62 protein-coding genes are annotated in these 57,671 nt (G+C 41.0%); 7 read left to right on the forward strand and 55 right to left on the reverse strand.

Features of this window, described 5'->3' with window-relative positions:
• Positions 1–467: hypothetical protein (locus PHN32_04820; protein MDD3776908.1), on the reverse strand; the 467-nt coding region annotated here is incomplete at its 3' end.
• Positions 468–1,534: 1,067 nt separating this feature from the next.
• Between PHN32_04820 and PHN32_04825 the strand changes: the two genes are divergently transcribed.
• From PHN32_04825 to xylB, 3 genes are read left to right on the forward strand one after another with little or no spacing between them, the layout of a single operon-like run.
• On the forward strand, positions 1,535–1,930 hold the full coding sequence (locus PHN32_04825; GenBank protein ID MDD3776909.1) for a cupin domain-containing protein: 396 nt from the start codon (positions 1,535–1,537) through the stop codon (positions 1,928–1,930).
• A gap of 34 nt (positions 1,931–1,964) precedes the next feature.
• Complete coding sequence (locus tag PHN32_04830; protein MDD3776910.1) at positions 1,965–3,407, forward strand: NAD-dependent succinate-semialdehyde dehydrogenase; 1,443 nt, start codon at positions 1,965–1,967, stop codon at positions 3,405–3,407.
• Between the two features lie 14 nt (positions 3,408–3,421).
• A complete protein-coding gene (gene xylB, locus PHN32_04835; GenBank protein MDD3776911.1) occupies positions 3,422–4,963 on the forward strand; it encodes a xylulokinase in 1,542 nt (513 codons plus the stop codon).
• A 40-nt stretch (positions 4,964–5,003) separates the two neighbouring features.
• Here the strand turns inward: xylB and PHN32_04840 are convergent, their stop codons facing one another.
• The 33 genes from PHN32_04840 to PHN32_05000 form a co-directional block, all read right to left on the reverse strand.
• Positions 5,004–5,525, reverse strand: coding sequence for a hypothetical protein (locus PHN32_04840; protein MDD3776912.1), 522 nt, complete (start codon positions 5,523–5,525; stop codon positions 5,004–5,006).
• A complete protein-coding gene (locus tag PHN32_04845; protein ID MDD3776913.1) occupies positions 5,522–6,766 on the reverse strand; it encodes an HD-GYP domain-containing protein in 1,245 nt (414 codons plus the stop codon). Before PHN32_04845 ends, PHN32_04840 begins: the two co-directional genes overlap by 4 nt.
• Positions 6,767–6,835: 69 nt before the next feature.
• Positions 6,836–7,060: a hypothetical protein gene (locus PHN32_04850; protein MDD3776914.1), complete on the reverse strand. Its 225-nt coding sequence runs from the start codon at positions 7,058–7,060 to the stop codon at positions 6,836–6,838.
• Positions 7,047–7,205, reverse strand: a complete 159-nt coding sequence (locus PHN32_04855) for a hypothetical protein (protein MDD3776915.1) — start codon at positions 7,203–7,205, stop codon at positions 7,047–7,049. Before PHN32_04855 ends, PHN32_04850 begins: the two co-directional genes overlap by 14 nt.
• A gap of 9 nt (positions 7,206–7,214) precedes the next feature.
• Positions 7,215–7,607, reverse strand: a complete 393-nt coding sequence (locus PHN32_04860; protein MDD3776916.1) for a helix-turn-helix domain-containing protein — start codon at positions 7,605–7,607, stop codon at positions 7,215–7,217.
• A gap of 1 nt (position 7,608) precedes the next feature.
• Positions 7,609–8,508 carry an AAA family ATPase gene (locus PHN32_04865; protein MDD3776917.1) on the reverse strand — a complete coding sequence of 300 codons (900 nt, stop codon included), beginning with the start codon at positions 8,506–8,508 and terminating at the stop codon, positions 7,609–7,611.
• Positions 8,509–9,128: 620 nt separating this feature from the next.
• The gene (locus PHN32_04870) at positions 9,129–9,905 is read right to left on the reverse strand and encodes a DivIVA domain-containing protein (protein ID MDD3776918.1); all 777 of its coding nucleotides are present in this window, start codon (positions 9,903–9,905) and stop codon (positions 9,129–9,131) included.
• 13 nt (positions 9,906–9,918) lie between these two features.
• Complete coding sequence (locus PHN32_04875) at positions 9,919–10,206, reverse strand: YggT family protein (protein MDD3776919.1); 288 nt, start codon at positions 10,204–10,206, stop codon at positions 9,919–9,921.
• 10 nt (positions 10,207–10,216) lie between these two features.
• Positions 10,217–11,017 (reverse strand): pyrroline-5-carboxylate reductase, encoded by an 801-nt coding sequence (gene proC / locus PHN32_04880; GenBank protein MDD3776920.1) that lies wholly within the window; start codon positions 11,015–11,017, stop codon positions 10,217–10,219.
• 26 nt (positions 11,018–11,043) lie between these two features.
• Positions 11,044–11,520 carry a cell division protein SepF gene (gene sepF / locus PHN32_04885; protein ID MDD3776921.1) on the reverse strand — a complete coding sequence of 159 codons (477 nt, stop codon included), beginning with the start codon at positions 11,518–11,520 and terminating at the stop codon, positions 11,044–11,046.
• Positions 11,521–11,545: 25 nt separating this feature from the next.
• Positions 11,546–12,220, reverse strand: a complete 675-nt coding sequence (locus tag PHN32_04890) for a YggS family pyridoxal phosphate-dependent enzyme (GenBank protein ID MDD3776922.1) — start codon at positions 12,218–12,220, stop codon at positions 11,546–11,548.
• 3 nt (positions 12,221–12,223) lie between these two features.
• Positions 12,224–13,015, reverse strand: a complete 792-nt coding sequence (pgeF, locus tag PHN32_04895; protein MDD3776923.1) for a peptidoglycan editing factor PgeF — start codon at positions 13,013–13,015, stop codon at positions 12,224–12,226.
• A 1-nt stretch (position 13,016) separates the two neighbouring features.
• Positions 13,017–14,162: a cell division protein FtsZ gene (gene ftsZ, locus PHN32_04900; protein MDD3776924.1), complete on the reverse strand. Its 1,146-nt coding sequence runs from the start codon at positions 14,160–14,162 to the stop codon at positions 13,017–13,019.
• Positions 14,163–14,179: 17 nt separating this feature from the next.
• Complete coding sequence (ftsA, locus tag PHN32_04905; protein ID MDD3776925.1) at positions 14,180–15,424, reverse strand: cell division protein FtsA; 1,245 nt, start codon at positions 15,422–15,424, stop codon at positions 14,180–14,182.
• 14 nt (positions 15,425–15,438) lie between these two features.
• Entirely contained in the window at positions 15,439–16,215 is a 777-nt protein-coding gene (locus PHN32_04910) for an FtsQ-type POTRA domain-containing protein (protein MDD3776926.1), read from the reverse strand.
• A complete protein-coding gene (locus PHN32_04915; GenBank protein MDD3776927.1) occupies positions 16,216–17,190 on the reverse strand; it encodes a D-alanine--D-alanine ligase in 975 nt (324 codons plus the stop codon).
• 1 nt (position 17,191) lies between these two features.
• Positions 17,192–18,073: a UDP-N-acetylmuramate dehydrogenase gene (murB, locus tag PHN32_04920; protein MDD3776928.1), complete on the reverse strand. Its 882-nt coding sequence runs from the start codon at positions 18,071–18,073 to the stop codon at positions 17,192–17,194.
• Complete coding sequence (murC, locus tag PHN32_04925) at positions 18,066–19,439, reverse strand: UDP-N-acetylmuramate--L-alanine ligase (protein MDD3776929.1); 1,374 nt, start codon at positions 19,437–19,439, stop codon at positions 18,066–18,068. The genes murB and murC overlap by 8 nt, the downstream gene beginning before the upstream one ends.
• 1 nt (position 19,440) lies before the next feature.
• Positions 19,441–20,580, reverse strand: a complete 1,140-nt coding sequence (gene murG, locus PHN32_04930) for an undecaprenyldiphospho-muramoylpentapeptide beta-N-acetylglucosaminyltransferase (GenBank protein ID MDD3776930.1) — start codon at positions 20,578–20,580, stop codon at positions 19,441–19,443.
• Complete coding sequence (ftsW, locus tag PHN32_04935; GenBank protein ID MDD3776931.1) at positions 20,558–21,712, reverse strand: putative lipid II flippase FtsW; 1,155 nt, start codon at positions 21,710–21,712, stop codon at positions 20,558–20,560. Before ftsW ends, murG begins: the two co-directional genes overlap by 23 nt.
• Positions 21,684–23,072 (reverse strand): UDP-N-acetylmuramoyl-L-alanine--D-glutamate ligase, encoded by a 1,389-nt coding sequence (gene murD, locus PHN32_04940; protein MDD3776932.1) that lies wholly within the window; start codon positions 23,070–23,072, stop codon positions 21,684–21,686. The genes ftsW and murD overlap by 29 nt, the downstream gene beginning before the upstream one ends.
• 8 nt (positions 23,073–23,080) lie before the next feature.
• On the reverse strand, positions 23,081–24,094 hold the full coding sequence (mraY, locus tag PHN32_04945) for a phospho-N-acetylmuramoyl-pentapeptide-transferase (protein ID MDD3776933.1): 1,014 nt from the start codon (positions 24,092–24,094) through the stop codon (positions 23,081–23,083).
• 11 nt (positions 24,095–24,105) lie between these two features.
• Positions 24,106–25,473, reverse strand: a complete 1,368-nt coding sequence (locus PHN32_04950; GenBank protein ID MDD3776934.1) for a UDP-N-acetylmuramoyl-tripeptide--D-alanyl-D-alanine ligase — start codon at positions 25,471–25,473, stop codon at positions 24,106–24,108.
• Position 25,474: 1 nt separating this feature from the next.
• Entirely contained in the window at positions 25,475–26,944 is a 1,470-nt protein-coding gene (locus PHN32_04955; GenBank protein MDD3776935.1) for a UDP-N-acetylmuramoyl-L-alanyl-D-glutamate--2,6-diaminopimelate ligase, read from the reverse strand.
• Positions 26,945–26,997: 53 nt separating this feature from the next.
• On the reverse strand, positions 26,998–28,704 hold the full coding sequence (locus PHN32_04960) for a penicillin-binding protein 2 (GenBank protein MDD3776936.1): 1,707 nt from the start codon (positions 28,702–28,704) through the stop codon (positions 26,998–27,000).
• A 23-nt stretch (positions 28,705–28,727) separates the two neighbouring features.
• A complete protein-coding gene (locus PHN32_04965) occupies positions 28,728–29,258 on the reverse strand; it encodes a hypothetical protein (protein ID MDD3776937.1) in 531 nt (176 codons plus the stop codon).
• A gap of 2 nt (positions 29,259–29,260) precedes the next feature.
• The gene (rsmH, locus tag PHN32_04970; GenBank protein ID MDD3776938.1) at positions 29,261–30,196 is read right to left on the reverse strand and encodes a 16S rRNA (cytosine(1402)-N(4))-methyltransferase RsmH; all 936 of its coding nucleotides are present in this window, start codon (positions 30,194–30,196) and stop codon (positions 29,261–29,263) included.
• A 9-nt stretch (positions 30,197–30,205) separates the two neighbouring features.
• A complete protein-coding gene (gene mraZ, locus PHN32_04975) occupies positions 30,206–30,640 on the reverse strand; it encodes a division/cell wall cluster transcriptional repressor MraZ (protein MDD3776939.1) in 435 nt (144 codons plus the stop codon).
• A gap of 181 nt (positions 30,641–30,821) precedes the next feature.
• The gene (gene xseB / locus PHN32_04980) at positions 30,822–31,061 is read right to left on the reverse strand and encodes an exodeoxyribonuclease VII small subunit (GenBank protein MDD3776940.1); all 240 of its coding nucleotides are present in this window, start codon (positions 31,059–31,061) and stop codon (positions 30,822–30,824) included.
• Complete coding sequence (xseA, locus tag PHN32_04985; protein MDD3776941.1) at positions 31,054–32,421, reverse strand: exodeoxyribonuclease VII large subunit; 1,368 nt, start codon at positions 32,419–32,421, stop codon at positions 31,054–31,056. The genes xseB and xseA overlap by 8 nt, the downstream gene beginning before the upstream one ends.
• Positions 32,422–32,427: 6 nt before the next feature.
• Positions 32,428–32,982, reverse strand: a complete 555-nt coding sequence (locus PHN32_04990) for a hypothetical protein (GenBank protein MDD3776942.1) — start codon at positions 32,980–32,982, stop codon at positions 32,428–32,430.
• Positions 32,983–32,985: 3 nt separating this feature from the next.
• The gene (locus PHN32_04995) at positions 32,986–33,453 is read right to left on the reverse strand and encodes a hypothetical protein (GenBank protein MDD3776943.1); all 468 of its coding nucleotides are present in this window, start codon (positions 33,451–33,453) and stop codon (positions 32,986–32,988) included.
• 43 nt (positions 33,454–33,496) lie between these two features.
• Entirely contained in the window at positions 33,497–33,793 is a 297-nt protein-coding gene (locus PHN32_05000) for a zinc ribbon domain-containing protein (protein MDD3776944.1), read from the reverse strand.
• 147 nt (positions 33,794–33,940) lie between these two features.
• Between PHN32_05000 and PHN32_05005 the strand changes: the two genes are divergently transcribed.
• On the forward strand, positions 33,941–34,357 hold the full coding sequence (locus tag PHN32_05005; GenBank protein ID MDD3776945.1) for a hypothetical protein: 417 nt from the start codon (positions 33,941–33,943) through the stop codon (positions 34,355–34,357).
• Positions 34,358–34,360: 3 nt separating this feature from the next.
• On the opposite strand, the gene PHN32_05010 is transcribed toward PHN32_05005, so the two are convergent.
• From PHN32_05010 to hisD, 8 genes are all read right to left on the reverse strand, one after another.
• Positions 34,361–35,293 (reverse strand): 2-phosphoglycerate kinase, encoded by a 933-nt coding sequence (locus tag PHN32_05010; GenBank protein MDD3776946.1) that lies wholly within the window; start codon positions 35,291–35,293, stop codon positions 34,361–34,363.
• Positions 35,294–36,652 carry a 2,3-diphosphoglycerate synthetase gene (locus PHN32_05015; GenBank protein MDD3776947.1) on the reverse strand — a complete coding sequence of 453 codons (1,359 nt, stop codon included), beginning with the start codon at positions 36,650–36,652 and terminating at the stop codon, positions 35,294–35,296.
• Positions 36,615–37,421, reverse strand: coding sequence for a metallophosphoesterase family protein (locus tag PHN32_05020; GenBank protein ID MDD3776948.1), 807 nt, complete (start codon positions 37,419–37,421; stop codon positions 36,615–36,617). The genes PHN32_05015 and PHN32_05020 overlap by 38 nt, the downstream gene beginning before the upstream one ends.
• Before the next feature lie 34 nt (positions 37,422–37,455).
• Positions 37,456–38,586: an NAD(P)/FAD-dependent oxidoreductase gene (locus PHN32_05025; GenBank protein MDD3776949.1), complete on the reverse strand. Its 1,131-nt coding sequence runs from the start codon at positions 38,584–38,586 to the stop codon at positions 37,456–37,458.
• A 79-nt stretch (positions 38,587–38,665) separates the two neighbouring features.
• Positions 38,666–39,763, reverse strand: a complete 1,098-nt coding sequence (gene ugpC, locus PHN32_05030) for a sn-glycerol-3-phosphate ABC transporter ATP-binding protein UgpC (protein ID MDD3776950.1) — start codon at positions 39,761–39,763, stop codon at positions 38,666–38,668.
• 56 nt (positions 39,764–39,819) lie between these two features.
• Positions 39,820–40,659 carry a dihydropteroate synthase gene (locus tag PHN32_05035; protein ID MDD3776951.1) on the reverse strand — a complete coding sequence of 280 codons (840 nt, stop codon included), beginning with the start codon at positions 40,657–40,659 and terminating at the stop codon, positions 39,820–39,822.
• Between the two features lie 16 nt (positions 40,660–40,675).
• Complete coding sequence (hisC, locus tag PHN32_05040; GenBank protein MDD3776952.1) at positions 40,676–41,785, reverse strand: histidinol-phosphate transaminase; 1,110 nt, start codon at positions 41,783–41,785, stop codon at positions 40,676–40,678.
• A complete protein-coding gene (gene hisD, locus PHN32_05045; GenBank protein ID MDD3776953.1) occupies positions 41,772–43,100 on the reverse strand; it encodes a histidinol dehydrogenase in 1,329 nt (442 codons plus the stop codon). Before hisD ends, hisC begins: the two co-directional genes overlap by 14 nt.
• A gap of 70 nt (positions 43,101–43,170) precedes the next feature.
• Here hisD and PHN32_05050 point away from each other — a divergent pair, with 70 nt between their 5' ends.
• Complete coding sequence (locus PHN32_05050; protein MDD3776954.1) at positions 43,171–43,710, forward strand: epoxyqueuosine reductase QueH; 540 nt, start codon at positions 43,171–43,173, stop codon at positions 43,708–43,710.
• 4 nt (positions 43,711–43,714) lie between these two features.
• Here the strand turns inward: PHN32_05050 and lgt are convergent, their stop codons facing one another.
• The 8 genes from lgt to PHN32_05090 form a co-directional block, all read right to left on the reverse strand.
• Positions 43,715–44,515 carry a prolipoprotein diacylglyceryl transferase gene (gene lgt / locus PHN32_05055; protein ID MDD3776955.1) on the reverse strand — a complete coding sequence of 267 codons (801 nt, stop codon included), beginning with the start codon at positions 44,513–44,515 and terminating at the stop codon, positions 43,715–43,717.
• 54 nt (positions 44,516–44,569) lie between these two features.
• Positions 44,570–45,304 (reverse strand): cytochrome c biogenesis protein CcdA, encoded by a 735-nt coding sequence (locus PHN32_05060; GenBank protein MDD3776956.1) that lies wholly within the window; start codon positions 45,302–45,304, stop codon positions 44,570–44,572.
• Positions 45,304–45,816, reverse strand: a complete 513-nt coding sequence (locus PHN32_05065; GenBank protein ID MDD3776957.1) for a TlpA disulfide reductase family protein — start codon at positions 45,814–45,816, stop codon at positions 45,304–45,306. Before PHN32_05065 ends, PHN32_05060 begins: the two co-directional genes overlap by 1 nt.
• Positions 45,817–45,820: 4 nt before the next feature.
• A complete protein-coding gene (locus PHN32_05070; protein ID MDD3776958.1) occupies positions 45,821–46,426 on the reverse strand; it encodes a flavodoxin family protein in 606 nt (201 codons plus the stop codon).
• Between the two features lie 7 nt (positions 46,427–46,433).
• The gene (locus tag PHN32_05075; protein ID MDD3776959.1) at positions 46,434–47,159 is read right to left on the reverse strand and encodes a DUF1638 domain-containing protein; all 726 of its coding nucleotides are present in this window, start codon (positions 47,157–47,159) and stop codon (positions 46,434–46,436) included.
• On the reverse strand, positions 47,125–48,786 hold the full coding sequence (locus PHN32_05080) for an FAD-dependent oxidoreductase (GenBank protein MDD3776960.1): 1,662 nt from the start codon (positions 48,784–48,786) through the stop codon (positions 47,125–47,127). The genes PHN32_05075 and PHN32_05080 overlap by 35 nt, the downstream gene beginning before the upstream one ends.
• A gap of 13 nt (positions 48,787–48,799) precedes the next feature.
• A complete protein-coding gene (locus PHN32_05085; GenBank protein ID MDD3776961.1) occupies positions 48,800–49,015 on the reverse strand; it encodes a heavy metal-associated domain-containing protein in 216 nt (71 codons plus the stop codon).
• 223 nt (positions 49,016–49,238) lie between these two features.
• Positions 49,239–49,556: a YtxH domain-containing protein gene (locus PHN32_05090; protein ID MDD3776962.1), complete on the reverse strand. Its 318-nt coding sequence runs from the start codon at positions 49,554–49,556 to the stop codon at positions 49,239–49,241.
• Between the two features lie 148 nt (positions 49,557–49,704).
• On the opposite strand from PHN32_05090, the gene PHN32_05095 reads away from it, so the two are divergent.
• Entirely contained in the window at positions 49,705–50,739 is a 1,035-nt protein-coding gene (locus PHN32_05095) for a hypothetical protein (protein ID MDD3776963.1), read from the forward strand.
• Between the two features lie 5 nt (positions 50,740–50,744).
• On the opposite strand, the gene PHN32_05100 is transcribed toward PHN32_05095, so the two are convergent.
• Together PHN32_05100 and PHN32_05105 are read right to left on the reverse strand one after the other, a co-directional pair.
• Complete coding sequence (locus tag PHN32_05100) at positions 50,745–51,938, reverse strand: DUF362 domain-containing protein (GenBank protein MDD3776964.1); 1,194 nt, start codon at positions 51,936–51,938, stop codon at positions 50,745–50,747.
• 71 nt (positions 51,939–52,009) lie between these two features.
• Complete coding sequence (locus PHN32_05105) at positions 52,010–52,783, reverse strand: DUF362 domain-containing protein (protein MDD3776965.1); 774 nt, start codon at positions 52,781–52,783, stop codon at positions 52,010–52,012.
• A gap of 178 nt (positions 52,784–52,961) precedes the next feature.
• Between PHN32_05105 and PHN32_05110 the strand changes: the two genes are divergently transcribed.
• Entirely contained in the window at positions 52,962–54,434 is a 1,473-nt protein-coding gene (locus tag PHN32_05110) for an asparagine synthase-related protein (GenBank protein ID MDD3776966.1), read from the forward strand.
• Here PHN32_05110 and PHN32_05115 read toward each other — a convergent pair.
• From PHN32_05115 to PHN32_05125, 3 genes are all read right to left on the reverse strand, one after another.
• Positions 54,427–55,434, reverse strand: coding sequence for an MtaA/CmuA family methyltransferase (locus PHN32_05115; protein MDD3776967.1), 1,008 nt, complete (start codon positions 55,432–55,434; stop codon positions 54,427–54,429). The two genes, PHN32_05110 and PHN32_05115, sit on opposite strands and share 8 nt — an antisense overlap.
• Before the next feature lie 93 nt (positions 55,435–55,527).
• On the reverse strand, positions 55,528–56,358 hold the full coding sequence (locus PHN32_05120) for a phosphoenolpyruvate hydrolase family protein (protein MDD3776968.1): 831 nt from the start codon (positions 56,356–56,358) through the stop codon (positions 55,528–55,530).
• Positions 56,359–56,388: 30 nt separating this feature from the next.
• Positions 56,389–57,612 carry a Tm-1-like ATP-binding domain-containing protein gene (locus PHN32_05125; protein ID MDD3776969.1) on the reverse strand — a complete coding sequence of 408 codons (1,224 nt, stop codon included), beginning with the start codon at positions 57,610–57,612 and terminating at the stop codon, positions 56,389–56,391.
• Between the last annotated feature and the right edge of the window lie 59 nt (positions 57,613–57,671).

Here is a 57,671-nt window from a genome sequence, read left to right on the forward strand (position 1 = left end):
ACCATATAAGGAGCCCACTCGTCAGTCCATGCAGTTTCTACATATACAACGTCATAAACACCGGTTCCTGCAACCAGCTCTACGTTCTCTTTAGAATATACTACAGGAGTAGCAATTCTCTCAATATTAACTGGTACACCTGTGGCCTCAGTAAATTTCTCGAAATAAGGAAGTGTCAGGTCAAAGGTAGAACCAGTTTCCAGAATAGTGTTCAAAGGAGTTTTGTTCTCTATCTCTGGAATATCTGCCAGAGAGAAAGCTTTACCCTCTACAACTTCTTCTGCTGGCTCTTCAGCAGCTGGCTCTTCAGCAGCGGGTTCTTCGGCAGCTGGCTCTTCAGCAGCTGGCTCTTCAGCAGCTGGTTCTTCAGCAGCTGGCTCTTCAGCAGCTGGCTGTTGTGCGCAACCAACGAATGAGAATGTAATTGCTAATGCAACTACAAGCAAGAGAATTAGAAATCTCTTCATAGCTCGTTACCTCTTTCTTACGTTTGCAATGTTAAAACCTTAACATCAGTTTTATTACAATCTAAATAAATAATCCTGTACTTAATATAGCTTATAATTTATCCCACCACCTCCTTCTATGAACAAGGTTGATATTCAGCCATTGTTTAAAAACTCACCTCCTAATAGCCTATAGTTATAATCAAAACTTAAAAAACCAAATTTTTCCTAGAATTTGGACCAGCTATTATAAAAGCTAATGTTTTACAGTAAGCAATTTAATCTTTTCAAAGAACTGCTGCCAAATAACTGGCAAAAATTTAATTGAACTTTTTATTTATATGAAACCTTGAATTATTAAATTAATTGTATCTAATTGAATTTGCGATTGATAATAATTATATTACTTTTATAGTTTAGTAATTTTAATCCCAATATGAGTTGTTTGTCAATTTATTCTTTTATCCCGGGTCTTATATGGTAATAGCAATCTTGGTACTTAAGAGGTTCCCCCGAGCTTTAATATTTAACCTCCCCGCAAATATAATGACTCATAACTTTTAACATATTTTCAATATATAGTCAAAAATAATTTCCTATTTTTATTCCAGTCTCCAGCAGCTTGACCCAAATCTCTAATAAATACTCTAGCGAATATTTTATGTTTAAAGCATACGGATATTATAAGCCTATTAAAGAAACTTTTAAAGAGAAAACCAGAATTTATTGCACTATTGCATATATTCTAAACATTTACATGATTGCAGTTCTGCATTTTTTAGGTTCAATTCTCTTTTACCCTTATATGGAAACCATTTAGTAAATATTTTTTAGCCAAAGTGGGAATATTTTGTAGATTTGAATATGAAACATATGCTGTTATAATATTGCCAATTTAAATGATTTATGGCCGTTAAATATGCCTTTATTTATAGTGAAGCTTTCGAGGGCAAAAATAAATCAATTGCTAACATTTTAAATTTGTGTAAAATCTATTCTGAACCAGGCAGTAAGTAACAACATTGTTCTTTTTTAAACCACTGCCCAAACATGTATTAATTATATTTTATATCAGGGAGGTAAACAGAATGAAATATGTAAAAAATATTCAGGATGCAGCCGCAGACCTTGATCCCCGGTCTCTAAGAGACAGGGTCAAGAATAGGGATAAGGCAGTACTCAGAGATACTTACTATCTGATAAATCCTGAAGACGAAGGCTGTGAATCCAGGAGATTGACTTTAGGACATACCACTATCTATCCTACTGGGACTACCACTGGTCATACCCATGATGATATGGAAGAAGTTTATTATGTAGCCATGGGAAAAGGGACCATGGTTGTAGGAGAAGACGAGTATGAAATTGAGCAGGGTGACGCCCTGTATGTTCCACCAGGTGTTTTTCACACCACCAAGCAATCCGGAAATCTTCCTTTAATCGTAGTTTGGGTAACCTGCAAAATAGACCCTGAAGAAAGATAGTTTCAATAATAAACAATTATAGGGAGCAAATATTATGATAAAAGGACAAATGCTTATTGGAGGTAAATGGATTAGCGCCGATAGCGGAGATAAAATTGATGTAGTGAATCCAGCTTTAGGAGAGGTCTTTGCGCAAGTTCCAAAAGCCCACAAAGAAGATATAGATAAAGCCATAGATGCTGCAAATTCTGCCTTTAAAGCCTGGGCATCATTATCTCCCTTTGCCAGGGGCAATTATTTAAGAAAAGCTAGCCGGCTGGTTGAAGAAAGAAAAGAAGAAATTGCCAAACTCATGACTCAGGAACAGGGCAAGCCTTTCCAGGAGGCCCTGGGTGAAGTGGAAAAAGGAGCAGATATCTTAACCTATTATGCAGAGGAGGGAGAGAGAATCTATGGCAGGATTGTTCCCAATGTAGAACAAGATATGGAGAGCAGGGTAATTTACCAGCCCATTGGAGTAGCAGCTGCCATATCCCCCTGGAACTACCCTATCGAGCTACTGGCCTGGAAAATAGGCGGCGCGCTGGCTTCAGGCTGCACCATGATTGCCAAACTTCCCTCCGAAACCCCGCTATCCCCTCTGGCTTTTGTAAAATGTGTACAGGATGCTGGTGTTCCCGCAGGAGTTATAAATGCAATTACCGGATCAGGTTCTGAAGTTGGACCAATCCTGTTTGACAGCAAGTTAGTAAAAAAGATAGCTTTCACCGGCTCTACAGATACCGGCAGGCAGGTACTCAGAGGTTGTGTGGATACTTTTAAAAAAGTGTCTTTGGAGCTGGGGGGAAGCCTTCCTACCATAGTTTGTAAAGACTGTAACCTGGACCAAGCCGTAAAGGGGGCAGTAAGGCGGTCTTTTAGGAACATGGGGCAAATTTGTATTGCCATTAACCGTATATATGTGGATGAAAATATATATGAGGAATTTATGGAAAAATTTGTGGAAGAAACCAAGAAGTTAACCATTGGCGATGGTTTAAAGGAAGAAGTTAATCTGGGGCCCATGTGTACTATGGGAGGAGTCAACACCGCTAAACAGCATATAGAAGATGCCCTGGCTAAAGGGGCTAAGCTGGCTTACGGAGGACACAAACCACAGGGTAAAAAATATGAAAAAGGCTTCTATTTTGAACCTACCATTTTAAGGGATGTAACTCATGATATGCTGGTTATGCAGGAAGAGACCTTTGGGCCGGTAGTAGGCGTTATGCCTTTCAGCAGCATTGAAGAAGCAGTTGAGCTGGCCAATGATTCTGTATACGGACTGGCAGCAATAGTATTTACCGAGAGCCTTAGTCTGGCTAATTATTTATCCAAAAATATAGAAGCTGGAAATGTAGCCATCAATAATGTAGATGCCGGAGTATTATATGCACCCTACGGAGGCTGGAAAGACAGTGGATTTGGACATGAACACGGCCCTGAAGGTTTATATGAATACCTCTTAATAAAACATATAAGAGTAAAATACCTTTAAACGAGGGGAGAAAAATGCAAGAACAATATATAATAGGTACCGACATCGGGACTTCGGGCTGTAAGTCAATAATAATAGACAGCAACGGAAAAGTAGTGGCCTCGGCCATGGAAGAGTACCCTTTGTATACACCCAAGCCGGGCTGGGCGGAACAAGACCCTAATGACTGGTGGGAAGCCACTGCCAAAACCATAAGGGCAATAATCAACAACAGCGGTATAGACCCTAAGAACATAAATGGCATCGGCCTTTCCGGCCAGATGCATGGACTGGTAGCTTTAAATAAAGACCATCAAGTAGTCAGGCCTGCTTATCTGTGGAATGATCAAAGATCCCACCAGCAATGCCAGGATATTTATGAAGCTGTAGGAGGCAGGGAAGAACTGCTGAAATATACCAATAACAGCATGCTGCCGGGGTATACTGGAGGAAAAATTTTGTGGCTCAAACAGGAAGAGCCGGAAAATTACCAGCAATCGGTAATATTTTTAAATCCTAAGGATTATATCAGGTTCAAGCTAACCGGTGAATTCGCTACCGAAGTATCAGATGCTTCAGGAACTGGTTTGTTTGATGTAAAGAATAGAAGGTGGAGCCATGAATTGCTGCAGATACTGGAGATACCTTTGGAACTATTACCAAAATGTTATGAATCACCAGAAATTAGCGGTTACTTGAGCCAGGAAGCAGCTGAAGCTACCGGGCTGTTAAAATCAACACCGGTGGCGGGAGGGGGCGGAGATGCGGTAATCCAAACCACCGGAACCGGACTGATAATCGAAGGTATATTGGGAATAACCCTGGGTACAGCCGGTGTAACTTCTATGGGCCTTAATAACTATACTTTCAACCATACCGGTAATTTCCAGGTATTCTGCAACAATGCTCCCAGTAAATGGAATATTATGGGAGTTACCCTGGCTGCCGGCGGATCATTTCAGTGGTTTAAGAATATGATGTGCAAATACGAAAACAAGGCAGCAGAAGAAACTGGCCAGGATGTTTATAAAATCATTGATGAAGCAGTGGAAAAAGAATCTGAACCTGGAAGCAAAGGCTTGGTCTTTCTTCCTTACCTCATAGGCGAAAGATGCCCTTACCCTGATCCTAATGCCAAAGGTTTGTTTATCGGGGTTACTTTAAGGCACAATCATGAAGACTTTGCCAGAAGCGTAATGGAAGGGGTTACTTTTAGCCAGAAACAGATCTATGAGCTTATGACAGAAATGGATAAGAACTTGGTGGCCAAAGAAATAAGGGTATCCGGAGGGGGTTCTTCCAGTAAATTATGGAGACAGATGCTGGCAGACATATTCCAGCTTCCGGTAAAGACAGTCAGTGGAAGCAAGGAAGGCGGGGCTTATGGCGCCGCCCTGGTAGCTGGGACCGGCTGCGGTATTTGGGATAGTGTAGAGCAGGCTACCGAAGTGATTAAAACCGAAACCGAGGTATTTCCTAACAGCGCTAACCAAAAGATATATGATGAGCTGTTTGAAATATATAAGAGTCTCTATCCTACTTTAAAGCCTACTTTCGACCGTATGTCAGAAATATAAGCCAATCTACAGGCCATCAGTAAAGCTGGTGGCCTGTTTTTTACCAATAATAAATAGAAACCATTTCCCAGACTACCCCAAGCAAAAACAAGCCCGCAGACAATGATATTATAGTAATAGACATCGTACGGGGCTTAAATTTATAAAAAGAAAAATATTCTCCATAGCTTAACATCATCAACCTGTAAGCAGTTTCTACTGACACCAAAAAAATAACATCGCCAGGTATGTTTTGGGCATGCCTAATAGTGCCGGTAAACAAAAAAATAATTATAAAAAACCCAGTTATAAAGCTCATGGGAAGCGTAGTCTTAAGATAACCCAGCCCAAAGTAACCAAGAGTGGAAAAGAGGTTACCGAAGAAGATTATAAGAAAAATATACAGTGGGGCCATCCCCTGGCTGTACTGGCGTATTCCAAAAAAATTCTGAAGAACCCTAAATTTATCAATTATGAATAAGGATGGGTTCTGCCAGAAGTAGAAAAACAGGTACCCTGCTAATGCCCCTGCTGAAGCCAGGATTATAGCCAACACCAGTATCCTGTTATATTTTTTTATCATACCTGCCTTCTGGCTAAAACTTTGATCATAGCCTCCGTAACTTCCTCATCAAATTGGGTTCCTGAATTCTTTTTTAGCTCCTCAATAGCTTCAGTTTTAGTAAGGGCCCTGGTATAAGGCCTGTCTGTAGTCATAGCATCATAAGAGTCAGCTACACATAAAATTTTAGCAAATAATGGTATTTGATTCCCTTTTAGTCCCCGGGGATAGCCGCTGCCATCAATCTTTTCATGATGATACAATATGGCAGAGGCAGCATCCTTTAAGAAAGTTATCTCCTTTACAATTTCGTACCCTACTTCTGGATGTTTTTTTACTTCCTGCCAATCTTCTTCACTCAAAACAGTAGGTTTATTTAAAATGGATAAATCAACCTGTATTTTCCCTATATCATGTAAATTTGCCAGATTCTTAATTATTTCAATATCATATTCATTAAGCTTCATTTCCCTGGCCACCGCCTCGCTGTAAGTAGCTACTCTTATGGAATGGCCTGCAGTATAGACATCCTTTGCCTCCATTATCTTTACAATCTGTAAAATACTGTTTAACAGAGCTTTCCTTTCCTTGATCCTTAGAAGATAAGTATACTGTGCAATTATTAGAGGCAGCGATGTAAACAACAGAGTAAAAGGCCCATATGCAGAGTACAAGAAAGATATGGCCAAGGCCATCAAAGTCAAGAATATATGGAAAGGTATGAGCCAGGCAAAGTTAAAAACCCATATATTTAAGAAATTTGCAGATTCGCTTATAGATATGGCCCCAGTAGTCAAAGCAGTGTTTAGTATGAAAAATATAAATGCTGATAAGAAAATAACCCCGATATTTTTTGGAGATAGGAAATTATTGCCGGACCGGTCAAACCAAAATTCAAATATTATGCTGGCCGCAGCAATGGATATAAGGTACTGGCCAGCGTTAAAAAAGTGCTTATAATAAGGAGTTTTCCTTACGAATTCCTTAATATTAAATACTGAAATAATGGTAACCAGGCAGGCAGTAGAAGGACCAAAAAGAATCAGGCTGGCCAAGGTAATACCAAAATTAACTGATACGCTGCCAGTCTTAGGGAGTGGAGACGAAAGGTTATCTGACACAAATACCAGAAAACCAAACAACCCCACTCCCAACCAGGAAACGCTACGATAGCTTATAATTACATAAACCAACAAGGCTATGCCAATTATAAACACAGCGTGAACATAGAGCTGTAGAATCAACTTATTAGTTTTGCTCACTAGTTTTGTTTACCTTTTAATTCAAATATAAAAAATTATACCAAAACAAGGCGATTTAATATAATCTTTCTACCATCTTACTGTAGAGCAAATACCAACCAATGATCCTAATACGATCAATACTCTCATTAACTTCTTCATTGTTTTCACCTCCCTTTCTTTTTTAAATATCTTTTCTACCATCTTACTGTAGAGCAAATACCAACCAATGATCCTAATACGATCAATACTCTCATTAACTTCTTCATTGTTTTCACCTCCTCCTTTAAACTTATCGCTGTTAACCACTTTCATACCAGGCTTTCAAAATATGTAGATATTCCACTATTTGGTCAAAAAAGATCAGAACCAGTATAGTTATTATTAGTATCAATATTATAAAAATAGATGCTTTTTCCCAAAAGGTAAGGCCTCTTTTTTCCTTATTATCCCCTTTCATATCACTCCCCTAAATGCTTTTCTGGGTCCTTCTTTCAATAAACTCTTCAATACTGCTCTGGGGAATTCTCCAGGAACTCCTCCCTTCTCTTATCTTGAACCCCTTAAGGTCTCCGGTTTTTAAAAGACTCCAAATATTATCCACGGAAAGTTTCAAAATTTTTGCTACCTGTTCTGCAGTATATAGGACAGGAGCTTCTTCTCCGGCTGGTGAGGCTAATTCCTCTTTTCCTATAAAGTTATTCAAGAATTCCTCTAAATCAGTTTCATTTATCCTTATGGCTTTACCCAGCCTTATAGCTGGTAATTTTTTCAACATGACCATTCTTATTATCTCTGATTCACTAATCCCCACTAGCTCCGATACTTCACTGATGGTATATAATTTTTTTTCCTGTTCCATTTTAAATAATCATTTCTTCCATAGAGTATAGTTGCTGCTGCATATCAGGGAATCCCTGAATGGTTTGATCCTGATTTATGATAGGAATCCATCCCCTCAAATCTATGTTTAGTTCCCTTTTTAAGTTTTTTTTCTGGCTTTCATCTGCAGGCGCCCTGTTTATAACAGCTTTCTGGTATTGCTGTTGAGGTAAATACTTCAATAGTTTGTTTGCCCTGCCAACCGCCCCCATATTTGGGGTTAGAACCAGTAGCAGCTTAGTGGAAATATTGATCATCTCCAGTACATTGTTTTGATAACTATAGGGAAGATCAACTACTATGTAATCATATTTTTTCCGGGCAGAGTAAACCATTTCATCTATCATATCTACGGTAATCTGGTCACTCTGTTCAAGAGTTAATGGTGGCTGTAATATATCTATATTTAATTCCTTTAGCTGATAAATAGATTCCCATAAGGATTGTGGACTTTTTTCAGTATTCTTAATAAATATCCCCATGTTTGGTATTTCCGGCAGGTTTAACCTAAATGCTAAATCAGTTTGTCCTTCCCCAAGGTTAAAATCAATTAGTAATACCTTAATTTTTCCCAGGTTGGCCATATAATAGGCAATGTTTAATGCTAAGCTGGTTTTACCAACTCCTCCCTGTACTGAAAATAAAGAAGTTACCTGCTGGTTAATAACCCGGTAGTTTTCCTTTTCACTTTCCAATCTTTTTATTATATCTAGAATATTGCTTAGATGTGCCCAGCTATTAAGCTCTTTTATATATATGTTTCCGTCTTTGGCTTTGCTTTTACCCGCAACGATCAATTCACACTGGGTATTTTCAGTAATATATTTCTTTATATTATATAACTGAGGTATATCTTGGGTAATTATTATATATTTTGGCATATATTCCTGTATTATGGATATTATATGGTTTAAATTTGTTTGTACCAGAATATTAAAATTTTTTATATCTATATTATGTATTCTACTAGCTAATTCCTGGTTTTTGGTTATTATTAAAATAAATTCCATGCTTTTTTTAAGTTATTATTAGCTTTTTTTGGGATTAAATTTTTTTATATACTTTATTATGGTAATTATAATATATTTTTAGTATTTTTTTGTCAATTTTGTATTTTATATTATATTATTAACTATTATTAGTTAATAATATATATTAGGTAATAGTTCTCTATATCATTAGGTATTTCAGGGTTATCAGTTATTTTTTTTACTTAATTAATGTATTGAGATAAATTATGGCTTATTTCTGTAGTAATTCTGATATAATGTCTTTTTGGAGGGGTTTTTTTATTGATACCTGCTTATAATTTGACCTATGTCCAGATAATATGGTTATGTTTTGGGGAGGCAAATTTAGTTTGGAGGCAATAAGTTTAATTAAAGCTTTGTTAGCCTTTCCCTTTTGAGGTGCTTTGGCAAGCCTTATTTTTATGTATTTTCCATGCCAGCCATCAATACTGTCTACTGAAGAACCTGGCCGCACATAAATATCCAGTATCTCATTTTTCATCAGTCTTGAAGAAATCATCAATGATATCAGGGTTAGCTATATCCAGGCTTTTACCCTTTTTACCAATATTGAAATCCTCTTCTTCCTCTTCTTCCTCTAACATGTTTTTCTCTTCTTCAATATCTTCTACCGGTTCAGCTGTTTGTTTTTCTAACTGCTCTTCTTCTACTGGAATAGGTGTTGACTGGTCTTCTGGAGCAGGCCCGCTATTTACCCTATCTGATCCTTGTTTGTCCTGCAGGTTATCTTCTTCTAACTGAGCCAATTCTTCCTGCTCCTGGAGCCGGTCCTGGCTTTCTGCATCCTGGCTGCTAAGCTCTCCAGTTTCACCTTTTTCAAAACCTTCTAGATTTTTAAGGGCATCCTGTAAATATTGTTTCAGGCTCAAGTATTTTTCCTTTACCTTAGCCATATCATGCTCAATACCCTCTTTTTTCAACTCCAGGTCCCTCAATTCGTTCTCTGCTTCTTCTTTGCGCTGATTATAAATATTATCTGCTTCCAATTTAGCTTTTTGCTTTATATCTTCCGCCACTTTATGGGCAGATATTAAGGCGTCCTGAAGAACCTGCTTCATTTCATCGGAGTCATTGGTTCTATCGTACTTCAATTTATCCACAGTTTCCTGCAATTCATTGGTTTTCTTAGCTAAACGGTCAAACTCTATGGAAATCATATCTAAAAATTTATCAACTTCTTCTGGTTTATAGCCCTTAAACGCAATATGAAATTCTTTCTTTTGAATATCTCCTGAACTTATTGGCATAGTACTCCTCCTGTCAAATTATTACCCTATACATAATTATCCTTAATAAAAATATTATAACCTGTATAGCCAAAACAGCCACTATAAAAGATAAATCCATGTATGCCCTGCCTACCCTTACCATAGGTATGATACGCCTGAATATCCTTAAAAAAGGATCAGTTATTTCCATAATAAACCGGTAAAAAGTTAACCATATTCCTCTAGGCCTAAAATTAAACCAGCTCAATACAGCTCTTAATATTATAACCCAAACATAAATCTGTAAAAAATAAATAACCAAGTCAAAGGCAATTTTCATGATGCCACTCCTAACTGTCCTGCAAACTTTCCAATTCAAATGCCCTTTTTACTGCGCTATCCAAAGCCTTGCCAACTATATCCGACATACCGCTGCTGCTAAACTGCTCCAGGGCCCTTTCTGTGGTGCCTCCAGGAGAGGTGACCATAGCAATCAGCTGCTCCAGGTCCTTGCTGCTTTCCTTTACAAGCAAAGCTGATCCTTCCATGGTAGATATAACCAGCTTTTTGGCAGTTTTCTTATCCATACCCCTCTCTGCAGCAGCATCTATTAAATATTTACAGAATTGGAAAAAATAGGCTGGCCCACTACCGCTTAAAGCGGTGGCCAAATTCTGGTATTTTTCATCTATTACCACCGTCTCTCCCAAACCAGCAGTTATCTGCCGGGCAAAGGCCAAATCATGGGGACCGGCATACCTGCCCCGGCTTACTATAAAAACACCCTTTTTAACCAATGCAGGAGTATTGGGCATAACCCTGATAACTGCTATTTCACCCAGCTTCTGTTCAAAATAGCGGGTAGATATACCGGCTAGGATACTTATTATGCTTTTGCCTTCAACACTGCATGATTTTATTTCTTCTACAAAATCCTGTAGGTTCTGGGGTTTAATAGCTAACAGAATATTCTTAGCCTCTGCTGCTTCTGCCAAACTGCCAGATATTTTAACAGAGTAAGTAGCTTGAATAAATTTTAGCCGGATTTTGTCCCGGTCGTAAATTACTATACTGCTGCGGTCCAAAACCTTTGAATCTATTATTCCCTTCAGCAGGGCTTCCCCCATATTGCCGCAACCTATTATAGCCAAACAATACTGCAATCTAAAACAACCTCCTAAAATTGGTTAAATAGCCCTTTTTCCTTTAATAATTCCTTGTCCTCTGAGTTAACCTCCACATTATAAGGGGTAATTAAATATACCCTATCGGCGACCTTTTGTATGCTGCCTTCAAGGGCAAAGGTCATCCCACTGCAGAAGTCGATGATTCTTTTAGACAAATCCATATTGGTATTTTGAAGATTGATTATCACTGGAATAGCTGATTTAAAATTCTGGCCAACAATCTGCATTTCTTCAAAATTATGAGGCTCTGCTATAAATACTTTTGATTTCGGTTCCGGCTTTACCGGATTTAGGAAAGACACTTTACGTTTGGACCGGCTAGAGCCTCCTGACCGGCCGCCACCATAATATTTCTCCCTTAAATCGTAATCTTCCTCATTGCTGTCTTCCTGGATGTTTTCCTGATCATATTCTTCCGGATCCGAAAAACCTAGAAAAGCTAGCGTTTTCCTGATTAATCCGCTCATTTCATCTCCTTTGCTACTTTTATTGCTACTTAAATAATACTGAGCCTACCCTTATCATAGTGGCTCCTTCTTCTATTGCTATAGTATAATCATTGCTCATACCCATAGACAGCTCAGTAAGAGCTAATTGACTAAATTTACGGCTGTAATTATCCCTTAGTACCCTGAGTTCTCTAAATATATCCCTGATATAGTCAATATCCCGGCTTAAGGGAGCCATGGCCATAAATCCCCTAACCTCAACATGGGAAAGCTTAATGGCTTCCCCAAACAGTTCTTCCAACTGTCCGGGCTCTGCCCCATATTTGGACTCTTCCCCAGAAACATTTACTTCTATCAGAACTTTTTGTACCTTGTTATTTTTGCCCGCCTCCAGGTTTACTTTCTCTAATGTACTTATTTTATCTATAGAATGTATATATTCAACCAAGGGCACCACTATTTTTGCCTTCCTGCTCTGTAAATGTCCGATAAAGTGCCAGACAGCATCTTTTTTTACCAGAGAGGCCTTTTCTACTAAATCCTGGGCCCTGTTTTCTCCCAGGTTAATAATTCCACAATCTATAATCTCCTGGATTGATTCCGCTTCTGCATATTTGGTAGCTGCTATAATTGTAACTTCTTGCGGCTCCCTGCCTGCTTTAAGGCAGGCCTGGGCTACCTTCTCCTTAAGCTCTTCAACCCTATGTCCGTAATCCAATTACTACCCCCTGATAATACCTATGGCTGCCTGTCTTCCGGTAACTTTTGCCCTGCGGTAAGAGAAAAATCTCTTATCACAGAAAGTACACAGCCCGGAGTCTACTATGTTTTCTAACGGAATCCCTGCCTGCAAAGCCTGGGTTTTATTTAAATCAGCCAAATCCATAAAAATTTGTCCGTGATCAAAATCATAATAACTGCCCTGGCCGTAAGCGCCGGTAAACTCCGCTAACCTATTTTTATCAACCCGGTAACAGCATCTCCTTATGCTGGGGCCTAGAAAAACCAGGCAATCCTCAGGCCTGCTGTTCCAATAATTAATTATAATCTGAATGGTTTTGCCTAAAATCTTAGCCAAAGTCCCTTTCCATCCGGCATGGACTGCAGCAATGACCTTTTTTATTTTATCTGCCAGTATTATCAGATTACAGTCCGCCCCCATAACCATCAGGGCACTATTTTCCACCTGAGTAATCAAGGCATCTGCCTCAGGAGCACTATTGTCCCAAAAGCTAAGGTTGCCCTCATTAAGACTGATTGCTTTATCTGAGTGAACCTGGCATAAATCATAAAGCCTATCCCCCAAATCCAACTTTTTTAGCACTTGTTTTCGGTTAGCGCTAACCCGGCTTAAATCATCACCCACGTGAAAGGCCAGGTTCAAGGAATCATAAGGACCGTTACTAACCCCTCCGTAACGGGTAGTAAAATAAATGCCTATCCCCTGTTCCCTTAATCCCTGGGGGCTAAATACGGGCATGCCCTCCAGGTTTATTTCCTTTAGGTCATACATCCTATTTATCTTTATCTTTTCTTAAAAACGTAGGTATGTCCAGATAGTCATCATCCATAGAACCAATTTCATCAGTTTGGGCTTCCTGCTTTGTTTCCTGCTCTTTTTTTTCTTCGGCAAAGAAGTCTTTTTCAAAAACCTTATCTATTTCTTTCTGTTCTTTTTCAGGCTCTTTTTTCTTCTCCTTACCCACAGTCTCAATTATTTTATCGCTAAAACCAGTAGCAATAATGGTTACCTTTATCTGCTCATTCATGTTTTCATCGATAACTGCTCCAAAAATTATATTAGCATCTGAGCTGGTTGCATTCCTTATAATTTCAGCAGCTTCATTAACTTCAAATAATTTAAGGTCGGGGCCTCCGGATATGTTTAGCAGAATGCCTTTGGCACCTTCAATAGAAGCTTCAATGAGGGGGCTGTTAATTGCTTTCTGGGCTGCCTTTATAGCCCTGTTTTCGCCAGATGCGACCCCATCACCCAACAAGGCATTACCCGCATCCTTTATCACTGCTTTCACATCAGCAAAATCCAGGTTGATAAGGCCGGGTAAAGTTATCAGGTCTGTAACTCCCCTGATGCCTGCCTTAAGTACATCATCTGCCAGTTTAAAAGCATTAAGCAGGGTGGTGTTCTCATCTGATATTTCCAATAATTTGTCATTGGGAATAATAATAAGGGTGTCTACTTTACCACTTAGCTCTTTTATGCCTTCCTCGGCAGTAATCATTCTCTTGGTTCCTTCAAAGGTAAATGGCTTGGTTACCACTGCTACGGTCAAACAGCCCATTTCCTTGGCTACTGAAGCAATAACCGGGGCTGCCCCTGTGCCTGTACCACCGCCCTCACCACAGGTTATAAATACCATGTCCGCATCTTTTACTGACTCTTTTATGGAATCAATAGACTTTTCTGCGGAAACCCTACCAATTTCAGGATTAGATCCCGCGCCCAGCCCGGAACCGCCAATCAGTATTTTTTTATCTGCATTAGACATCATCAATGCCTGGGCATCAGTATTTATTGCTATAAACTCACAACCATTTATATTATCTTCCATCATTCTATTAACAGCGTTGCTTCCGCCGCCGCCAATTCCAATAACCCTTATTACTGCATAATAATTTTTATCGAACTCAAGATTCACCTTTTTCCCTCCTAAAATCAGCTTTTTAATATCTTATTTATAAATTCCTTAAACCTGGACAGAAAACTGCCGTTTGATCTCCTATCATCATAAGGTTCTGCACTGGCAAAAGTCTTTAACTGAAATGCGTATTTAAGCAGTCCTACCCCAGTTGAATATATGGGATCATTTACTACCTCGGAAGGGCCTTCCACATCACATGAAACTCCTATTCTTACCGGTAGATTAAACTCTGAATGTGCTATATTGGCAATTCCTTTCATCTGGGAAACCCCTCCAGTAAGAATCACTCCGCAAGGCACTGAATACATAAACCCGTAACTTTCAATCTTCTCCTTAATAAGCCTCAGAAGCTCTTTTACCCTGGAATTTACAATAGTATACAGCCTTATATTAAGGGTAGCTTTATTGCGGTCAATTTTTATATCCCCCATATTAACCCGGTTAAGGGATTCATAAAAATTATAATCAACATTAGCGAACTTCCTTTTGATTTCTTCAGCTTTAGAAAAGGGAATATTGAGTCCAATAGATATATCATTAGTAATCAGGTCTCCCCCTACTGGAAGGCAATAGGTAAACACCATCTTATTATCCTTATACACCGCCACATCCGTGGTGCCTCCCCCAATATCTAGAAGAATTGCTCCACTCTCCTTTTCATCAGCAGTAAGAACCGCTTCACTGGAAGCTAAAGCCTCCAATATTATATCTTCCACTTCAATATTGGCAGCTTTAATGCTATTAACCGTATTCTTAATCAAAGTAGCGGAACCATATACTACCATTAACTCTACTGCCAGCTTTTCAGTAGCTAAACCTACCGGATCTATTATTCCTTTCTCATCATCGACTACAAACTGCCTTATAAGGGTATGGATGATTTCATTTTGTGCCGGAAGGCTAATCTTGTTAGCATGGCCCAGCAGCCTGTCTAAATCTGACTTTCTTACTATTTTATTTGGAGAATTTATATTTATTTCGCTCCAATTGTTCACTACGGAAATATGTTTCCCGGTAACTCCGATATAAGCGGCGTCTATGAATAACTTAGTGTTTTTCTCCGCTGCTTCAATTGAATTAAGAATGGATTTAGTAGCTTCATTTATATCAACCACAATACCTTTTTTAATACCCTTACAGGGCGATGTTCCAAAGCCTTTTATTTCTAATATGCTGTTCTTCCTTAACCTTCCAATCAAGGTAACCACTTTAGTAGTTCCTATATCAATAGCTGCAATATATTCATCCTTAGCAGGCAAATTCTACCTCCCCATCAGTTTATTACCGGATTCTCAAAATTTGTTAAATCTATTATATTATAATTTACATCATCTTTTAATAATTCTTTTAATATGCTCAATTTTTGCGGAATATGGTCACTACTGCCAAATACTACCCTGCCCCCCTGATTGGTTATAAAAATAATATCGCCCAGCCCGCTTTCTACCTGCGCATGTTTGAAAATTGTTCTGAGCTCATTATCCATACTGGAATAAACTTCTCCACAGCTAAGAACATTCTTCTTAGCCACTTTATCTCCTATTTCCGGCTTAAAATCAAGAGCATTTACTACCAGGACTATTTGATTGTATTGCTCCAGTTCCTGGGGGCTTATTGATTCTAAAACCACTCCTTGATTATCCAACAAAAAATAGCCACCCCGGTAATGAGCAATTAAGAAAGGTTTTCTTTCAATTACTGCTACCGACACCTTATCTGGAAATACTTTACTGAAATTTATTTCTTTTACCCAGCTGCAGTCCTTAAAAATAACTTCTTCTACCATTTTCTGGTCGACCTCAAAAAAGTTTTTACCCTTAAATGAGCCCAGGCAAGCACTCAATTCCTGCTGGCTGTAATGCTGGTAACCGCTTATTTCAATCTCCTTTATTTTAAAGTATTCACTATTATAAAAATAGTTTAATCCATATACTGCTGCTCCCAAAAACAGGAACATCAAAAAAAATTTAAAAAAATACCAGAACCTTCTTAAGGCTACTTTTCTTCTGCGGGCAGCTATTTTTTTGTTTTCAGCTTTTCTACCATTCATTTAAATTTTCAAATCAGCAAAATTTAAGATAATTTCTACCAGATACTCAAAACTTATCCCGGCAGCGGCTGCCGCTTTGGGCACCAGGCTGGTAGGAGTCATTCCCGGCATGGTATTTACTTCCAATAGATAGGGCACATTATGCTGGTCCAGGATAAAATCAACCCGGGACAAGCTGGAACAACTCAGCAGTTTATGGCTCTGAATAGCATACCTGCTTATACCCTCAGCCAAATCGTCATCCATTTGTGCCGGGACCAGGTATTCAGTCATGTTAACCGTATACTTGGACTGGTAGTCATAAAAACCGCTCTTCGGCCTTATTTCTATTATAGGCAAAGCTATGGCCTGTCTGCCCAGTATGCTGACCGTTAACTCCCTGCCGGTTATAAACTTTTCAATCAATATTACATTATCATGTTTTGCCGCCTCCGCTATACCTGCTTCTGTCCCTTTTTGGTTACGGGATATGGTGATACCGATGGTAGAACCTTCACGATTAGGTTTAATAACTACCGGATAACCCATAGTAGACTGGATCCTGTCCTCTATATCGGCCAGGGCACCATAGTCAGGCCCCTCCAAAGCAATGTATTCCGGAGTAGGTATACCTTCACATTGCAGCAACTTTTTGGTTAAAACCTTGTCAATAACCATTGCGCTGGATAACACCCCGGAACCGGTATATGGAATTTTGAGAAGCTCCAGTGCCCCCTGCACGGTACCATCTTCCCCATACCTGCCGTGTAAAGCCAGAAAGGCGATATCTATATCACTAAATTGAGATGTAAAATCATTTTTAAAATCAATAAATTTAACCTGGTACCCTAGATTCTGTAAAGCGTTAAATATCTGGGTTCCAGTTTTAAGGGATACTTCCCTTTCTGCAGACACTCCTCCTGCAATTACCCCGACCCTAATAGAATCTTTTTTTCCCCTGATAGATAAATTACTAAAATACTGCGCATAATCCATATTAAAATCCTACCAATCTTACTTCATGCTCCAGGTTTATATTATATTTTAGAAATATCAGCTCCTTAACAATTTGGGATAAAACAAAAATATCCTCTGCGCTGGCATGGCCGCAATTAATCAAAAAATTAGCATGCTGCCCGGAAACTGCAGCATCCCCATACCTAAAACCTTTAAGCCCTGCTTCCTGGATAAGCTGTCCCGCAGCATATCCCGGGGGGTTTTTAAAAAAACAACCCGCACTTCTGGCTCCTATAGGCTGGGCTAGTTTCTTCTTACGGATAGCTTCCCTTATATTTTTCATTATTTTATCCGGTTTTCCGCGGGATCCTGCCAATTCTGCTTCCAATATGATTTCTGCCTGGCCAGCCTTAAACTGGCGATAGCCATAATCGCTTTCTTTTAACTTATGGCATTTGACTTCCCCCTGCCCGGAAAAGTACCGTATACTATCTACATAGCTGCAAATATTACCGCTATTGCCCTTGATGGCTCCTCCTATCGTACCGGGAATGCCGGACAGTGGGGATAAATCATATCCGATCTTAGCACCCTCTACAATAACTTTACCCAGATTTGCTGCCGCCCCTGCCTTAATCAATCCTTTGGCATTTGAAATATGCTTAAAATCTCTTCCCAGCTGCAGCACCCCAATATTGGTAAAATCCTGATGGAATAAAATATTGGTACCGCTGCCCATCACCATAACCTCAAGTCCAATATTCCTTAAGAAATCATAAGCATGCTGAAGCTGCTCCAGATTATCTACAGCGGCAAAGGCAAAGACTCTGCCCCCCGCTTTAAGGGAGCATTTACCAGAAATGTCATAATTAAACACCATTCCCTGGATATCCGGCTGGCCTTTGATCTTCAAATTACCCATTAGCTGTACCTTTCAGTAAATCCTCGGTTACCCTGGTTATGTCTCCCGCTCCCATTAGCAGCACCATATCATCCTTGCAGATATGCTGTTCCAGGTAAATGCTTATCTGGTCCAGCTTGGGCAGATAAGCCAGCTTGTTTGGAAACCCTGCCTCAATGACAGCATCTATCAGTGTTTTTCCGTTAACCCCGGGTATGGGCTGCTCTCCTGCACTGTAAACATCAGTTATAATAAGGATATCAGTTAAGTCAAAGCAGGTTCCAAATTTTTTCAAAAGATGAGAAAGCCGACTGTAGCGATGAGGCTGGAACACTGTAATCAAGCGATTTTTTTTATCCTGGTAGGCAGCCTCCAGGGTAGCTTTAACCTCAGAAGGGTGGTGGGCATAGTCATCAAATATTAACGCCCCTCTTTTTTCACCTTTCTTTTCAAACCTTCTTTTAGTGCCGGTAAAATATTGAATAATCTCTACCGACTTATGCATATCCAGACCCAGGCAGCGGCATACCGATAGGGCAGCCAAGCTGTTCTTTACATTATGCATGCCGGGCACACTTAACTTTACTGGCAGTTTCCGGCAGCTTTGCCCCTCCCTTACCATTAAATCATAGCTGCTCTGTAGATTTTTATGTTTTATATTCTCAGCATACAAATCATTTTTTTCTGATAATCCGTATGATAATACTTTCCTGCCTATACTTTCACTGCTCACCTTCACCTGGTCCCCGTCTACAATCACAAAACCATCTTGGTGAGTATTCTGCATAAATTCATAGAAACTCTTTTTTAACGCATCATAATTTTTATAATGGTCGATATGGTCATCTTCAATATTGGTTACGATGGATATAAAAGGATTATATTTCAAAAAGGAACCATCACTTTCACAAGCCTCGGCCACTACATATTCGCCCTGGCCGTACCTGGCATTGGACCCCAGTTCATTTAGTTCTCCCCCTATAATAATGGTAGGATCAAGGTCTAAGCCCCTTAACAGTAAACCTACCATGGAAGTAGTAGTAGTTTTGCCATGGGTACCGCTTACCGCTATACCTTTCCTAATATTAAGTATCTGGGCCAGTGCATCCGAGCGCCCTATCAGGGTTAATCCAGCTTTCCTGGCTTCCACCATTTCCACATTTTCCTCAGGTATGGCCGCAGAATATATTACTATTTGGCTATCCTTTAAATTTTGGGCACGGTGACCAATTATTACCTCGATGCCCTCATTTTTCAACAAACTGGTGTATCTTGATTCTTTCATGTCAGAACCCTTTACCTGATGGCCCATACCTTTGAGCACCAGGGCAATGGCACTCATGCCTGCCCCGCCTATCCCGATTAAAAAATATTTATTTCCGGTCACTTTAGCTGTTCACCAAACTTTCTACTATTACTTTATGGCTATCCATTTTTTGTATCCTTGCCGGACGGGACACCCACTGTTTATAATGTTCTCTATTATGTTCAATTAAACCACGGATATTGTCAATCAATAAATCAGAACTTAGATCTTTTTCAGGTATTAATATGGCTTTTCCCCTATCAGCCAGAAACTGGGCATTAAAATATTGATGATTTTGTACCGCATAGGGGTAGGGGATCAAAATTGCCGGTATGCCTGTAATCAGCAACTCAGCAATAGTGTTGGCTCCCGCCCTGGATATAATCAGGTCAGAAATCCTGTAGACCTGATCCATTTCTTCTACATAAGGCAATATATTTAATATCATCTTGCTCTGGCTATCCAAGATTTCATCCTTCTTTTGCTTAAAATATTCATAAAAACGGTTACCGGTAATCAATACCAATTGCAGATCCTGGCTCTGTTTAAAGTAGCGGTAAATATCAATCATGATATGATTTAATTTATCTGCCCCCAGGCTGCCTCCAAAAGCTACTATGGTAAACCTTCCCTTTTCCAGGTTCCATTTTTGATAATCCTGCTTGCCATTATTATACTCCCTAATTATTTTTCTTACCGGATTGCCGCTGTACACCGTAGAAGCAGAGGGGAAATAATTTTTAGTCTCTTCAAAACTTATAAATACCTGTTGGGCATATTTGGAAAAAAACCGGTTAAGCCTCCCCGGAATATAGTTCTGCTCATGCAGCATAAACCGCTTTCTGAGAATCATGGCTGCCAGCAGCACCGGGGTGCAAACATAGCCTCCCATACCCAGGATGATATTGGGTTTAAAATCCAACAATACTTTAAGTCCTGACCAGAAGCCCAAAAAATTGGTAAAAATAAACCTGGCAGTACCGGCCAGCTTTTTTAATTTTCCCTTGGCTGCAGTCAGTCCTTTAGCTTTTATGGTGCGGAAGTTTATCCCCAGGGGAGGTATAAATTTGCTCTCCATGCCTTTGGCAGTCCCCACATACAGCAGTTCCACATCAGGATAGCTGGCCCTTATTTCTTCTATTATGGCTATGGCCGGATATACATGCCCGGCTGTACCCCCGCCGCAGATTAAAATCCTTTTATTGGTCTTCCTGGTCCTCATCCGATACCTCTCCTACAATCATATTTTGCCTGGATATATTAAGCAGTACCCCTACGCTTACCATGGATATAAGCAGTGAGGATCCTCCTGAACTTATAAAAGGCAGGGTTAGCCCGGTAACCGGCAGCAGTCCTACTACCACCCCCATATTGATTAGGGCCGGGATAGAAATCATGGCAGTAAGCCCGGCAGCTAAGGTACGGCCAAAGGGTTCCCTGGTCCTAAGGCAAACCCTTATGCCAAAAAAAGTGAATAAAATAAACATCAGGATAACGGTTAATGTGCCTATCAAGCCCAGCTCTTCCCCAATAATGGCAAAGATAAAATCGGTATGTGCTTCTGGAAGATAAGAATATTTTTGCACACTGTTGCCCAGCCCCAACCCTACAATATTTCCTGAACCCAGGGCTATAAGCGACTGGTTTACTTGAAAATTAGCAGCATCCAGCTCACTGCTGCGGTTCAGAAAGGCAAACAGCCTTTCTCTTCTATAATCCTCTAAAAACATGTAACCTACCGTAATCAATCCCCCTATAAAAGTAATACCTATAAGGTGCCCCAGCCTAACTCCTCCGGCATACATAACCACAAATACCAAAACCCATATGACTACCGCTGTACCTAAGTCGGGCTCTAGAAAAATCAGCACAGTTATGGCCAGCAGTACTAAAAAACCAGGAAGAAACAAGTCTTTAGCCCTTAGGGTTCTGCTATACCTCCGGTTAAGGTTATCTGCAAAAAACAGGATAAGGGCTACTTTGGCAATCTCTGAAGGTTGAATATTAAAAAACCACAGGTTTATCCACCTTTTGGCCCCCCCGATCTCTTCTGCTATTCCCGGAATCAATACCAGGGCCAGCAGAACTATGGCAACAAGGATGGCTGCTATGGATATTCTCCTATATACCTGGTAGTTTATCTTGGATACGATAATCATAGCCGCTATAGACAATACCCACCACAAGATCTGGCGCCTGAAATACCAATAGGGGTCGCCAAAGTACCTTTCACCTATAACCGTAGAAGCACTGGAAATCATTATTATGCCCAAAACAGATAATATGAAAACCAGTACAAACAGTACATAGAAATCAACGTTAATTTTAAGTATGTTCCTTCGGTCTACGGTCATTTATTCTTTCCTCCACCAGGGCCCTGAACTGATTGCCCCTGTCTTTGTAATCCACAAACATATCCATGCTGGCAAAAGCAGGAGACAGCAAAAATACACCGCCTTTGGGAGTCACAGCTAGACCTGTATCTACCGCCTGTTTTAAAGTTTTGGATTTATATACCTTAAAATTTATGTCCTTAGATTCTAACTTTTTTAATATTTGAGTTTTTGATTCCCCTATCAGCACCAGGTGCGATACCTTGATATTTAAAACCTTGAGCAAATCATCCAAATCCATGCCCTTGTCTTTTCCCCCCATCACCAGGGTTACCGGTTGGTTAAAGTTTTCTAAAGCAGCTATGGTGGAATGGGGGTTGGTAGCCTTGGAATCGTTATAACAGTCAATGCCCCGGCATTGACCAATATATTCCAGGCGGTGCTCCAGAGGCTGGAAAGTATTTAGGGCTTGCTCTATCTCTTCATCGGCCAAATTTAAAATTTTAGCTGCAGCCACCGATGCCAAGATATTGGAAATATTGTGCTTGCCCTTAAGCATGGATTTTTCTATATTTATGCTGCCCTTTTTACCTAAAAGACTGTATTTTATCTGCCCGGGCTTATACCACAAGTTAAGATCCCGTTTCCTGTTAAGCCCATAATTGATGATCTGCGATGGAATCCCAGTCTCAGCTAAGGTACGGTTAATAATGGCATCATTCCTGTTTAACAGGCAAAAGCTGGATTTATTCTGGTAGGCGAACAGCTTAAATTTGATTTTAGCATATTGTTCCACACTTCCATGCCGATCAATATGGTCACTGCTGATATTGAGCAAAATACCTATATGAGGCGAAAAACTGTTAGACCTTTCCAACTGGAAACTGCTAACCTCTATCACCCGGTACAGCTCACTGCCTTCCAGGTTATTAATTAAAGGGTCCCCCACATTCCCGCATACCCTGGCCTCTCTACCATTTTTTTTAAGAATATGGCCCAGCAGGTTAACTACCGTAGTCTTGCCATTGGTTCCAGTAACAGCAATAGTTCTTTTTCTCTCTGCCCTGGGAAGCAAGCTCCAGGCTAACTCCAATTCACTCCATACCGGTACATTTATCTCCAGGGCATATCTAATCACTGGGTGGCTGGCAGGAATACCGGGGCTGGCAATAACTATATCAGCATCATCTAAAGCTTCTTTTTTTCTGGCATCTGGGCCCAGAACAACCCTTACGCCCAATTCCCTGATATTTCCAATATCTGCGTGGGCATTATCATCCAGGGCAATCAAAGTCTCAGCCATAGGCTTCATCTTTTTAATAACCGCCTGTCCGGTCTTACCCAATCCCAACACTAATATGTTTTTACCTTTTAAAAACATTTGCAGCCCTAATCTATAAATTTTACATAATAGAGGAAAAATCCCAAACCAGCCAGAAGGCCCCCCACTATCCAAAACCTGATTATTACCTTGATTTCAGGCCAGCCCATTAACTCAAAATGATGATGGATAGGAGCCATCTTAAATACCCTCTTTTTAAACATTTTAAACCAGAGTACCTGTATGATCACAGAAAGGGTTTCTATCACAAAAATTCCTCCAATTATAACTAACAGCAATTCCTGTTTCAAAATAATGGCCACTGCAGCTATTAAACCGCCCAAGCCAAAGGATCCAGTATCTCCCATGAAAATCTCTGCAGGAGCGGTATTCCACCACAAGAAACCGATGCAGGCAGCAATGGTGCCTCCGCATATTACTGCAATATCAACACTGTAGCCTATATCAAAGATAGTCCACTCCAAAAAAGCAATAAACATAAACATGCCCAGCACAATAGATGAAGTGCCTGCAGCCAGCCCGTCCAAGCCATCAGTTAGGTTTACCGCATTGGTTGCACTGATAATTATTACTACTACCAGCAGGTAATACCAATAACCCATATCCCAAACCAGCGAAGTCAAGGGAAGGCTGATAGTAGTATCCAGTTTTAACACCCATATGCCTATAACTATAAAATAGATGCATATCACTATCAGCAAAAATATTTTCACCCAGCCCCTTAAACCCAGGGACCTCTTTTTCTTTAAGGAGATATAGTCATCTATAAATCCAACCAGAGAGCACATTAAAAAGACGGTAAACACAAATATTCCTTCACGGCTGAACTCCTGGTATCTAAAATATTTAATGAGGCTTACTACGGTAAAGGCAATAAGAGAAGACAAAATGAAGACCAGCCCTCCCATGGTAGGAGTGCCCACCTTGGTGGAATGTGTTTTAGGTCCATCTATCCTTATTTTTTCACCAATTTGCTTGGTTTTCTGAAACTTGATAAAAATAGGGGTGGCAATCAGTGATATCAGGCCTCCAATTATTATCGACAAGAAAATCCAGTTCATTTATTTTCCATTCAAATTTGGTTAATAATATCTTCCATACGGTTAGCCCTGGACCCCTTAACCAGCACCACATCACCGTCTTTTAGCAGTTTCCCAATATTGTCCAGGCAATCCTGCTTGCTTTCAAAGTGAACGCTTCTACCCTTATACCCATCATTAAAATATGCAGACCAATGGCCAAAAGTGATTAATAAATCAATTCCCGCCTGGGCAGCTTTTTCGCCCATCTGGTAATGTAAGCGGGCAGAATCAGGTCCCAGTTCCAGCATATCAGCCAGTACTGCTACCGACCTGGACTGATTAGCATCAGCTATCTGTTTTAAACTTTCCAAAGCAAAAGAAACTGACAGGGGATTAGCATTATAGCAATCATTTATAATTAAAATTGATCCTTTCTGCATTACCTGCATCCGGTCATGCTCCAGGCTGGCCTGCGATAATCCTTCCCTTATAACCGATGGAGCCAGGCCCAGGTGATGGCTAACTCCAGCCGCAGCACAGGCATTATAAATATGGTGATAGCCGGCAATATTCATATTGACCGAAGTCACCTTTTGCTCCCGGTAAAAAAAATCAAAAGAAAATCTTCCCCTGCAGTCCGCTTTGGGATTCCTGAAATTATAATCCAGGCTGGGGTCACCCCCAAACTCTTTAATCCGGCAGCAGACCAAATCCTTAATATGCGGGGTCCATTGATTATCATGGTTTAAGAATAGTACTCCCCCTTTTTCAGAAATATATTCTGCAATTTCTGCTTTGGTATTGGCTATCTCTTCCATACTGCTAAAGAATTCCAGATGGGATTCACCTACAGCAGTAATTACACCTATGTCCGGATGTATTATTTCTGATAACTGCCTTATTTGTCCTTTTTGCCTCATGGCTATTTCAGCAATAAAGTATTTGGTGCCCAGCTTTAAATCCAGTATAGCTTTTGGCACCCCTATATCATTATTGAAATTTTTAGGGGTAAAGCCTATGGGATATTTCCGGCCCAAAATGCTAACCAGCATATTTTTAGTAGTGGTTTTTCCCACACTTCCCGTAATGCCTATTACCACCGGATTGATATATTTTAAATAATGGCGGGCAAGATCATGTAGGAATATTAAATTATCAGCAGCTGATAAAATTAAACATTTTTCAGGCCGGTTACTGCTGTAGCCTTCTTCTGCCACAAACCCCGCCGCTCCCCTCTTTACCGCTTCTTCTATAAAATGGTGCCCGTTAAAATTAGGTCCCCGTAAAGGCACAAAAAAATCACCGGGTTTAATATGGCGGCTGTCCGTAGAAATAGAACCAATAAAGTCCCCAGGATTTCCCCTAACCAGCTTGGATGAGGTCCAATCAAGCACCTGCTTTATTTCTGTTTTTTCCATATTATCCCTTTAAAATATCTTTAACTGTTTCCTGATCGCTAAAATGAATTCTATAGTCTGCAAACTCCTGGTAATCCTCATGGCCTTTCCCCGCTATTAGGATTATGTCTTTGGGCCTGGCTATACTTAGGCCTTCTTCAATTGCTTTGCGGCGGTCCTCTATCACCAAATACGAATCCTGGGCACCAAAGCCCTGCTCTATCATTCCTATAATGGCCGACGGGTTTTCAGTTCGAGGGTTATCCGAAGTTATGATGCTGATATCTGAATACTTGCTAGACACTTGCCCCATCAGCTTTCTTTTTTGCTTGTCCCTATCCCCTCCACAGCCAAAAATAGTAATAATTCTTCCTTTTTTCTGGTTTAACTGCTTTATGGTCGACAATACATTTTCCAAACCATCCGGAGTATGGGCATAATCTACAATAACTGAAAACTGTTGCCCCGTATCAATTTTTTCAAATCTCCCCGGTACCCCAGGCAGCTCCCTTATGCCTGAGCTAATATCTGCAGGGCTAATTCCCAATAGGTGGGCGGCCCCGGCCGCTGCCATAATATTATAAACATTAAACATACCGGAAAGGCCAGACCTTATCCCTGCCCATTTTTCCCCTTTCAGCTGCAGGTTAAAGCTTAACCCTTCTATGCTGTTTATAATGTTTTCTGCTTTTAAATCAGCTGGGTTTTTAGCAGAGTAAGTTAAGGAAGGCAAGTCAGTGGCAGCTATTATTTTCTGTCCATAAGGGTCATCTTTATTGATAACTGCAAACCTTCCCCCATAAAGAGGCCTGCGGTCCGGGCTAAACAGTTTTAACTTGGCCTGAAAATAATTCTCCATATTCTGATGATAATCCAAATGATCCTGAGAAAGGTTGGTAAAAATAAAACCCTCAAACTGGATATGGTCTACCCGGTGTAGATCCACGGAATGAGAAGAAACTTCCATCACTGCCGCTTCTACTCCTTGGCTCCAGCTTTCTGCAAAGAAACGATTAAGTTCCAATGCTCCAGGAGTAGTGCGGTCAAATTCAACCCCTGTTTGGTCCAGGAATGATTGAACGGTTGTAATCATGGAACATTTTAGGCCTGCTTTTCTAAATATGGAATCCAGCAAGAAGCTGGTAGTAGTCTTTCCATTGGTACCGGTAACCCCTATCAGTTTTAGCCGTGTGGTGGGGCCCTGGTAAAAATTAGATGATATGCCGGCTAAAGCCGCCCTGGTATCCGGTACCTTGATTTTTATCATTGGAAAGTTAAGATTGATATCCTTTTGTATTACCGCTGCTTTGGCCCCCCTGCGGGCAGCTTCACCTATAAATTCGTGGCCGTCAACTTTAAAGCCTTCTATGGCAATAAACAGGCTGTCTTTGGCGGCCTGCTTGGAGTTGATACATATGTCTTTTATCTCATCTTCCAGGCTTCCTTCTAAAACCTCATAATCTAATGTTCCTAGTAAGTTTTTTAATTTCATATTGTTTCAAGACCTATAATAATTTGGTTTAGGATAAAAATCAAAACCTGAAATTATGGTTCAATCATATTCAATCTCTGCAAAGAAAATTTCATCAATTTGCTAAATAAAGGGGCAGCTACCGTTCCTCCCCAAATTTCATTATCCCCTCCCTGGGGCTCATCTATTACAATCAACATGGCTGCCTTTGGTTCCTGGTAAGGGGCAAAGCCGATAAAAGAGGTTATTACCCTGCCTTCATCATAACCTACCCCGTTCTGGTTGGCTTTCTCTGCAGTACCAGTTTTACCGCAAACCTGAACCCCCTCTACACCAGCATTCTGGCCGGTCCCTCCTTCTACCACTGCCAGCATCATATCCTTTACCTGATGGGAGGTCTCTGCATCCAGGATTCTAACCTGGTTCTGCTCGCTATTGTTGAGAATAGACTCTTCGTTTTTCTTTATCTCTTTTACTAATGTGGGGCTAACCAAGAATCCTCCATTAGCAATAGCGCTGGCAGCCCTCACCATTTGCACCGGGGTAACAGTTATGCTCTGCCCAATGGCCATAGCCCCGATAGTAGACTCAGGCCAAGTTTTATAATCATACATATAGCCTGATTCTTCTCCCGGAAAATCAATTCCGGTTACCTGGCCAAAACCGAATGTTCTTACGCTTTCCCAAAAAAGCTGTTTGCCCATAGACAGGGCAACCACTACCGCTCCTACATTACTGGAATTTACTATAATCTCTTTGGTGCTGTAATCAATATAGCCGGTCCTGAATATTTCTTCTATAAACCTGTCTCCTACCTGTATTTTAGGAGGCAGGCTAAATAGCTGATCTGGCCCCACACAATCATGTTGCAGCGCAGAAGATATATTTACTATTTTAAAAGTAGAGCCCGGCTCATAGGTATAGGAAGTACCCAGAAGCTTGAAGGTTTCTGCCTCAAAGTCTTCATAATGATTTGGATCAAAACCAGGGTAATTAGCCATAGCATAAATCTCCCCATTATTGGGATTCATTATTACCACCATTCCCCTTAACGCATTGTAATCCTCTACCACCTGGGCCAATTCCTGTTCAGCCAGATACTGTATCTGGGAATCTATGGTAAGTACTATATCGTCACCATTTATAGGCTCAATGTGGGTCTGGTTATCCCCGGGAATTACATTCCCAAATACATCTTTTTCAGCTATGAACTTCCCATCTACCCCTCTTAGGTTTTTTTCATATTGAAGCTCAATTCCCGAAAGCCCGTCATTATCTATACCGGTAAAACCAATTATAGCTGCACCCAAACTGTTCTGGGGATAAAATCTTTTAGCCTCGTTCTGGATATAAACTCCTGGTAGGTTTAGTTTTTCTATTTCTTCTGCAACTTCAGTACTAACCTTGCGCTTGATATAGACAAAACCAAGGTCCTCCTGTCCCAGTTTTTCTTCCAGCTCCTGCTTATCTACACCTAAAATTTCAGATAATATCAAAGCTTCATCTGAAGCATCTGCAATCAGCTGGGGATTGGCATATACTGTTTTCTCTATAAGGCTCACTGCCATTTCTACTCCGTTTCTATCCAATATCTTCCCTCTTTTGGCACTGATTATAGATTCACCCATATGCTGGTAGTCCGCATATGTCTTATACTTGGAAGCATTGAGATACTGAATGTCTACCAGCTTATAGGATAGTATAAAAAAGCCCAATAAAAACAAAATAAACAGGAAATAAATTCTTTTCCTGCTTACTTTATGATCCTTTTTCCTTATCATTTGCCTGTTTTTCACATCTTATATCAAGGGATAAAAAATGTTAGAACACTCTCGGATACTACCATCACTATATCCTGTATATAATAAATGGTACCCATAAAATTATTATACCTGCTGGTATTATCGGAAGGGCTTTTAGCCAGGTATTCCTGCATCTGTTCATTGGCCCTGATATCATTTTGGGCCACCTCGATAACTGCCATGTTTTCAGATATCTCCATACCCAGGTTTTCAGATGCAGAATCAAGTATTCTCTGCGGAGACTTCAATTCAGATATCTCCAGCAGGACCCTATCCTGCCTTTCCTCTTCCATGGATATCATTTGGTTCAAGTTCAGAATTTCCTTTTGATAATTGATGCTCTGTATTTTTAAGCCGACATTAAACAGGGCTCCCATGCATATCATCAATACAGCAGCTATGATTAAGTAAAAAAGACTGCTGTTGGAATAGACAATCTTTTCCCTGCCCTTTTGGCTTTTATCCACCAAATAAAGCAGGGGATAAGATTTCCTGGTATATATATTTTCTTTTTGCGCTAATCTAGATTCCATAATTATAATTTCTCTATTGCTCTTAGTTTGGCACTGCTGGCTCTGGGATTCCTCTCTGCCTCTTCTGCGGAGGGTTTTACTGCCCTTTTGGTTAAAATATGAGCCTGCTTTTTAGCCCCGCAGCTGCAAACCGGTAAACCTGGAGGACAGGTGCATTTGCCGGCATAATTTAGAAACTTATTTTTTACTATCCTGTCTTCCAATGAATGGTAGGATATAATAACCATTCTCCCGCCTTTATTTAAAACCTCAAAACCATCTTCTATAGCCCTGCTCAAATTTTCCAGTTCACAATTTACCTCGATGCGAATAGCCTGAAATACTCTTTTTGCTGGGTGGCCTCTCCTGGATTTTTTATGCCGGGGAATTGATTTTTCCACTATTTCTGCCAACTTGGAGGTAGTGCCAATTTCCTCTTTTTGCCTTTCTTTAACAATATTAGCTGCTATCACTTTAGCCCACCTCTCTTCACCATACTGGTAGAAAATCCTCTTTAGATCCTCTTCCTGGTAATGGTTTACCACTTCATAAGCACTTAAACCCTGGGAACCGAATCTCATATCCAGCTGTTCTTCTTTCATATAGCTAAAGCCTTTTTCTGACTTATCTATCTGATAAGAAGACAATCCCAGGTCCAACAGAACCTTGTCCAGCTTCTTAAGTTTTAACTGATGGATAATACCCTTTATATTGGCAAAATTATCATTGACTAAAATGGCATTATCCTTTAAATTTTCAAGTTTTCTGGTGGCGGTGCTTAAAGCCTGGCTACTAAGATCTACTCCAATTACTATGCCTGTGGGGGCAATTTCTTTAATTATTGCTATGGTATGGCCAGCACCGCCAAGTGTCCCATCAAAAACAGTATCGCCTTGTTTTAAATCTAAATAATTTAAAACCTCCTTTAAAAGAACCGGTTCATGATAATCATTTACCATCATGCTCTTTTAAAAACCTAAATCTTCAAAAGTTGTATCCTGACCCATAAACTGTTGGTCTGCCTGCTGATAATAAGTATCCCAAACTTCCTTGGCCCATATTTCAGCCCTGTCCGATACCCCTACCAGCACAATATCTTTTTTTATTTGAGAATAATCTATTAAGCTCTGCGGTATTTTAACCCTTCCCTGCTGATCCATGGTTTCTTCAGTAGCAGAAGAGAAAAACCATCGGGAAAATTTCTGAGTATTTTTTTTAGTAACCGGCAAAGCCATTATTCTATTCTGCAGGTTGGCCCAGCCTTCCTTGGAAAATAAAAAAAGACACCTTTCATCAAAGCCCTTTGATATTACAGTGCCACTTATTAAATCCTCCCTAAATTTGGAAGGTATAAATATTCTTCCTTTTTTATCTATTACCCTTTGGTATTCTCCCAGGAACATTAGCCGGCCCCACCATTTTTTTGCTAAATGGAGGTTATTTTATGTATTTTCCCTCCACTTTCCACCACATCACACCATTAAGGTAACACATTACTACATATTTGTCTACTATTTTTATATTTATTTTAATTTTCTTGTGGTGAAAGTATTGGTACTTTTACCTAACTTTGAGAGGACTCTGCTATTCCTCTATTTGCAGTTCTTTGGAAATGAGTTTTCCGTTTTCAGAGTGGGAGAGTTCTTCAATCTTCTTTTCTGCTTCATTTAATTTATTTAAACAGAACGAGGACAACTTTATTCCAGTTTCAAATTTTTCCATAGCGCTTTCTAAAGATATATTTTCATCTTCCAATTCTTTTACTAATTTTTCCAGCTGTTTTAATGCTTTTTCAAAATCCATTTTTTCTGACTTCTCATTCATATTTCAACCTAACCTTATCCTTTATTTTTTCCAATACCTTAGACCATAGATAACCATCCTGCATAATAACCTTTATAGTCTGGCCCACCTGTACCTGGTTTATACTGTGCACTATCCTGTCCTGTTCATATATTATACCAAAACCTTTGCCAAGTATATATGCAGGACTGTGGTGATGCAGGCTTTTTACCACAAGCTGTACCCTGTTTTTTTTGTTTTCCCAAATTTTGGACATGGAAGAGCTGAGCCTGCTTCTGTAATTATCCAGGGCTAGAATTTGGTTCCCAACCTTATTAGCCATGTCCCGGTAACTGAGCCTGCCGGCCAGCTTAAGTAGCTTCTGATGCCTGGCAGCAACCATTTTCCGTCCTGAATCCGCCAATTTCAGGTTATAGTCATCCAGAAGCTGCTGCCGTCCTGCCAGCAAGGATAAAGGCTGCTTGAATATTTTTCTATCCAGAAGAAAATCCAGTTCCCTATAATAATATTTCAATTTCGCCGCCGCCGCACCATAAAGCTTAACCTTTAAATTATTTATATCCGCTATAGCCTTGGCTTTATCCAGGGTTACCATTTCTGCTGCAACTGATGGGGTAGCTGCCCGCACATCAGCTACAAAATCAGAAATGGTGAAATCAGTCTCATGGCCTATGGCAGAAATTATGGGAACCGGGCAGGCCACTATCTTGTCTGCCAGTATTTCAGTATTAAAGCCCCACAGATCTTCCAGGGAGCCGCCGCCCCTGGCAATTATGATAACATCCGCCCCGTAGCTGCTCAAATCATCAATAGCCCGGCATACATCTTCTGCCGAATCCCTTCCTTGTACATTAACATTTCTTACCACCAGGTGATACTTCCTGCTCCTGCGGCTAAGCACTGATATTATATCCCTTATTACTGCTCCTCCCGTAGAGGTAGCCAGCCCAATTTTTTTAGGCAATACAGGTATTGGTTTTTTTCTTTCCGGGTCAAAATATCCTTTAGCCTGGAGCTTCTCTTTCAATTGCTCAAATGCCAGTATGAGAGAACCTTTGCCCACTGGTTTGGCATCAACCGCTATGATCTGGTACTCTCCCCTTTTTTCATAAAGGGAAACATAACCCCGGATTAAAAGATGCAGCCCATCGGCCATCTCAAACAGCAAATTACGGTTCTGCTGGTAAAACATTACCACCTTGATTTTGCTGTATTCATCTTTTAGGTCAAAATACATATGTTGGTTGTTATGGAAATAAAAATTGCTGACCTCACCCTCTACCCAAATATCCTTAAAAGAGCTTTCTAGGGTTTTCTTAATATGAGAGTTTAGCTCGCTTACTGAATAAACCTGCGGAGAAGATAATTTTAATTCTTCCATGGATTATTATAGTTGCCAATAAATAATCATAATTTCAGTTTCTTGGTCCTGGGCAGCATTAATAAGCACATTGACCACTTGGTCCCTCTGAATACTATTATAAGTATACTTGGCACTTCTGCTGCTGTCCTGGCCTATAAACTGCTCTTCCCGGAACAAGGAACTGCTTTCATAAGTTTCAGCCTGTGACCAGATAGACTGGACTTTCTTGTCTTGATAAAATTTCTCTACTGCAGACAGGTCCTGGCTGGTTTCCAGTAATATGTACATGGACTTTCCGTCCTGGCCCAGGATATCAAAATCTTTCAGGCTTGCTTGTGGATAATAAAAACAGGAAAAAGTATCTACCAGCCCCTGGTTTTCTTCAAAAATATCCAATAATCCTTCTGCTTCGTTTCCGGTGTCTGTATCATTGGGAACTATAATCTGGCTGGCTGGCTGCTGGCTGCGGTTTAAATTAATTAGCTGGGGGATAAAAATGACCGCAAAAGCAATAAGGCCTACCCCAAGCAGTATGCCTATTAATACAGGAAGCCTTTTAGTTGTATTTAGTTTTGCCACCTGTTAGAAAACCTTGTATTTAATAAGTAATTTTATAAGTATATATGAACATAGAACAATTTCAATAGACGACATAACCAAATTCAGGATTCTCTCCAAACCCATGGTTTTTTGTTTCAAGTATTGAGCTGGTTTCTGCAAAAATACCTTTATCTGGGGAACAAACTTAATGATGGTATAAATAGAATAGCCCACCATAATGGAGCCACCCAAAGAAATAAAGAAATCGTTAAAAATATAAACGCTAAATACAAAATAACCAATTTCTACCAGGTTAAAGAAAAGAACCATGCCCAGGGAAAACAGGACCGGTAAAGATTTAAAGGACATGTTTCTATCTTTAGGCATCCTTTGCTCTACCTGTTCTGCCTGGTTTAAAATTGAGCTGTTATTTTTTACTGCCGCCAAAAATCTTAAACTGGATACCTGCATCCATATAAGAACCAGGGACAATATTAATATTAAAAACATTTGATGTAATTATAGGAAGAATTAGTAATTTTTACAAAGCAGCCTAGCTAGCCGACTTAGAAGTTTTAGCAACTTCCTTATCTGAAGCCTTCTTTTCTTTCTTTGTACCCTTATCCTGGGTACTGGAAGATGAAGTGCTGCTGGTAGAAGAAACTTTGGACTTAGAGCCGTAATCAGTTTTATAAAAACCTGAGCCCTTAAATATTATTCCTACAGGGGAAAATACCTTTATTGCTTCTCCCTCGCAATACTCACATTTAATTTTTCCGTTTCCACCAGGTTTCTGCAGTTTGTCAAATACTTGCCCGCAGCTGGTACATTTATAACTATATATAGGCATTATTCCTCCTTAAGAATTATTTAGAAAATATAGCTTATAAAAAATATTAAGTCAAATACAATTGAAACTGAGTAAAATACAAATTTTACTCATATTAGAAAAAAAGATGGATACCCCTTATAATATCCTAAAAATATTGAAGTTATAATGAGCAAGAGAAGCATTATTATTATAGTAGTAGTAACCTTAATTTTGGTAGCCATATCACTGACTACCTATTACCGGGATCCCGAAATAAAGAACATCTATTTATCAGAGCTTAAAACTAAGCCGATGCCTTCAACTATAGAGCCACTGTTTTATGCCAGTTCAACTTCTGATATTTATTTGATTATCGAAGCAGAAAATCTTAAGACTCAACACACCCTGGCTGTGGATTGGGAAAAAGAAAACCAGGATGGGTATAGCCTGGTTCAGCATGATACCATTACTCCCCAAACAGAAGGTTCAGGGACTATCACTATAAGCATGATAAAAAGAGATGGAAGCCTGCAGCCCGGCAAATACAAGGTCTCTGTAACCCTGGCCGACCAGGTAGTGGTAGCTTACTTTAAAATTGAATAATACTTAAGGACCTACTTTGCTAAACTCTTTTTTAATCCTGGCAAATATGATTTCCAGAACTTCGGCTACTGTACTGTCCAGGTCATAGTTTATAATTTTTTTTACCCCATTCTTTGCTGCCAGTTCTTCAATATAGAGCTGAATTATTTGAATCTTGTCCAGGTGCTTTATATATCTTTGCATGGGTCTGGAGCCCTGGGTCTCAAAAGTCCTTTTAGTAAAATGTTCTTTATGCACTTCCCGGTCAGGTACTGATATTACTATCTCAATTACCAGGGCCTTGGAAGCAAATTCCTCTATGTCCAGATATCCTGGTACTACATGAGCGCCTTCAATTACAATGTCTGATTTCTCCTCTACACTTCTCCTTATAATAGCTTCCACTCCTACCGCCACTGCCATTACCTGTTCCCTGAAACCTAAGATAACAGGTTCCACCCCTGATGGCGGAAGGGTAAGATTTTTATAAGCATTATAGGAGGAACCTCTCAATGGTCTTATTAATTTATCGGAAACGGATGCTCTCATCACTTCCCTGATGGCATCCGTAGATACTATCCTGGTAATGTTTAACCTGCTGGCAATAAGAGTAGCAATAGTTGACTTTCCTACCCCCGTTGCACCCCCTATCAAAATGATGGTTGGTTTTTTTAGCTTGCCCACTGACTGCCATAAAAGGTATTTCTCCGCATGCTCCAAACCTACTTCCTCTTTTATGAAACGAAAAGCAAGCGATCTCAGTTCCTCCAGTGAAACGGAATTTATTTTATTGGCAATAAAATACTCCTGTATATCTGAAGCAATTCGATGAGAAGTAACATAATCAAGACCAGCTACTGATATGGAAGAAGCTAAAATTCCCTTGGAAAAAGGCAAGCCGCTCTTTTTATCAGAAATTACTATTACATCCGGTTCCAGCGGGTACTGGTTATCCATTTACTTACTTATCCTTCCGTAAATATTTAATAATTCTGCTTCAAACCGGGAATCATTATCCATCACTGGAATATTGTTCATATAGATAATGTTCCGGTTATGGCTAAAAGCAAAGTCAGTTAGCACATCTACTGATGCCGCTTTCAGTTCGGTCAGTATGGTATCGTAACCTGGGGCTGTTTCCAGATCCTTTCTTAGCAATTTGCGATTAGACAGGTTAAAGGAAATATAAACTACCTCGCATTCAAATTGTTTTTCAATATATGATTTCATTTCATCTTCAATCCTGTGTTTGGCTGTCATAGCTACAAACACTTTCTTTCCGCTTATGTCTTTCAGGGGTTTGGGCCTAAACACCGAAGTAAATACTTTCGCCTCAGGGTTAAAAAAGCTAACCCGCTCTTTTATAAATTCAACCTGTGCCCTGGAGGCTAAAGGAGGCTCGCCCATGGTAATGATAACCATATCTGCCTTCATTATCCGGTAAAGCCCCAGATAACCAATAATGCTGTCCCAATCCTGGTAAGCGCCTATTACACAAATTACCGCATCTGTGGCTACATCCGGAACCGAAGCCCCGCTTCCTTCAATAATTACCAGGTCAGGGCCTATTTTCTCTACCTCTTGTAGTCCCTCCTCTAAATTGGTGAGAAAAATCTTGCCGCCAAAGCCTCCCCCGCATCTCCTGCAGCCAACTGTAGTTATTCTGCTCATTAGAGCATCTTCCAGGTAGTCTGAACTGGCATGAAGACCCTTCTGGCTTAAATTTAATAAAAATTCCGGAGTTATGTCTATATCTCCCCCTTTTATCACCTGGGGCTGGGCTGGACCACCCCTGCCCATGGCCAATACGCATACATTTACCCCTTCTTTTACCAATTCCTTGGAAATATGGGAACTAATAGCTGTCTTGCCAATCCTCTTTCCAGTACCAATAATGGAAATGCTGGGTTTGCTGACAGTATAGGTATTCCGGTTATACTCAAATAGGAAATCTGGACCCATATAGCTGCATCCTGCAGCCAGGCAGAAAGAAGCTATTTTCATCCTGGTTCTGTAATTAACTACCGGCTCATCGCTCAAATCATAAGCAATATCAGCATTAAATAAGCTCAGGCCCTTGCTGAAATCAGTATCCAGGTCCTTGATGATAAATAGTTTTTCACCAAAATATTGTTCCGGATCATCCATTACCAGCTTCTCTGTCCCCCCTAAAAAAATGATTCCTACCACTTCCCCTGGAAAAATATTTTTTAACTTCTGTATGGCATCATGGGTAACATCGGGATAATGCTCTCCGTCTATTAAGGCTACCAGCCGTTTATTTAAGTTCTTTTTTCTCTTTAATAAATCTATCATTTATTTTCTTCTTATCCGTTTTTCTTTTTAAACCTAATACTTTTTCCACCTTATCAAAAGGAAACCTTCTGTATATATCTATGGAATCCGGCCTGATATTTATTACATTGTAGCTGGGTTCAATTTTACCCCTTAAACGAAGGCAGGAAACTGTACCGGCAGTAAGTATGTACATGTCTTCTACACTCCAGATATAAGGAACATGCTTATGGCCGCAAAGGACCAGATCAACCTCACATTCAGCCAGGACCTCCAGCACATCCCCGGCATCAGTAACTATATTTCGTTCACGGCCAGTTTTGGGGATGGGGATAAGGTGATGGTGCATGCTAAATATTTTGTATTGGCTTTGGTCACATTTATTGAATTCATTTCTAATGAACTTATAATATTCCCTTCCTATCTGCCCATTGTCTAAATCAGGTTCACTGGAATCAGCCGCTACTACCGTTACTCCCTTATCCTTAAAACTAAGATATCTTTCTCCATATATATCTTCAAAGTGGAGGTATCCCACATTTCGGGAATCATGGTTTCCCGGTTGCACTATAATATTGGCACATTTTATCGGAGCCAGGTAATTCTTGACTGTATCATATTCCCTTCTATACCCGTTGCCGGTAAGATCCCCGGTAATTATTACCATATCCGGATCAAGTTCATTTATTTCATCTATGGCCCTGGTTAGCAGGCTGGGAACAAATTGAGCTTCTCCCACATGCAAATCAGATATTTGAACAATGGTAGTCTCCTGTTGTTTACCATTCATAACATTCCTTTCCCAACATTAATAAAACAGCAGTTTAATATCTTAAAAATCTAATTTTACGGGCAAGTTGCTGATAACTCTTTTCTCCTCTCAGAACCTGGCAGCATGTCTTAAACATCTTATCATTTTTTTTAAGTATATTATATATTAGATAGGGAAACAGGAAAAAAAGCCTGGAAAAAAGCATGGAAATCCTGATATCTTCATATAGGCTGTCCCCTATCTCCTGGCTGTAATGGTTAAAATCGTAACTGCCCGCATCCAAAGCGGATTTTATGCTGTGATAAGCCAATAATGCGCTCCTAAAACCATTATATAAGCCTTCGCCGGTAAAGGCATCTCCCAATCCTGCGGCATCTCCTACTGCCAGTATCCTGTATTTGCTCACCGGGGCAGAGGATTTTTTTACCGGAATGCACTGCCCGTAAAGCTTAAAAACAGTATCCACCCCTTTAAATAGGGCATAACCGGAAAGAAACTTCTTAAAATATTCTTTTATATAAGCAGCATTTTGATAGGGGCCTCCAATACCTACAGATAAGTAATCTTTTTTAGGAAATATCCAAGCGTATCCCTTCCTAATTCCTCCAAAATCTATGGAGGCATTGTTATCAAGATCAAGTATTCCGTTTAAGCCCTCCCTGCCAAGTTGGAATTCGTAACCTATGATTTTAAATAATTGCCCGGATGATATAAGGGTCCTATGCACCAGCCCCCTTATTCCATCTGCCCCCACCAGGACCTTGCCCTCAAAACTGGCCCCAGGTGTATCTACCGTAACCCCATAGTTATGGGTTTTGTAACCTGTAACCGGGCATTTATACCGGTACCGGGCACCCTTTTCCTGCGCCTTTTGTGCTAAAAATTGGTCAAATATTTTCCTATCAACCATATATATTAAAGGGTCATCAAAAATACGGTTAACTATATTTTGAGCCCGGTATGAAAAATAAATACCATAAATAGTCTTTTCCACCACCGGGGAGATATCGAAAGGCAGCAATTGGGCGGCTCTATACTGGAGGCCTCCGGCACATATTTTTAAACGGGGAAATAATTTTTTTTCCAGCACCAGGGTTTTTATATCGTTTGAAGCCAGAAGGTAAGCCAGAAGGTTGCCCGAAGGCCCTGCGCCTGAAATAATTACATCATATTTATGACTCATATAATTCATTTTACTTAAAATACAATAAAGCACAATATAGTTAAATACTGTGCTTTATTGTATTCAATCAGCAGTGAACTTAAATATAAGCCTGTTCAGTTTTTCTGTCAAAAAGATGAGCCTGGTCTATATCCACATAAAGCTTGATATCCTGCCCATCAGTAACCTTGGATTTGGGAGATACCCTGGCCGTAATCAGAACCCCATCAATATCTATATAGGCATATATCTCTGCCCCCATAGGTTCGGTTACTTCCACCCTGGACACCAGGGTATTGCCTTCACCAGCACCCTGGATAAAATCACTATCCTCCAAGTCTTCAGGCCTAATGCCCAATACTACATCTTTGCCTGCCAGATCGTTGTTCTTTATAACTTCCCGCAGCTTCTCGGTAGTATCTAATGTGAACTTCTTATTGTAAAGCTTTAAGTCATCTGTAACCTTTACATCCACAAAATTCATAGCAGGGCTGCCAATAAAACCAGCCACAAACATATTGTTAGGATGGTCATAGACTTCCTGGGGAGGCCCTATTTGCTGTACTAGTCCATCCTTCATGATGATAATTTTATCAGCCATGGTCATGGCTTCTGTTTGGTCATGGGTTACATAGATGATGGTTGCATTAAGCCTATGATGGAGCTTGGCTATCTCGGTTCTCATCTGTACCCTTAATTTTGCATCCAGATTAGACAGCGGTTCATCCATTAAGAATACTTTGGGATTTCTAACAATAGCCCTGCCTAATGCCACCCTTTGGCGCTGGCCGCCAGATAATTGCTTGGGTTTTCTTTTAAGCAGTTCCTCAATTTTTAATATTTTGGCCGCTTCCTGCACCCTCTGTTCGATCTCTGCTTTGGGGGTTTTCCTTAATTTAAGGCCAAATGCCATATTATCATATACATTCATGTGGGGGTAAAGGGCATAGTTCTGGAAGACCATAGCGATGTCCCTATCCTTGGGAGGAACATCGTTGACCAGCCTGTCTCCGATATATATTTCTCCTTCCGTTATCTCCTCCAGCCCCGCCACCATGCGCAGGGTGGTTGTTTTCCCGCAACCGGAAGGTCCTACCAATACCACGAACTCCTGATCTTCTACCATCGTGTTCATCTCGTTTACAGCAATAACGTCATCGAATTTTTTGGTTAGGTTTTTCAGAGTAACCTTGGCCATTTTGGTCTCCTTTATAGAAAATAATAATTACTTAAGGATTATATACCAAAAAAAGCCTATTTTCTATAATCGGCTATATAATTCATGCCGTAAGGATCCCGTCCAGCCAAAAAATCTGCTGCTTTCATGGCTGTCCTAAGGCCCTCGGTTAAAGGATCAGCAATGGGGGCACACAAGCCTTCAAAGATGGACATGGTTATAAAAGCAATATTTAGCAGGCTGCGGTTAGGCATACCAAAACTTATATTGGAGGCTCCCATAGTGGTGGAAACCCCAAATTCCCGGGTAACCATCCGTAAGGTATCCAAAGTTATCCTGGCAGAATTGGAATCAGTAGAATTAGTCATAACCAGGCAATCAAAGACGAGATTTTCCCTGCCAATATTTAATGACTCTGCTTTGGCTATTATTTTTTTGGCAATATTGAACCTGGTCTCAGGGTCTTTGGGAATACCCTTCTCATCGCAGGTTAAACATACAACTGCGCTTCCGCTTTCCTTTACCACCGGGAGTATTTCTTCCATAGATTTTTCTTCCCCAGTTACTGAATTTATCAGTAACTTATAAGGGCAAACTTCCATGGCCGCTTTTAAGGCCTGCGGATTAGATGAATCGATACAAATTGGCCTGTCAGTAACTTCCATAACCGCTTTGACTGCCTGGGGAAGCAATTTAACCTCATCTACCCCCACTGCACCTACATTAATATCAATAATTTCTGCCCCTGCCCCTGCCTGTTCTATGGCATCCTGTTTTACCATTTCCAGCTTTCCTTCTTTCAGCTCCTCAGCTAATGCTTTTCGGCCAGTAGGATTTATCCTTTCGGCAATAATTACTGTAGGAAGATTAAGGCCAAATTTTACTTCACATTTATTTCCGGTTAAAACTGTTTCCATAGTTTATCACCCTTTTCTAATTATTATATTGATGGTATATTTTTATGAAATTTTCCAAAAATTTATCATTAATGGGGGGTAGGGAAATAGTTACCCTTATAAAACCGTCAATCCCCAAATTACATCCAGGCCTGACTATAAAACCCTGTCTTAGCAGCTCTTCTATTATTTGATTGGTATACTTGCCGGTTTCAATAATAAAAAAATTAGCCTGGGAGTCAATATACCTAATATTGTGTTCATCCAGCCTGCTATAAAATTTCTTCTTTTCCTGCTGTATTTGTTTTACCGAAGACTCTATTTCCTGGCGGTGATTGAGAGCAGCTAACGCTGCAGCCTGGGCCAGGGAATTGACATTAAAGGGTAGTCTTATCCTATTTAAGTCCTTTATAATCCTTTTATCTGCCGCTCCATAGCCTACCCTTAGCCCGGCTAAAGCAAATATCTTGGAAAAGGTCCTGAGTATTACCAGATTGGAAAATTTATTCAGGTAACTCAAACTATTAACATCAGCTTCAGGAGATACATATTCCACATAGGCTTCATCCAGTACTACCAAAGCCTGGCCCTGGAGCCGCTCCAGGACATATTCAAAATCCTTTTGGCTTATGGCAGTACCGGTAGGGTTGTGGGGGCTGGTTAAAAACAATATTTTGGTATGGCTGTCTACCGCCGAAACCATATTTTTAATATCCTGGCGGAATTGGGACAGGGGAATTTTTCTTACTTCTCCCCCGCATTTTAGGGCAGCCTTCTCATAGATGAGAAAGGTGGGGTCAGCTACCACTACATTACTGCTGTTTTCCACATAACAGTCGCAAAGCATCTCTATCACTTGATCGGTACCATTACCTATTATTAAGTTATCCTCATCCGTATTAAGCAACTGGGCTAATTTTTCCCTAAGCAGTGTACAGTTGGCATCAGGATAATAATTAACCTTGGCCGCTTCCCGGCATATTGCATCCACCACTGCCTTATGGGGACCTTCCATGTTTTCATTGGAAGCTAGTTTGTAAACCTCTCTTAATCCGTATTTTTTCTTTATTTCCTCTAAGGTCCTGCCCGGAATATATTCCGGTATATCCTGCAAACATTTTCTTATTTCCATATTAGTCCTGTTCAAATCTTATTCCTATTGAATGATTATGGGCATAAAGACGCTCAAAAGCAGAAAAATCCTGGATATATTTTTTTTCTTCCGCTAACATATCCCTGCTGTAACACATAACACTGCTTTTCTTTAAGAAATCATACACTCCCAGGGGAGAAGAAAACCTGGCATTACCCGAAGTTGGTATAATATGATTGGTACCACCAATATAATCTCCAACAGCCACCGGGGTGTAATTGCCCATAAAAATTGCCCCGGCATTATTTATCTGCTTAAGTATCTGTTCAGAATTAGAGCAGGCAATCTCCAAGTGTTCCGGGCTAATCTGGTTGCACGCTTTTACCAGTTTCTGCATATCGCTATCATAAACAATACTGCAGTTGGCCCTCAAAGACCTTTCTGCTATTTCCCTATTCTGCCCATATTGTCCTAATGAATCCAATAGATGGCCCAGCTGTTCTATTACCTGTAACCCCAAATACTGGTCAGTGGTAAGCAGGATAGAAACAGCCTGGGGGTCATGCTCTGCCTGGGACAAAAGGTCTGCGGCCACAAAACTGGGCTCAGCGCTTGCATCAGCAATTACAACTATTTCACTGGGACCTGCCAGGCTATCTATGCCTACCTGCCCATAGACTTCCCTCTTGGCGCTGGTAACATAAATATTTCCTGGACCTACCACTTTGTCTACTTTACCTGTATCATCGGTACCATAAGCAAACAAGCCTATAGCTTGGGCTCCTCCTATCTTATAAATTTCTTCAATGCCCAGCTTACGGCATAAATAAAGCAGGGCAGGATTGGCTTTTCCTCCCGGCAAAGGAGGGCTGCAAACTGCAATTTCCTTTACCCCTGCTATCATGGCTGGTATGGCTCCCATCAATACCGAGGAAGGATAAGGATATCTGCCGCCGGGCACATATATACCTACTCTCTTTAAAGGATTTACCAGCTGGCCTAATTTCTTTCCTTTACGGGGAGCATTGAACCAGGTTTTGCTTTCATGCTCCATTTGCTGCTGATGATAGTAAGTTATGTTTTCCATGGCTACTTTCATAGCCTGCACCAGTTCAGGATGATGGTCTTTGGTATACTTATAGCCCTCTTCTAGTTCTGGGGTGCCTACCTTGACATCTGGCCAATTCCTGGGCTTGTATCCGTCAAAAGCTTCCACATAATCCAGAATAGCTTCCTGGCCCCTGTCTGAAATATCGGCAAGAATGTTTTTAACTGTTTCTTCTACCTCTTCCGGTATAATGTTCTGGCTGGTCTTCTTTTTCTGGGATAATTCCTGCAAGCTGGAGACCTTTAAAAAACTTAATTTCATGGGTTATTTCCTTTGTTTCTTGTTCTTGTTAATATATTAAAAAAAACTTAATTATACAAGCTAAAATAAGATGCAAAACAAGCCAAAAATGCTTATGCATATCTGTTGTGCAGTATGTGCCGCCCATCCTTACCAGATCCTGTCTGGTGAGTATGATATAACCTTCTATTATTATAATCCCAACATACATCCTGAAGAAGAGCACCAAAAAAGGCTGGAGTCAGTACAAAAGCTGGCCCATCAGTATAAAATCCCTTTAATAATAGGACCTTACCAAACTCAGCTATGGTTTGAATTTACTGCCGGCCTGGAATTGGAAAAGGAAGGGGGAGCCAGGTGCCTCAAGTGTTATGAATTCAGGTTAAAACAAACTGCCCAACAAGCCAAAAAATTAGGGTTTAGCTGCTATTGCACCACTCTTTCCGTAAGTCCCCATAAAAATGCCCAGGCCATCAATATTTTGGGATCTGCCCAGGGCCGGGAGCAGGGCATTGATTTTTATCAGTCCGACTTTAAGAAAAAGGACGGTTTTAAAAAAACCATCCTTTTATCCAAGCAATTAAAGCTTTACCGGCAAAACTACTGCGGCTGTATTTACAGCCAAAGGTAGACGCCTACTGTTCTTTATCTTTGTTCTTAAACTTGGTAATCAGGTAATTGGCAATGATAATAGCAGCTATAATAGCTAAAAAATTTAACAGGTAAACTACTTTGATTGGTCCAAAATAGGTACTGTCTACCCTGTACGCTTCTATGAAAGTACGGTACAGGGCATAGATAGCCAGGTAAGCGCATATAATTAAACCATCAGGCAATCTGCCGGGCCTTTTCTTATAATAACGGTGCAGCAGCAGCAAAATTCCAAACAATATAAGATTAGCAATAGACTCATACAAAAAAGTAGGATGAAAATATTCAGAACTGGCATAATCTGCAGGCCGATAAGCGGGATCTATAAAAATGCCCCAGGGTAAATCAGTAGGCCTTCCAAAGGCTTCCTGGTTAAAAAAGTTTCCCCACCTGCCGATAGCCTGGCCCAGCACCAAAGCAGGTGCTATGATATCTGCCCATGTCCAAAAATTCAGCTTCCTGACTTTGCAGAATATTGCCAGGGCGATAAGTCCGCCCAGCATTACACCCTGTATGGCCAGGCCTCCTCTTCTAAAAGCAAAAATATAGCTGGGGTTACTGGCATAGTAAGACCAGTTAGCCATTACATGCACCAGCCTGGCACCGATGATTCCAGCAATTACTGCAAAAGGAGCAAAATTGATAACCTCTTCTTCTCTATGGGAACGATAACGGGCAATAAGGTAAGCCGCTAGAATACCCATCAGCAGTCCTGCCGCAATGATTATTCCATACCATCGAACTTGAATATTGCCTATATAAAAAGCTATAGGATCAACGGACACTTTGCCCTCCCTCTAAATATTTTTTATTTTTGGGAAATAATACCATAAAAACAATTAAATATTAATTTTATTTAGGAAGGGAAATAACCTGGTAAACCAGCCCATAACCAGTATCATAGCATCAGCTACAAAAATTATACCTAAAATTATTAAAAATATTCCGCTGATTATTGATACTATATTAAGGTGACGGTTAAGCTTTTTAAGCAGCCTGGAAAAAAATCCTATAAAAATAGAGGCTAGCACAAAAGGCAAGCCCAGCCCTACCGAAAAAGCGGCCAATAATCCAATGCCCTGCAGCAGGGTATCCATCTGGCTGGCCAGTAGTAAAATTCCTGAAAGGATAAGCCCTACACAGGGTACCCACCCAAAAGAAAATACCAGGCCTATTAAAAAAGAGGAAAGATATCCGCTTTTTAAGCTGGTAGGCATTTCAAACCTTTTTTCGATATTTAAAAATCTAAGCTTAAAAACTCCCATATAATGGAGGCCAAATATAATTAAGAATACTCCACCCACCCTGGCTATTATGCTGGAATACTGGCTTAGCAGCCTGCCTACAAAAGTAGCGGTGGATCCCAGCAATATAAATATCAGGGAAAAACCAGCCACAAACAGCAGGCTGTTAATGAAAAGGTACAGCCTCTCAGACATCTTAATCTGGCTGCTCTTATAAATGGCCTTATTAGACATAAGGCTTATGTAAACAGGCACTAAAGGCAGTACACAGGGTGATACAAAAGCCAGAATACCTGCCAGAAATGCTGAAAATATTCCTATTTGTAACATTATAATCTTTTCTCCAGTTCACTAATCAATTTTTCTTTGGTGAGTAAACCAGTAAAATGGATTAATACTTCGCCCCGTCCATCCAGGATATAGGTAGTGGGTATGGCCCTAATCCCCCACCCGGGCATAATGGTATCCACACTTCCATCTATAAGGATTGGATAGTTGATACCATATTCTTCTATAAAAGCTGCCAATTCCGGCTTGGTTTCATTGGACACCCCTATGAACTGAACTCCCTTGTCCTTATACTGGCCATAAACTTCTATGAAGTCAGGTATTTCTGCCCTGCAGGGTGGGCACCAGGTAGCCCAAAAATTAAGCACCACCAGTTTGCCTGCATAATCAGACAATGAAACTTCCTTATCTTCTAAATCCAGCAAAGTAAAATCATTACTGTAACCATCCTGGGCTCCAGCCTCAGCTGCCGGTGCCTCCTGCGGATTGCTGCAACCAGCAACAGCTAGAGCTAAAAAACTAATTATAATTATTAATGCCAAGATTTTTCTCATCTTATTATTCACCAACCTTAAGTAGATTATAAAATTGTTCGCTTCTGCCCCAGTCATATACCTGCTTAAGGGCATGGGGATGCTTGTTTATATCCCCTTTTTCATCAACCTTTAAATATACATAATCAGAATGATAGTTTATATCTAAAACATCAAAAAAAGACCGGATAACCTTACGGGCACAATCAAATATTTTTCCAGAACCTGAGCCTGCACAGGATAAGAATATGCCCTGCCTTTGGCTTTCTACCACCTTTTGCCTCAATTCATATTTTAAGGACCAATACTTCTGGCACCTGTCAATTAATGCCTTCAAACCTGCAGGCACACTGGTAAAAAAAATAGGGCTGGCCACTGCTATAAAATCTGCCTTCTCCAGCAGCCCATAAACCTTTTGCATATCATCTTGGATTACGCATTGCCCGGTTAGGCTGCAGCTTCTACAGCCCCTGCAGGGAGAAATATCCAAGCTGTTTATCCTAAGCCTATGCACCTTTAGGCTGCCCCCAGCCGGGTTTTCTTCTACTCCCGCTATAAAACTGGCCATCAGGGTTGATGTATTGCCCCCAGTACGGGGGCTGCCATAAACCGCAAGAATGTTTTTTTCCATAAATTTTTTAATTATCATTTATAAACATATTAAACTTTAAGCTCTGCCCTGGTTCCAGCACTACAAAATTCTGGTCGAAATCTCCCCTTATCATTTGGTCAAAATAATTATTGCTGCCCTTTATCTCTTCAAAACGCAACCCCAGTTTTTCCGCTTCCTTCCGGGCCAATTCCCTACAGCTTTCCGGATCATAATTACCAGTATTTATATATACCAGCCTTTTGTAGTTTTTAAGCATCTCGCCCCTGATCCATTCCCAGGTCTGTTCATCATATTTATCTTTTATCTGCTCCACTTCACCAATCATAAAATCATCTGAATCCCCAATATAGCCCCGGGTAAGGTAAAAAGTACCGGGCTCTGCCTGGTGCTGCTTCCGGTATTCTTCTACCGATCCCAATAGCATGGCTATGCAATCATCACACCTGGACACTACCAGATGAGTGTGGCTGGAACACAGGCCTTCCACACCCTTTCCACATAATCCGTAACCTAAAATTATTAAATCTTTATCCTGAAACTTATCTATTTCCTGCTGCAGCCTGGTTCGCAGTTCATCGCTTCGCTCATGCAGTTTCCTCTCCAGATTAACTACCGACCAATTAGCAGGTATCTTATCCTTTAACTCGTCATATACTACATCACAAGCTATAAATGCTACTTTTTTATCTTCAATATCCAATATTTTGCTGTCCTTTCTATATCTTTCTGATCCAGCTAAGGTAAGAGCCATTCAGAAGTTTTACCTTGTAGCCTTTTTGAACCATGATCCGGTAAGCCAGGTAAGCCCTGTAGCCGGTCTGGCAATATATAATTATTAATTTATCCAAGCCTATGCTTCCCAGGTTTTCCCGCAGCTGGTCTATGTGAATATTTACTGCACCTTCTATATGTCCCTGACTGAATTCTTTTTCCGTCCTGACATCCAGCAGAAACAGGTCCCGGCCTTCATCCCTGAGGTTTCCGAGTTCTTCAGTGTCTATAAACTCGACTTCATCTTTGCCCAGGTTTTCGCCAATCATACCCAGAATGTTAATTGGGTCCTTTGCTGAACCATATTCCGGCTGGTAGCAAAGATCGATTTGCCCTAAATCCTCTATATTCAATTTGGCTTTGATAGCAGTAGAGACAATATCTGCTCTCTTGTCCACTCCCTTTCTGCCAATAGCCTGTAGTCCCAGAACAGCACCATTTTTGCGGTCATAAATCAACAACATATGAATCATCTCTGCCCCTGGGTAGTAACCGGCATGATCCAGGTAATGTACCTCTATTTGGCCCGCATCAATACCGGCAGACTTAGCTTCCTTAAAACTGATGCCGGTTTTGGCCAGGGCCAAGTCCAGTACCTTAATTATGGAGGCAATATGCGTCCCCTCAAAACTGTCCTGGCCGCCAGCTGCATTATAGCCGGCTGCCCTTCCCTGGCGGTTGGCTATTGATGCCAGGTTATAAGGACCGTGCCTTCCAGTAAGGTTATGAATGCACTGGCAGCAGTCACCGGCAGCGTACACCCCGTCTACATTAGTCTGCATATACTGGTCAACCTCTATGGCTCCGCTTTCTCCAATAGCTATTCCTGCCTTTTTAGCCAAATCTACTGAAGGCCTGGTCCCTATGCCCATAAATACCAGGTCTGCAGGAATCTTTTTTCCTGACTTGGTATATACATGGGCTACCATCTGGTCTTTGGTAATAAATTGCTGGGCCTGTTCACCGGTTAGAAGATTTATGCCCTTATCCCTTAAGTAGTTATGCAAATATTCCACTATCTTAAAATCAAACATGGGAAGAAGCTGGCTGGTTTTTTCCAGTATGGTAACTTTCATGTTTTTACCCAGAAAAGCATCCAGAAGTTCCAGGCCTATAAAACCTCCCCCGATGATTACCGCACTGGGGTCCGGGGTAGTGATCCGGTCCAAATATTTCTTTAACCTTAAACTGTCGTCTATGGTCTTTAGCGCGAAAACATTTTCAGAATCCAACCCCGGCATATCCAGCATTATGGGATTTGACCCGGTAGCCAGGATAAGCTTATCCCAGTCCTGGGTAAAAACCTTGCCGCTTTCCAAATCTTTGGCTGCTAATGTTTTATCCTCCAGGTTTATTTGGGTCACTTCATGCCTGGTGTATACTTTCAAATTGAACCTTTTTTCAAAATTCTTAACCGTATTTATTAGCAATCTGGACATATGGTTTATGGTCCCTGACACATAGTAGGGAAGCCCGCAGGTACCATAGGAGATATACCTGTCTTTATCAAACATTATAATACGGGCATCCTCGCTGGCCCGCCTAATTTTGGCAGCTGCTGAAGTACCCGCAGCAATAGCACCTATAATCACATAAGTAGTGGCCAATTAAATCCTCCTGTCAGGTAATTATTTCATAACCTATTTTTTTAAGCATTTCGCCTATCTGTTCTATGCTTGTTTGATCACTATCATATTCCACCGTTAATTTTTCTGTAGCCAGGTTAACCACGGCTTCTACTATTCCCGGCTGTTTTTTTAATACTGTTTCAATTTTTTTAACACAGGAAGCGCACTCAACTCCCAGCAAAGGATAGCTTTCTTTTTTTACGGCCATAATCACACCCCTTGATCATTTTCAAATTAATATTATTTTAGTTTTAATTTATATTTAGCCTTTTTAGCTTCAGATTTTTATTTTATTTATAATAGCAACTTTTTTTAACATATGGTAACTAAAAAAAGTTAACCTGAGATATATTGATATTATTATATATTAATTATCTAATATTTCAAATAAAAACTAAGCCCTGTCTTGCAGGGCTTAGAGTTTGCTTGTATTATTCTGTTTCTTTTTGGCCATATATAAGATGCTTTATGGCCTCTATTTCCTTTTGGGTAAGTTCTTTTACTTTCTCATAGCCGGCAATAGTGCTGTTAACTATATGTTCGTATTTTTTCTGGGTAAGATCTTTTACTTGGCTCGCTTTATGTTCTGCTTCCTTCTTTATATCAGCAGCCACTTTCTTTATGTCTGATCTCAGCTCTTTTCCTGACTTAGGGGTAAGCAGCATAGCCGCTATCGCTCCCGCTACCACTCCCAGCAAAAAGCCGGTAAACACAGCTCCTGAATTTCCCTGTTGATTATTATGGCTCATAGAATCAGCTCCCTTGGGTATTATTTCAATATTTAATTTCTTTTTATAATAACACCTAAGGCCAAAATGATAAAATTAGTTAATATTTTATCTAATTATCTTACGGCAGCAGCACCGGTACCCGGTAAAAACTAAAAAGAGGTAACTATTGTCCTATTCTACCTTTCCCCATTTTTTGGTATCATATTTATCTGAAAATAGGATGAAACTATACAGCTATAACCATCAAGATAAAAAGTTAAACTATAAGCTGGAAGGCCCCCTGGATTGCCCCCAGGTTCCAGGAGCATTGATGCATGTATTAACTTTTACATCTCCCTACCATAGCGGTAACCCCTTAAATGACAGGGCTTACTGTGAACTATTTTCTGCGGAACCATTGGACCGCCGGGCCAAGCTGTTAATATTTCTGCACGGTTTTTCCACCCAAAAAACAAAAATGCAAAACTATTATTATTTTATAAAGGAAGCGGTAAAAAGGGGCTATAGTTGTGCTTTCCTTAATTTGCCCTTGCATCTTAACCGTTCAGAAGACCAATCCGGCAGCAGCAGGGACCTCATCTACTATGATGATGTGGATACCTTAAAATACTTTCACCAATGCGTGGTGGATATAAAGCGGCTAATGGATATAGCAGAATTGGAAAAATGGCCGCTAGGTTCTATCCATATATGCGGACTCAGTATGGGAAGCATGATTTCAGTATTGGCCATGGCCCATGACCAGCGCATAGAAAAAGGAATATTGCTAATAGGGGGCGGACACTGGGAGCAAATTCACTGGAAAGGCATATTAAGGTTTATACTAAAGGGAGATTGTGCTGATGATGGCCGTATAAGCAGGGATAAATGCCATCATTATTACAGTACTTTTCCCGCTTTTCTGCAAAAACTAAAACAAGCAAACCCGGACCATATCGATACCAAAGACCTGGATTGGCTTTCTCCTGACCTTTCCAAAATGTGTTTTCTATGCGATCCCCTAGCCTTTGCCCACCGGATTGGCCCGGAAAGGGTACTGATGATTAATGCCAAATATGATTTATATTTTTCACGAAAATCTACATTGATGCTTCACCGCCAGCTGGGTTATCCCCAGATTCACTGGCTGGCTGCTTTCCATTCTTCCAGGGTACTTACCCAGTCCAAGGTACTGGATAAAATTTTTGAATTTTTAAAATGAGGCGGCTACCCGTCTTTCTTACCGGCCCACCCTGCTTTATTCAGCAGCAAATCTGCCCACCATTTATACCTTATATCAATAGCCCCTTCCGGGCATAGCTCACTGCAGCAAAAGCAGCGAATGCATTTGTTGTAATCATAGAGCACCTTGCTGGAAGTTACTTTAATGGCACTATTGGGGCAGACCTCCTGACAGGTGCCGCATAGGGTGCACCGGCCAGGTTCTGTTACCGGATAAGGATTAAACAGGCTGCGGGCCCGGGGCATTATGTGCCTGGCAGCAAAACTATCTCCCATCATTTGTTTTTTAGCAATATTGCGGGGCAGCAGGTAGTTCTCTATCAGGTAACCCTTTTCTATATCCCCTACTATCTCCACTTCATCTAAACGGGGGACTCCCTCCAGGCCCAACAGGGCGAAGTTCTGGGCATTAAGCCCTATAAAGCTGGCTGCAGCTACATCCATAGCCAGGGGATCTCTGCTGGCCAGTATCAATCCCGTGTGTCGGGGGGTTCCCTTTACTCCCGGGCCTTCCCCTTCCATGGCCAGCACCGCATCCATAATATTTATGCTCGGCTTTATAAAATAAGCTATGTCCACCAGCATCTGGGAAAAGTCCTCTATCTGGGTAAACCTTAGGTGATGGCCTATTTTAGTATAACCCGGCACCAGGCCAAACATATTCTTAACCGCTCCGGTCATAGAAGTCAGGTTATGGGTTTTAAGCTTGCACAGGTTGATTATCCTGTCTGCTTCCAATGCCGGCTTTATTATATCCACTTTCCTTATGGCTTTACCCTGCTTTAAGGTACAGCTGATATAGGCAGTATCAAAATTAAGCACACATCCTGTCCTCTGGGCCACTTCCATCATTCCTGTGGCCTGGTACACTTTTTCCAGGCTTTCCTTGGTAAAAGGAATCCCTGCTCCGGGACTGTCTGCTATGGTTATCCGGCTAACATCTGTAAAGGATGCTAAAATTTCTATTAATGATTCCAGGAACCGGGGATGGGTAGTAACTGCTTTTTCAGGACCGGCAGCCAGCAGCAGGTTAGGCTTTATCAGTACCCTGTGATCAGGCCTGATAATATTTTTAAATCCTCCCAAAATATCTACTGCCCTATGGAGGGCAGGAATTGTTTGCTGTCTCAGGTAACTGTCGCACTTTACCACACTAACTTTATTTAAATTATCTTCCATCAGCCTGACTTTCTTTTGCCTTTTATCCTTGTTATTATACTGTAACCTTATTCCGGTGTATATGCAGCTTATTATTTGCAATTATGGTCATAAGCCAGGTGTGCCACTTTGTCAGGATCAATTCCCAGCAATTTAGAGCCAACCCGGTCTACCTGCCAGGCTTCATAGCCTCCCACCAATTTTTTGCAGGGAGGTTTACAGGGCCTGCCCCCTGGAAGGTGGCTGTCAGCCTGGCCAATACCGGCATCAATTATGGCCATATCTATATTCACGTAATGGTTTAAATCCTCTATGGCTTGATTTACCCCCACCCGGTGAACATCACTGCGATGGTAGTGCCAGTAGCCTCCATAATATTTTTGGGGCAGCAATCCAATAAGATTCTTGCGGCTTAAGGTAACGCCAGTAATGGTGTGGGCCTTAAGTGTGGGCACAGAGATAAAATAGTAACCTTCAAACAGTATCCGGGGGAGGTATAGCCGGGGATAGGCCAAGGCCCCCTCACCCCTGCGGATAACCAGAGGGCAGCGGTCTACATCCACCAGTTTTACCTTATGGTTTTCTGCCAGCCGGCAGTAGCCCAAAGCCTGGAAAGCCCTTGGGGTGTCACACCCTCCTGAACCCTCTATTATAGCCAGCTGGGCTTGCGGATTATTGCTTTTTATATATCGGACCAGGGCCTCTATGCACTCCACCGAAGTGGTGCAGGGAGGAGGTACATCTTCCAGAAGGTTGGGCTTGATTAAAATCCGGTCAACCCTGCTTAACACTGAATCAAATTTTAGCAGGTTAAGCAATTCAAACAATGATGATTCATAATTGGTTAAATTTACGGTTTCGACCATAGTATTTGCCTTTGCTTTTCCTATTGTCTGCGATTATAGGATAAATGCCCAAAAAGTAAAAATAGAGGGTATAAAATAGCCCAAATTGTAATAAAACACTATATTTGGTAAACTAACAACTAAATTTTATCTATATATAGGGGTAGTTCCCTAAATTTAATAAAGGGTGATATGAAAAATGAGCGGTATAGCAGGAATAATTAGTAAAAGAAAGCAGCCAAAAGCAGCCAAGGAAGTCAAACAGCTGCTGAAAAAAATCAGGCACCGGGGCAGCAGGCAGGAAACATTACTGGAAAAAAACGGATGCTGCCTGGGGATGGTATCTAATGACTCCATGCCCCAAGACTCATCAGCGCTGGTGGATGGGAGAATATATAATATTGACCAGGTATCTAAACGGCACGGCTTAAATTTTAGGCCGGGCTACCCTGATGGTAAGAAAATAAAAGAATTGGTGGATGCTGAAGGCCCTTCCATTATCAAGGAATTCCAGGGTGCATTTTCCCTTGCTTTGGCTGATTTTAGCAATAATTTTTATCTGGCCCGTGATACTATTGGCATCAAACCCCTTTATTTTGTCCAGGATTCAGACCGGGTGGTTTTTGCCTCAGAAATTAAATCCCTGACTGGCTACGGGGACAAAGTGGCAGAATTTCCTCCAGGCCATGTCATGAAAAACACTTTCCTGCCCCGTGAATATGACAGTATTGAAATAGGGGATTATGATTTTCTCCAATCCATGGGTGCTGCAGAGATAACAGACAAACTGGACCAGCTGCTGCAGGATGCTGTTAAAAAAAGGATAGAAGGGCAACAGGGAGAAATTGGGGTTTGGCTTAGCGGAGGCGTAGATTCCAGCCTGATAGCAGCACTGGCAAAAAAATTTACTTCCAGGCTTTATACTTTTTCCGTAGGTTTTGAGGGATCGCCGGACCTGGAAGCTTCCCGGGTGGTAGCCCAGGCCCTGGGTACCAGGCATATAGAGCATAAGCTGGATCTAGATCAGCTATACCAGACCATACCAGAAGTAATCTATCATCTAGAATCTTTTGACGCTCCCCTGGTCAGAAGCTCTTTGGGCAATATGATCGCTTCCAGGATTTCATCCAGGTCAGATATCGTCTTTTCCGGTGAAGGGGGGGACGAGGTTTTCGGAGGTTATAATTATTTTCTGGATTTTGATTCTTCAGAGAAGATACAGCAGGAATTGATAAAAGCCATTAACAGCCTGCACAATACTGCCTTACAAAGGGTAGACCGGCTGGCTAATGCCCATAACGTAAAAGTAAGGCTTCCTCTTTTAGATGAAAACCTGATTGATTTTGCCTTGACCATACCTACCAAACATAAGGTAAAAAAAGCCAAGAACATATCCAAATATATCTTAAGAAAAGTAGCAGAAAGGTATCTGCCTTATGAGATAGCCTGGAGGGATAAGGAAAAATTCTGGGAAGGTGCCGGTATCCAGGATACCCTGACTGAAAAGATTGAGAAAAATATCAATGATGAATATTTTGAAAAAAACCGTAAACTGGATAGCGGATTTAAATTAAGAAATAAAGAAGAGATGTATTTCTACCAACTGTTTAAGGAATATTTCGGCCAGGTGGACGTAGCAAATATCCTGTCTTTTACCCAGGACTTTAACTAATATGGGGCTGATAGCTTTTGGCGGTTTCAGCAATTTGCTTTAAATTAGCCAGGGGAGTCCTCAAGGGTACTGCGCATTCGGGGCCGATAATATCTACTCCGCAGTCCATAGCGTATTTTACCTCCCGGGCTACGTCTTCAGGGGTTCCAAACAGGAGAGTTTGAGGATTATTTATATTGCCTATGAGCACTATCCTGTTCCGGGCTAATTTTACTGCCTGGCAGGCATCCACTTTGGATTCAAAGTGGAAAGCATTTATCTTGGTCTGGCATATATATTCAATACGGTCTGCTGTATTTCCGCAAATATGCAAAATGGTGGGTACCTTTATCTGCTGGGCCAGGCGGCTGTGTATGGGTATTAAAAAATCCCGGTAGGATTGGGGGCTGCATAAGTCACGGGTAGCATGATCAGCTATGGTAATCACATCTGCCCCTGCCTTTATCTGGGCTTCTGCAAACCATAGAGTTACCTGGGCCAATTTATCCAGTATGCCTTTTACCTCCTGGGGATCGGTTATGGTTTTTATCAGGAAATCCTCTATGCCAAACAAGTGATAACTTAAGGTCCAGGGCCCAAATACCTTGCCCGCTATCAGTACCTGGGGATATTTGTCTTTAAGCATGGAAATACATTCCAACACTGCTTTTACTGCAAGGTTATCCAAAAAACCTTTATCCAGTTTGATATCCTGGTATCCCTTCCATAATTTCCCCTTTACGGTTGGCATCTTATCTACCTGGCCCCAATCGACCTGGCAGCCTAGAGCATAAGACTCTATCACCACTGAAAACAAGGGCATTATGGCATCGTAGCCCAAAATTTCATAGCTGGACCGGGATAGCTCAAACATAGGCTTTGCTTCGGTGTGGGCCTGGGGGAAAAAGGAATGCATCAGCTCCATCTGCTCTACGGTAATGGTGGATACAGGATTAAATACTGCTTTTCTGGGGGTTTTCTTTCCCCGTAGCTGATTTAATGCTATTTCTCTTGATGTCATGCCGCCTATCCCTATCGTCATTTTGCTTGTAATGCATGGTCTAACTTATTACTTTGCCCCTTTTATGTCAAGGATCAAGCCCCAATTTAGATATTACTTAACCGGGTAGGATTTAAATTCCTGCACTGCATTTATTACTGCTTTTTCAATCGGTATTCTTTCTATGCTGGAAGCACCTACAAACCCTACTGCTTCGGTATGGCGGTAGAGATATTCTGTATCTTTTGGTTCGGCAAAAGGACCACCATGGGCCAGGCAGATAAGCCGGGGATTTATTTTTTTGGCTGCGGTTATCATATCCTGTATTTTCTTTGCCCCCAAACCGTAATCCACCGTTGCAAACCCCTGCAGGCCGCCAGCTGTCCCCCCGGCATGGGGCACCAGGCAATCGACTCCTGCCCTGGCCATGTCCTCTGCCTCCTGGGCAGTAAATACATAAGCCATGGTAAATATTTCCTGCTGGCTGGCCAGCCTCACTAGCTCTACTTCCCGGCCAAAACCCAATCCTACTGATTCTTTCATATTTCTCCACAGGGTGCCTTCTTCAAACAGTCCCATGGTAGGAAAATTTATAATCCCCGAAAAACCAGCAGATTTAAATTTATCCAGAAGCTGCCCCAAATCCCAGCTAGAAGCGTCACAGGCTTCTATCCCCCCTATTACGGGAGTATCCTTTACCACATTATTTATTTCGTCAGCCATGTCTAAAGTCATATGGTTGGAATGCCCCAGATTATGGCTGGTAGGAAGCCCCTTTAGCCTGGAAATGCCGGTGCTGTATACTATAATTAAATCAGCTCCCCCGATTTCTGCACATTTGGCCACCAGCCCGCAGCTGCTTCCTGCTCCAATCAGGGGTATGCCCTGCTCTATCTTTGCTTCCAGCCTTGCCTTTATTTGTGCCCGCTTAAATTTTTTTGCCATCCCCTTACTCCTCCCATTTATTTAAAAAAATTATGTCATCATACCAGTTAATGTCTTAACCAGTATAGCTGCAAATTGTTCCTCATTAATGTGGCAGTCGCATTTTATAACTTTAATACCTGGCCTTAGGTTCTTTTCTACTGACTCCAGGAAAGCCTGGTCGGTTTCTGGATTAAAGAAGGGGCCCCCTTTAATATCGTAAGAAGAGAAACCCTTAAGGGGTGCTACAAAAGCAGTTCTGCCCTTAGACAGGTTAAGTTTTTGAGCCAGCGCTTTTCCTGCTTTAATATTTTCCTGTAGGCTGGTCCTCATCAGCACTGCTGCCGGATTATGCTGGTAAAACTGTCTTTTTTTATATTTGGATGGAATATTTCCAGTCCAGAAGTTTACAAAATCGATGGCTCCGCAGGTTACCACCTGGGGCACGCCTTTAGATCCGGCAGTTTCAAACCGGTGCCTGCTGGCCGGAAATACGCCTCCTGCTACAATATTGATAATCTCGGTAGTAGTAATATCTAAAACTCCCTGTACCCATCCCTCTTCTATCATGTTTTCCATAGCTCTTCCCCCGCTGGAGGAAGCGGCAAAGGCTACCAATTCCATATCCTGCCTTTTTAGCATTTGGCCGGCAAAAGTAACACAGGGGGTGGTAGCCCCCATCATGGTAGCTGAAATCAATGCCTTATTATCACCTGCTTTTTGGCCAGTGCCCAGGCTGGGGGTGCCATATTGCACCATTCCCGCCACTGCAGCAGCAGCATTGACTATAATCTGGCGGGTAATACGGTTTATGCCCAGGATATCAGCCACAGAATAAACCATCATTATATCTTTTTCCCCCACAAAAGGTGTAGTATCACCAGAAGCCAGGGTGGATATTACCAGCTTGGGAAAACCCAGGGGAAGCGCCCTCATGGCAGCACAGGCCAGATTGGTGCCGCTGCCTCCACCCATTCCGGCTACTGCCGCTATTTCTTGCTGCCGGTATAGTTTCCTGGTAATCCCTACTACACCTTTGGTCATTACTTCCATGGATCTTCCCCGGTCCCGGATAGATATCAAACGCTCAATTTCTTCTCCCCCCTCCCGGGCTACTTCTTCCCGGGAGATATCCGGTTTAAAAGCGGGGGGTCCCAGCACACCAGCATCCATGACTAGAGTTTGTATTCCCCTCTCCTGTAAGGTAGATTTAAAAAACTGGAATTCCTCTCCTTTGGTATCCAGAGTGCCTATAAGCAGAACCTTTTTAACCATATGCCCTTATCCCCTATGCCAGATGATGTTAACTATTTTATTTTAGCATACCAGCCTTA

It is taken from the genome of Actinomycetota bacterium (assembly GCA_028698215.1).
Taxonomy (GTDB): domain Bacteria; phylum Actinomycetota; class Humimicrobiia; order Humimicrobiales; family Humimicrobiaceae; genus Halolacustris.

Coding starts and splice junctions, on each gene's coding strand:
- PHN32_04825 (MDD3776909.1), top strand. CDS start 1,535: ATGAAATATGTAAAAAATATTCAGGATGCAGCCGCAGACCTTGATCCC.
- PHN32_04830 (MDD3776910.1), top strand. CDS start 1,965: ATGATAAAAGGACAAATGCTTATTGGAGGTAAATGGATTAGCGCCGAT.
- xylB (MDD3776911.1), top strand. CDS start 3,422: ATGCAAGAACAATATATAATAGGTACCGACATCGGGACTTCGGGCTGT.
- PHN32_04840 (MDD3776912.1), bottom strand. CDS start 5,525: ATGATAAAAAAATATAACAGGATACTGGTGTTGGCTATAATCCTGGCT.
- PHN32_04850 (MDD3776914.1), bottom strand. CDS start 7,060: ATGAAAGTGGTTAACAGCGATAAGTTTAAAGGAGGAGGTGAAAACAAT.
- PHN32_04855 (MDD3776915.1), bottom strand. CDS start 7,205: ATGAAAGGGGATAATAAGGAAAAAAGAGGCCTTACCTTTTGGGAAAAA.
- PHN32_04860 (MDD3776916.1), bottom strand. CDS start 7,607: ATGGAACAGGAAAAAAAATTATATACCATCAGTGAAGTATCGGAGCTA.
- PHN32_04865 (MDD3776917.1), bottom strand. CDS start 8,508: ATGCCAAAATATATAATAATTACCCAAGATATACCTCAGTTATATAAT.
- PHN32_04870 (MDD3776918.1), bottom strand. CDS start 9,905: ATGCCAATAAGTTCAGGAGATATTCAAAAGAAAGAATTTCATATTGCG.
- PHN32_04875 (MDD3776919.1), bottom strand. CDS start 10,206: ATGAAAATTGCCTTTGACTTGGTTATTTATTTTTTACAGATTTATGTT.
- sepF (MDD3776921.1), bottom strand. CDS start 11,520: ATGAGCGGATTAATCAGGAAAACGCTAGCTTTTCTAGGTTTTTCGGAT.
- pgeF (MDD3776923.1), bottom strand. CDS start 13,015: ATGTATGACCTAAAGGAAATAAACCTGGAGGGCATGCCCGTATTTAGC.
- PHN32_04910 (MDD3776926.1), bottom strand. CDS start 16,215: ATGAATGGTAGAAAAGCTGAAAACAAAAAAATAGCTGCCCGCAGAAGA.
- PHN32_04915 (MDD3776927.1), bottom strand. CDS start 17,190: ATGGATTATGCGCAGTATTTTAGTAATTTATCTATCAGGGGAAAAAAA.
- murB (MDD3776928.1), bottom strand. CDS start 18,073: ATGGGTAATTTGAAGATCAAAGGCCAGCCGGATATCCAGGGAATGGTG.
- murG (MDD3776930.1), bottom strand. CDS start 20,580: ATGAGGACCAGGAAGACCAATAAAAGGATTTTAATCTGCGGCGGGGGT.
- ftsW (MDD3776931.1), bottom strand. CDS start 21,712: ATGACCGTAGACCGAAGGAACATACTTAAAATTAACGTTGATTTCTAT.
- murD (MDD3776932.1), bottom strand. CDS start 23,072: ATGTTTTTAAAAGGTAAAAACATATTAGTGTTGGGATTGGGTAAGACC.
- mraY (MDD3776933.1), bottom strand. CDS start 24,094: ATGAACTGGATTTTCTTGTCGATAATAATTGGAGGCCTGATATCACTG.
- PHN32_04950 (MDD3776934.1), bottom strand. CDS start 25,473: ATGGAAAAAACAGAAATAAAGCAGGTGCTTGATTGGACCTCATCCAAG.
- PHN32_04955 (MDD3776935.1), bottom strand. CDS start 26,944: ATGAAATTAAAAAACTTACTAGGAACATTAGATTATGAGGTTTTAGAA.
- PHN32_04960 (MDD3776936.1), bottom strand. CDS start 28,704: ATGATAAGGAAAAAGGATCATAAAGTAAGCAGGAAAAGAATTTATTTC.
- PHN32_04965 (MDD3776937.1), bottom strand. CDS start 29,258: ATGGAATCTAGATTAGCGCAAAAAGAAAATATATATACCAGGAAATCT.
- rsmH (MDD3776938.1), bottom strand. CDS start 30,196: ATGGTAAATGATTATCATGAACCGGTTCTTTTAAAGGAGGTTTTAAAT.
- mraZ (MDD3776939.1), bottom strand. CDS start 30,640: ATGTTCCTGGGAGAATACCAAAGGGTAATAGATAAAAAAGGAAGAATA.
- xseB (MDD3776940.1), bottom strand. CDS start 31,061: ATGAATGAGAAGTCAGAAAAAATGGATTTTGAAAAAGCATTAAAACAG.
- xseA (MDD3776941.1), bottom strand. CDS start 32,421: ATGGAAGAATTAAAATTATCTTCTCCGCAGGTTTATTCAGTAAGCGAG.
- PHN32_04995 (MDD3776943.1), bottom strand. CDS start 33,453: ATGTTTTTAATATTAATATTGTCCCTGGTTCTTATATGGATGCAGGTA.
- PHN32_05000 (MDD3776944.1), bottom strand. CDS start 33,793: ATGCCTATATATAGTTATAAATGTACCAGCTGCGGGCAAGTATTTGAC.
- PHN32_05005 (MDD3776945.1), top strand. CDS start 33,941: ATGAGCAAGAGAAGCATTATTATTATAGTAGTAGTAACCTTAATTTTG.
- PHN32_05010 (MDD3776946.1), bottom strand. CDS start 35,293: ATGGATAACCAGTACCCGCTGGAACCGGATGTAATAGTAATTTCTGAT.
- PHN32_05015 (MDD3776947.1), bottom strand. CDS start 36,652: ATGATAGATTTATTAAAGAGAAAAAAGAACTTAAATAAACGGCTGGTA.
- PHN32_05020 (MDD3776948.1), bottom strand. CDS start 37,421: ATGAATGGTAAACAACAGGAGACTACCATTGTTCAAATATCTGATTTG.
- PHN32_05025 (MDD3776949.1), bottom strand. CDS start 38,586: ATGAGTCATAAATATGATGTAATTATTTCAGGCGCAGGGCCTTCGGGC.
- ugpC (MDD3776950.1), bottom strand. CDS start 39,763: ATGGCCAAGGTTACTCTGAAAAACCTAACCAAAAAATTCGATGACGTT.
- PHN32_05035 (MDD3776951.1), bottom strand. CDS start 40,659: ATGGAAACAGTTTTAACCGGAAATAAATGTGAAGTAAAATTTGGCCTT.
- hisD (MDD3776953.1), bottom strand. CDS start 43,100: ATGAAATTAAGTTTTTTAAAGGTCTCCAGCTTGCAGGAATTATCCCAG.
- PHN32_05050 (MDD3776954.1), top strand. CDS start 43,171: ATGCAAAACAAGCCAAAAATGCTTATGCATATCTGTTGTGCAGTATGT.
- PHN32_05060 (MDD3776956.1), bottom strand. CDS start 45,304: ATGTTACAAATAGGAATATTTTCAGCATTTCTGGCAGGTATTCTGGCT.
- PHN32_05065 (MDD3776957.1), bottom strand. CDS start 45,816: ATGAGAAAAATCTTGGCATTAATAATTATAATTAGTTTTTTAGCTCTA.
- PHN32_05070 (MDD3776958.1), bottom strand. CDS start 46,426: ATGGAAAAAAACATTCTTGCGGTTTATGGCAGCCCCCGTACTGGGGGC.
- PHN32_05075 (MDD3776959.1), bottom strand. CDS start 47,159: ATGGCTCTTACCTTAGCTGGATCAGAAAGATATAGAAAGGACAGCAAA.
- PHN32_05085 (MDD3776961.1), bottom strand. CDS start 49,015: ATGGCCGTAAAAAAAGAAAGCTATCCTTTGCTGGGAGTTGAGTGCGCT.
- PHN32_05090 (MDD3776962.1), bottom strand. CDS start 49,556: ATGAGCCATAATAATCAACAGGGAAATTCAGGAGCTGTGTTTACCGGC.
- PHN32_05100 (MDD3776964.1), bottom strand. CDS start 51,938: ATGGAAGATAATTTAAATAAAGTTAGTGTGGTAAAGTGCGACAGTTAC.
- PHN32_05105 (MDD3776965.1), bottom strand. CDS start 52,783: ATGGTCGAAACCGTAAATTTAACCAATTATGAATCATCATTGTTTGAA.
- PHN32_05110 (MDD3776966.1), top strand. CDS start 52,962: ATGAGCGGTATAGCAGGAATAATTAGTAAAAGAAAGCAGCCAAAAGCA.
- PHN32_05115 (MDD3776967.1), bottom strand. CDS start 55,434: ATGACATCAAGAGAAATAGCATTAAATCAGCTACGGGGAAAGAAAACC.
- PHN32_05120 (MDD3776968.1), bottom strand. CDS start 56,358: ATGGCAAAAAAATTTAAGCGGGCACAAATAAAGGCAAGGCTGGAAGCA.
- PHN32_05125 (MDD3776969.1), bottom strand. CDS start 57,612: ATGGTTAAAAAGGTTCTGCTTATAGGCACTCTGGATACCAAAGGAGAG.